Annotated in this window: 55 protein-coding genes and 7 pseudogenes (2 of these 62 only partly in view); 27 read left to right on the top strand and 35 right to left on the bottom strand. The window is 72.3% G+C overall.

Annotated features, from left to right (window positions below; translation table 11 throughout):
• Nucleotides 1-978, top strand: the 3' portion of a protein-coding gene (locus QQK35_RS06505; protein WP_284253438.1) for a glycoside hydrolase family 38 N-terminal domain-containing protein. 798 nt of this gene lie to the left of the window's left edge; only the last 978 of its 1,776 coding nucleotides appear in the window; the start codon falls outside the window, past its left edge; it ends in the stop codon at nt 976-978.
• Nucleotides 954-1,496 carry a hypothetical protein gene (locus QQK35_RS06500; protein WP_284253437.1) on the top strand — a complete coding sequence of 181 codons (543 nt, stop codon included), beginning with the start codon at nt 954-956 and terminating at the stop codon, nt 1,494-1,496. The genes QQK35_RS06505 and QQK35_RS06500 overlap by 25 nt, the downstream gene beginning before the upstream one ends.
• A gap of 77 nt (nt 1,497-1,573) precedes the next feature.
• Here QQK35_RS06500 and QQK35_RS06495 read toward each other — a convergent pair whose 3' ends face one another.
• The 10 genes from QQK35_RS06495 to QQK35_RS06450 form a co-directional block, all read right to left on the bottom strand.
• Entirely contained in the window at nt 1,574-4,195 is a 2,622-nt protein-coding gene (locus QQK35_RS06495) for an alpha-mannosidase (protein WP_284253436.1), read from the bottom strand.
• A complete protein-coding gene (locus QQK35_RS06490) occupies nt 4,192-4,359 on the bottom strand; it encodes a phosphoheptose isomerase family protein (protein ID WP_284253435.1) in 168 nt (55 codons plus the stop codon). The genes QQK35_RS06495 and QQK35_RS06490 overlap by 4 nt, the downstream gene beginning before the upstream one ends.
• A complete protein-coding gene (locus QQK35_RS06485; protein WP_284253434.1) occupies nt 4,302-4,796 on the bottom strand; it encodes a D-sedoheptulose-7-phosphate isomerase in 495 nt (164 codons plus the stop codon). Before QQK35_RS06485 ends, QQK35_RS06490 begins: the two co-directional genes overlap by 58 nt.
• Nucleotides 4,789-5,526 (bottom strand): ROK family protein, encoded by a 738-nt coding sequence (locus QQK35_RS06480; RefSeq protein WP_284253433.1) that lies wholly within the window; start codon nt 5,524-5,526, stop codon nt 4,789-4,791. Before QQK35_RS06480 ends, QQK35_RS06485 begins: the two co-directional genes overlap by 8 nt.
• A 304-nt stretch (nt 5,527-5,830) precedes the next feature.
• Complete coding sequence (locus QQK35_RS06475; RefSeq protein WP_284253432.1) at nt 5,831-7,705, bottom strand: MBL fold metallo-hydrolase; 1,875 nt, start codon at nt 7,703-7,705, stop codon at nt 5,831-5,833.
• Complete coding sequence (locus QQK35_RS06470; RefSeq protein WP_284253431.1) at nt 7,702-8,496, bottom strand: alpha-amylase family protein; 795 nt, start codon at nt 8,494-8,496, stop codon at nt 7,702-7,704. Before QQK35_RS06470 ends, QQK35_RS06475 begins: the two co-directional genes overlap by 4 nt.
• Nucleotides 8,493-9,548, bottom strand: coding sequence for a hypothetical protein (locus QQK35_RS06465; RefSeq protein ID WP_284253430.1), 1,056 nt, complete (start codon nt 9,546-9,548; stop codon nt 8,493-8,495). The genes QQK35_RS06470 and QQK35_RS06465 overlap by 4 nt, the downstream gene beginning before the upstream one ends.
• A complete protein-coding gene (gene gtfA / locus QQK35_RS06460; RefSeq protein WP_284253429.1) occupies nt 9,545-11,035 on the bottom strand; it encodes a sucrose phosphorylase in 1,491 nt (496 codons plus the stop codon). The genes QQK35_RS06465 and gtfA overlap by 4 nt, the downstream gene beginning before the upstream one ends.
• Entirely contained in the window at nt 11,032-11,937 is a 906-nt protein-coding gene (locus tag QQK35_RS06455; RefSeq protein ID WP_284253428.1) for a hypothetical protein, read from the bottom strand. Before QQK35_RS06455 ends, gtfA begins: the two co-directional genes overlap by 4 nt.
• Nucleotides 11,934-12,170 (bottom strand): hypothetical protein, encoded by a 237-nt coding sequence (locus QQK35_RS06450; protein WP_284253427.1) that lies wholly within the window; start codon nt 12,168-12,170, stop codon nt 11,934-11,936. The genes QQK35_RS06455 and QQK35_RS06450 overlap by 4 nt, the downstream gene beginning before the upstream one ends.
• A 237-nt stretch (nt 12,171-12,407) precedes the next feature.
• Between QQK35_RS06450 and QQK35_RS06445 the strand changes: the two genes are divergently transcribed.
• Nucleotides 12,408-12,737, top strand: a complete 330-nt coding sequence (locus QQK35_RS06445) for a hypothetical protein (protein WP_284253426.1) — start codon at nt 12,408-12,410, stop codon at nt 12,735-12,737.
• Here QQK35_RS06445 and QQK35_RS20305 read toward each other — a convergent pair.
• Nucleotides 12,722-12,862: pseudogene (locus tag QQK35_RS20305) on the bottom strand (hypothetical protein); the annotation flags it as partial. The gene QQK35_RS06445 and the pseudogene QQK35_RS20305 sit on opposite strands and share 16 nt — an antisense overlap.
• 572 nt (nt 12,863-13,434) lie before the next feature.
• On the opposite strand from QQK35_RS20305, the gene QQK35_RS06435 reads away from it, so the two are divergent.
• The gene (locus QQK35_RS06435; protein WP_284253424.1) at nt 13,435-14,223 is read left to right on the top strand and encodes a DeoR/GlpR family DNA-binding transcription regulator; all 789 of its coding nucleotides are present in this window, start codon (nt 13,435-13,437) and stop codon (nt 14,221-14,223) included.
• Here the strand turns inward: QQK35_RS06435 and QQK35_RS19685 are convergent.
• Both QQK35_RS19685 and QQK35_RS19680 read right to left on the bottom strand, forming a co-directional pair.
• Complete coding sequence (locus tag QQK35_RS19685; protein ID WP_348534998.1) at nt 14,201-15,034, bottom strand: ABC transporter ATP-binding protein; 834 nt, start codon at nt 15,032-15,034, stop codon at nt 14,201-14,203. The two genes, QQK35_RS06435 and QQK35_RS19685, sit on opposite strands and share 23 nt — an antisense overlap.
• A gap of 29 nt (nt 15,035-15,063) precedes the next feature.
• Complete coding sequence (locus QQK35_RS19680) at nt 15,064-15,984, bottom strand: ABC transporter transmembrane domain-containing protein (protein ID WP_348534899.1); 921 nt, start codon at nt 15,982-15,984, stop codon at nt 15,064-15,066.
• 390 nt (nt 15,985-16,374) lie between these two features.
• Between QQK35_RS19680 and QQK35_RS06425 the strand changes: the two genes are divergently transcribed.
• The 5 genes and pseudogenes from QQK35_RS06425 to QQK35_RS19670 all read left to right on the top strand — a co-directional run bounded on the left by QQK35_RS06425 (nt 16,375) and on the right by QQK35_RS19670 (nt 20,689).
• Nucleotides 16,375-16,971, top strand: coding sequence for a hypothetical protein (locus QQK35_RS06425; protein WP_284253423.1), 597 nt, complete (start codon nt 16,375-16,377; stop codon nt 16,969-16,971).
• Between the two features lie 71 nt (nt 16,972-17,042).
• A pseudogene (locus QQK35_RS06420) lies at nt 17,043-17,841 on the top strand (SDR family oxidoreductase).
• Between the two features lie 52 nt (nt 17,842-17,893).
• A pseudogene (locus tag QQK35_RS06415) lies at nt 17,894-18,565 on the top strand (SDR family NAD(P)-dependent oxidoreductase); the annotation flags it as partial.
• Nucleotides 18,532-18,789, top strand: coding sequence for an SDR family oxidoreductase (locus tag QQK35_RS19675; RefSeq protein WP_348534997.1), 258 nt, complete (start codon nt 18,532-18,534; stop codon nt 18,787-18,789). The pseudogene QQK35_RS06415 and the gene QQK35_RS19675, both read left to right, overlap by 34 nt.
• Nucleotides 18,790-18,922: 133 nt before the next feature.
• On the top strand, nt 18,923-20,689 hold the full coding sequence (locus QQK35_RS19670; protein WP_348534898.1) for a DUF7882 family protein: 1,767 nt from the start codon (nt 18,923-18,925) through the stop codon (nt 20,687-20,689).
• On the opposite strand, the gene QQK35_RS06400 is transcribed toward QQK35_RS19670, so the two are convergent.
• The 9 genes and pseudogenes from QQK35_RS06400 to QQK35_RS06360 all read right to left on the bottom strand — a co-directional run bounded on the left by QQK35_RS06400 (nt 20,669) and on the right by QQK35_RS06360 (nt 29,448).
• Nucleotides 20,669-21,310 (bottom strand): GAF and ANTAR domain-containing protein, encoded by a 642-nt coding sequence (locus tag QQK35_RS06400; protein WP_284253422.1) that lies wholly within the window; start codon nt 21,308-21,310, stop codon nt 20,669-20,671. The two genes, QQK35_RS19670 and QQK35_RS06400, sit on opposite strands and share 21 nt — an antisense overlap.
• A gap of 36 nt (nt 21,311-21,346) precedes the next feature.
• On the bottom strand, nt 21,347-21,493 hold the full coding sequence (locus tag QQK35_RS06395; RefSeq protein WP_284253421.1) for a hypothetical protein: 147 nt from the start codon (nt 21,491-21,493) through the stop codon (nt 21,347-21,349).
• Between the two features lie 200 nt (nt 21,494-21,693).
• A complete protein-coding gene (locus QQK35_RS06390) occupies nt 21,694-22,443 on the bottom strand; it encodes an MFS transporter (RefSeq protein WP_284255625.1) in 750 nt (249 codons plus the stop codon).
• A gap of 44 nt (nt 22,444-22,487) precedes the next feature.
• Nucleotides 22,488-22,979, bottom strand: a pseudogene (locus QQK35_RS06385) (MFS transporter); the annotation flags it as partial.
• On the bottom strand, nt 22,976-23,248 hold the full coding sequence (locus QQK35_RS20765; protein ID WP_488803439.1) for a glycosyl hydrolase-related protein: 273 nt from the start codon (nt 23,246-23,248) through the stop codon (nt 22,976-22,978). The gene QQK35_RS20765 and the pseudogene QQK35_RS06385, both read right to left, overlap by 4 nt.
• Before the next feature lie 126 nt (nt 23,249-23,374).
• Nucleotides 23,375-25,906: pseudogene (locus QQK35_RS20295) on the bottom strand (glycoside hydrolase family 38 N-terminal domain-containing protein); the annotation flags it as partial.
• A 443-nt stretch (nt 25,907-26,349) separates the two neighbouring features.
• The gene (locus QQK35_RS06370; protein WP_284253418.1) at nt 26,350-27,183 is read right to left on the bottom strand and encodes a carbohydrate ABC transporter permease; all 834 of its coding nucleotides are present in this window, start codon (nt 27,181-27,183) and stop codon (nt 26,350-26,352) included.
• On the bottom strand, nt 27,183-27,893 hold the full coding sequence (locus QQK35_RS06365; protein WP_284253417.1) for a carbohydrate ABC transporter permease: 711 nt from the start codon (nt 27,891-27,893) through the stop codon (nt 27,183-27,185). The genes QQK35_RS06370 and QQK35_RS06365 overlap by 1 nt, the downstream gene beginning before the upstream one ends.
• A gap of 226 nt (nt 27,894-28,119) precedes the next feature.
• A complete protein-coding gene (locus tag QQK35_RS06360) occupies nt 28,120-29,448 on the bottom strand; it encodes an ABC transporter substrate-binding protein (protein ID WP_284253416.1) in 1,329 nt (442 codons plus the stop codon).
• A gap of 234 nt (nt 29,449-29,682) precedes the next feature.
• Here QQK35_RS06360 and QQK35_RS06355 point away from each other — a divergent pair, with 234 nt between their 5' ends.
• The 5 genes and pseudogenes from QQK35_RS06355 (at nt 29,683) to QQK35_RS06335 (ending at nt 33,890) form a co-directional block, all read left to right on the top strand.
• The gene (locus QQK35_RS06355; RefSeq protein WP_284253415.1) at nt 29,683-30,750 is read left to right on the top strand and encodes an amidohydrolase family protein; all 1,068 of its coding nucleotides are present in this window, start codon (nt 29,683-29,685) and stop codon (nt 30,748-30,750) included.
• A 292-nt stretch (nt 30,751-31,042) separates the two neighbouring features.
• Nucleotides 31,043-32,041: pseudogene (locus QQK35_RS06350) on the top strand (ABC transporter substrate-binding protein); the annotation flags it as partial.
• A gap of 19 nt (nt 32,042-32,060) precedes the next feature.
• Complete coding sequence (locus QQK35_RS06345) at nt 32,061-32,753, top strand: carbohydrate ABC transporter permease (RefSeq protein WP_284255780.1); 693 nt, start codon at nt 32,061-32,063, stop codon at nt 32,751-32,753.
• Nucleotides 32,699-33,010, top strand: a complete 312-nt coding sequence (locus QQK35_RS06340; protein ID WP_284255624.1) for a carbohydrate ABC transporter permease — start codon at nt 32,699-32,701, stop codon at nt 33,008-33,010. Before QQK35_RS06345 ends, QQK35_RS06340 begins: the two co-directional genes overlap by 55 nt.
• Nucleotides 33,003-33,890, top strand: a complete 888-nt coding sequence (locus tag QQK35_RS06335; protein WP_284253414.1) for a carbohydrate ABC transporter permease — start codon at nt 33,003-33,005, stop codon at nt 33,888-33,890. The genes QQK35_RS06340 and QQK35_RS06335 overlap by 8 nt, the downstream gene beginning before the upstream one ends.
• A gap of 6 nt (nt 33,891-33,896) precedes the next feature.
• Here QQK35_RS06335 and QQK35_RS06330 read toward each other — a convergent pair whose 3' ends face one another.
• Genes QQK35_RS06330 through QQK35_RS06315 form a run of 4 tightly spaced genes read right to left on the bottom strand, consistent with a single transcriptional unit; the run spans nt 33,897 to nt 36,644 of the window.
• A complete protein-coding gene (locus QQK35_RS06330; RefSeq protein ID WP_284253413.1) occupies nt 33,897-34,169 on the bottom strand; it encodes a PfkB family carbohydrate kinase in 273 nt (90 codons plus the stop codon).
• Nucleotides 34,166-34,813: a PfkB family carbohydrate kinase gene (locus QQK35_RS06325; protein ID WP_284253412.1), complete on the bottom strand. Its 648-nt coding sequence runs from the start codon at nt 34,811-34,813 to the stop codon at nt 34,166-34,168. The genes QQK35_RS06330 and QQK35_RS06325 overlap by 4 nt, the downstream gene beginning before the upstream one ends.
• Nucleotides 34,810-35,760 carry a carbohydrate kinase family protein gene (locus QQK35_RS06320; RefSeq protein ID WP_284253411.1) on the bottom strand — a complete coding sequence of 317 codons (951 nt, stop codon included), beginning with the start codon at nt 35,758-35,760 and terminating at the stop codon, nt 34,810-34,812. Before QQK35_RS06320 ends, QQK35_RS06325 begins: the two co-directional genes overlap by 4 nt.
• Before the next feature lie 5 nt (nt 35,761-35,765).
• The gene (locus tag QQK35_RS06315; protein WP_284253410.1) at nt 35,766-36,644 is read right to left on the bottom strand and encodes an SIS domain-containing protein; all 879 of its coding nucleotides are present in this window, start codon (nt 36,642-36,644) and stop codon (nt 35,766-35,768) included.
• Nucleotides 36,645-36,773: 129 nt separating this feature from the next.
• Here QQK35_RS06315 and QQK35_RS06310 point away from each other — a divergent pair, with 129 nt between their 5' ends.
• Complete coding sequence (locus tag QQK35_RS06310) at nt 36,774-37,850, top strand: amidohydrolase family protein (protein WP_284253409.1); 1,077 nt, start codon at nt 36,774-36,776, stop codon at nt 37,848-37,850.
• 9 nt (nt 37,851-37,859) lie between these two features.
• On the opposite strand, the gene QQK35_RS06305 is transcribed toward QQK35_RS06310, so the two are convergent.
• Nucleotides 37,860-38,705: a class II fructose-bisphosphate aldolase gene (locus QQK35_RS06305; protein WP_284253408.1), complete on the bottom strand. Its 846-nt coding sequence runs from the start codon at nt 38,703-38,705 to the stop codon at nt 37,860-37,862.
• Nucleotides 38,702-40,018: an alpha-galactosidase gene (gene melA / locus QQK35_RS06300; RefSeq protein WP_284253407.1), complete on the bottom strand. Its 1,317-nt coding sequence runs from the start codon at nt 40,016-40,018 to the stop codon at nt 38,702-38,704. The genes QQK35_RS06305 and melA overlap by 4 nt, the downstream gene beginning before the upstream one ends.
• Before the next feature lie 81 nt (nt 40,019-40,099).
• On the opposite strand from melA, the gene QQK35_RS06295 reads away from it, so the two are divergent.
• Nucleotides 40,100-40,945, top strand: coding sequence for a DeoR/GlpR family DNA-binding transcription regulator (locus QQK35_RS06295; protein WP_284253406.1), 846 nt, complete (start codon nt 40,100-40,102; stop codon nt 40,943-40,945).
• A gap of 4 nt (nt 40,946-40,949) precedes the next feature.
• Here QQK35_RS06295 and QQK35_RS06290 read toward each other — a convergent pair whose 3' ends face one another.
• Genes QQK35_RS06290 through QQK35_RS06265 form a run of 6 tightly spaced genes read right to left on the bottom strand, consistent with a single transcriptional unit; the run spans nt 40,950 to nt 45,331 of the window.
• Entirely contained in the window at nt 40,950-41,819 is an 870-nt protein-coding gene (locus QQK35_RS06290) for an SMP-30/gluconolactonase/LRE family protein (protein WP_284255623.1), read from the bottom strand.
• 33 nt (nt 41,820-41,852) lie between these two features.
• Nucleotides 41,853-42,122: a triose-phosphate isomerase gene (locus QQK35_RS06285; RefSeq protein WP_284253404.1), complete on the bottom strand. Its 270-nt coding sequence runs from the start codon at nt 42,120-42,122 to the stop codon at nt 41,853-41,855.
• A complete protein-coding gene (locus tag QQK35_RS06280) occupies nt 42,119-42,571 on the bottom strand; it encodes a triose-phosphate isomerase (protein WP_284253403.1) in 453 nt (150 codons plus the stop codon). The genes QQK35_RS06285 and QQK35_RS06280 overlap by 4 nt, the downstream gene beginning before the upstream one ends.
• An 18-nt stretch (nt 42,572-42,589) precedes the next feature.
• Nucleotides 42,590-43,063: a ribose-5-phosphate isomerase gene (locus QQK35_RS06275; protein ID WP_284253402.1), complete on the bottom strand. Its 474-nt coding sequence runs from the start codon at nt 43,061-43,063 to the stop codon at nt 42,590-42,592.
• Nucleotides 43,063-44,787 carry a dihydroxyacetone kinase family protein gene (locus QQK35_RS06270; protein ID WP_284253401.1) on the bottom strand — a complete coding sequence of 575 codons (1,725 nt, stop codon included), beginning with the start codon at nt 44,785-44,787 and terminating at the stop codon, nt 43,063-43,065. Before QQK35_RS06270 ends, QQK35_RS06275 begins: the two co-directional genes overlap by 1 nt.
• 22 nt (nt 44,788-44,809) lie before the next feature.
• Nucleotides 44,810-45,331, bottom strand: coding sequence for a GNAT family N-acetyltransferase (locus QQK35_RS06265; RefSeq protein ID WP_284253400.1), 522 nt, complete (start codon nt 45,329-45,331; stop codon nt 44,810-44,812).
• A 23-nt stretch (nt 45,332-45,354) separates the two neighbouring features.
• Here QQK35_RS06265 and QQK35_RS06260 point away from each other — a divergent pair, with 23 nt between their 5' ends.
• The 8 genes and pseudogenes from QQK35_RS06260 to QQK35_RS06225 all read left to right on the top strand — a co-directional run bounded on the left by QQK35_RS06260 (nt 45,355) and on the right by QQK35_RS06225 (nt 53,355).
• A complete protein-coding gene (locus QQK35_RS06260; RefSeq protein WP_284253399.1) occupies nt 45,355-45,960 on the top strand; it encodes a uracil-DNA glycosylase family protein in 606 nt (201 codons plus the stop codon).
• Between the two features lie 31 nt (nt 45,961-45,991).
• Nucleotides 45,992-46,831, top strand: a complete 840-nt coding sequence (locus tag QQK35_RS06255; RefSeq protein ID WP_284253398.1) for a nitrilase-related carbon-nitrogen hydrolase — start codon at nt 45,992-45,994, stop codon at nt 46,829-46,831.
• Nucleotides 46,831-48,267, top strand: coding sequence for a dihydropyrimidinase (hydA, locus tag QQK35_RS06250; protein WP_284253397.1), 1,437 nt, complete (start codon nt 46,831-46,833; stop codon nt 48,265-48,267). The genes QQK35_RS06255 and hydA overlap by 1 nt, the downstream gene beginning before the upstream one ends.
• A gap of 26 nt (nt 48,268-48,293) precedes the next feature.
• Complete coding sequence (locus QQK35_RS06245; RefSeq protein WP_284255622.1) at nt 48,294-49,310, top strand: TIGR03842 family LLM class F420-dependent oxidoreductase; 1,017 nt, start codon at nt 48,294-48,296, stop codon at nt 49,308-49,310.
• Between the two features lie 64 nt (nt 49,311-49,374).
• Nucleotides 49,375-50,565: a thiolase family protein gene (locus tag QQK35_RS06240; RefSeq protein WP_284253396.1), complete on the top strand. Its 1,191-nt coding sequence runs from the start codon at nt 49,375-49,377 to the stop codon at nt 50,563-50,565.
• A pseudogene (locus tag QQK35_RS06235) lies at nt 50,562-51,648 on the top strand (enoyl-CoA hydratase/isomerase family protein). Before QQK35_RS06240 ends, QQK35_RS06235 begins: the two are co-directional and overlap by 4 nt.
• Before the next feature lie 4 nt (nt 51,649-51,652).
• Nucleotides 51,653-52,429, top strand: coding sequence for an enoyl-CoA hydratase-related protein (locus tag QQK35_RS06230; RefSeq protein ID WP_284253394.1), 777 nt, complete (start codon nt 51,653-51,655; stop codon nt 52,427-52,429).
• Entirely contained in the window at nt 52,426-53,355 is a 930-nt protein-coding gene (locus tag QQK35_RS06225; RefSeq protein WP_284253393.1) for a cytochrome b/b6 domain-containing protein, read from the top strand. The genes QQK35_RS06230 and QQK35_RS06225 overlap by 4 nt, the downstream gene beginning before the upstream one ends.
• Before the next feature lie 234 nt (nt 53,356-53,589).
• Here the strand turns inward: QQK35_RS06225 and sigJ are convergent, their stop codons facing one another.
• On the bottom strand, nt 53,590-54,507 hold the full coding sequence (gene sigJ / locus QQK35_RS06220; RefSeq protein WP_284253392.1) for an RNA polymerase sigma factor SigJ: 918 nt from the start codon (nt 54,505-54,507) through the stop codon (nt 53,590-53,592).
• A 38-nt stretch (nt 54,508-54,545) separates the two neighbouring features.
• On the opposite strand from sigJ, the gene QQK35_RS06215 reads away from it, so the two are divergent.
• The 3 genes in view from QQK35_RS06215 to QQK35_RS06205 are tightly spaced (at most 57 nt apart) and all read left to right on the top strand, a layout consistent with a single transcriptional unit that may run on beyond the window.
• Nucleotides 54,546-54,974, top strand: a complete 429-nt coding sequence (locus QQK35_RS06215) for a hypothetical protein (protein ID WP_284253389.1) — start codon at nt 54,546-54,548, stop codon at nt 54,972-54,974.
• A gap of 57 nt (nt 54,975-55,031) precedes the next feature.
• Entirely contained in the window at nt 55,032-55,754 is a 723-nt protein-coding gene (locus tag QQK35_RS06210) for an SDR family oxidoreductase (protein ID WP_284253388.1), read from the top strand.
• Nucleotides 55,755-55,759: 5 nt separating this feature from the next.
• Nucleotides 55,760-55,793, top strand: partial view of an NAD-dependent epimerase/dehydratase family protein gene (locus tag QQK35_RS06205; RefSeq protein ID WP_284255621.1) — the 5' end (the start) only. Its footprint extends 521 nt past the window's final position; 34 of the gene's 555 nt are visible here — the first part of the coding sequence; it begins with the start codon at nt 55,760-55,762; its stop codon lies off the right edge, out of view.

Raw genomic sequence — 55,793 nt, 5'->3', positions numbered from 1 at the left:
GACGCGCTCCTCTCGGAGGCGCCGGCGGACCTGCCGGTGCTGCGCGGCGAGTGGGCCGACTGGTGGGCGCACGGGCATGGCTCGACGGCCCGCGAGGTCGCGGTCTACCGCGAGGCGCGGCGCTTCGCCCGGGCGGCGGCGGCATCGTTCGAGCTCGCGGCCTCCCGCGGCGAGCACCCCGACCGCCGGGCGACGGTGCTCGGCTACCGGCGCGGTCCGGTGCGGGTGCGCGACGCCGCCGAGCTGGCGACCGACTCGGCGCGCGTCGACGAGCAGCTGCTCCTCTACGGCGAGCACACCTGGGGCTCGTGGGAGACCTACCGGGCGCCGTTCTCGACGTTCACGCTCTCCCATCGCAATGCCAAGGACGCGTTCGCGTTCGGCGCCTACGACCTCGCGCGCGATCTCGCGATCGAGGCGATGCACCGCGTGGCGGCATCCGGCGACGGCGTGCCGATCGGCACCGGGGAGGGCATCCTGCCGGCGCACGACGCGATCCTGGTCGTCAACGCGACCGCGCACGATCGGCGGGAGCCCGTCGAGGCGGAGGTCGACGGCCGCCGACGCGTGACCCTCGTCGCGGACGTGCCCGCATCGAGCGTCCGGGTGCTGCCGATCCCGGCGCCGGAACCCGCCGCGTCGCCCGGCCTGCTGCTGGAGACCGGGCGGTACCGGGTCGAGGTGGATCCGGTGCGCGGCGGGATCGCGTCGCTCGTCGACCGCGCCGACGGACGCGAGCTCGTCGACGCCGCCGCGCCGCACGGGCTCGGCGCGATCGTGATCGAGGTGGTGCCGGATGCCGAACGCGCGCATCCGATGTTCCGTGATCCACGCGACTTCCACCCCGCTCACCCGGGGCCGCGGTTCGAGCGCGTGCACGGCACCGCGGGCGACGCGGAGATCGTGGAGACCGGCGACCTGGCCCGGCTGCGCTGGTCGTCGCGGATCGGGGTGTGCTCGAGGCCGAGCACACCGTGACGCTGCATCGCGACAGTCCGCTCATCGACCTGGCGGTGCGCATCGACAAGCCCGCGCGGCTCGAGCCGGAGAGCATCTTCGTCGCGTTCCCGTGGGCGATCGCGGGCCCCGAGTTCCTCGTCGAGACCGCGGGGGCCGTGTTCGCGGCGGACACCGAGCAGCTGCCCGACACGAGCCGGGACTGGTACTTCCTCCAGCACGCCGTCGGCGTGCGGGGCGGGGGCGCGGCGGTGCTCTGGGGCTCGGTCGATGCGCCGCTCGTGCAGCTCGGCGGCTTCCAGACGGGTCGGTGGGCCCGGCGCCTCGATGCGCCGGCGGGGCACATCAACAGCTGGGTCATGAACAACCTGCACTTCACGAACTTCGCGGCACGGCAGGAGTTCCACGGAACGCTGCGCTACCGCTTCCGGCCGATCGCGCCCGGTGGGCTGCGGGATGCCGTGCGGGCGTTCGGCGAGGATCTCGCGCTGCCGCTGCAGGCGCGTGCGGTCACTCTCGGCGCCGAGCGGGTCGAGTAGCCGCCGTCGGCGCATCGAGACCCGGTGCATCGGGCGTGAGGTCTCGATACGCGCCCCGGGGGCGCTCCTCGACGCGCTCACTCGGCCAGGGGGCGCTCCACGAGGTCGACCTCGACGATCGGGGCCGCGGGGTCGCGCGGCACGCGGAAGGTGCGCAGCCGGTACGGCCCGAACTCCTCCTGAATCGCCCGGCCGAGGAACGGCAGCTCGATGTGCGACAGCGCCGTCGTCCCGCGGGTCTCCACCGCTCGCACGATGACGTCCGTGCCACCGTCGGCCGCCGGATCCTCGGATCCCTTCACCGCCGTCACCATGACCGCGCCCGCTCCGTCGCTCGCGAACGAGTGCTCGGCCGGCAGCGTGCCCGGGTGCGACGACTCCTGCATGGCGCGCACGGGCTGCCCGAGCAGTGCCGCCCGCCGGGTCGGCTCCCCGGCGCGGCGGTCGCCCGCGTGCGGCACGAGCTCGTAGCTGAAGCGCTGCACGCCCTGATCCTGGAACGTGTACACGCCCTCCGGGTCGAGCAGGCGCGGGTCGTGCCAGGAGTAGACGGGGCTGCGCACCGCGGTGACGCCGATGCTCGGCCCCGCGGTCTCGGAGCCGGGCCCGGAGGCGGGGGAAGCAGGGGAGACGTCATAGGCGTGCTTGTTCGTCGTGATCACGGTCAGGCCCGCGGGGGCGCCGTCGATCGTTCCGGTCAGGTCGACCCACGACTGCGCGGGCTCCTCGGCGCCGTCGACCGGTCGCTCGATCTCGCCGAACGGGATCTCGTAGTGCGCCTGGGCGTCGTCGAGCCGGGTCGGGAAGCGCAGCTTCAGCAGGTGCGCCTGCTCGCGCCAGTCGAGCGTGACGTCGACGCGCAGCACCGGGGAATCCGCATACAGCACCAGCTCCTCGACGAGCGTCGAGTCGTGCCAGCGGCGCTCGACGCGCACGCGCGCGCGCAGCGGCCCGGTCTCGCGCACGATGATGCGCCGCAGCTCCATCGGCGCTCCCGGCCAGGCGTAGGAGACGACGCGGTGACCCCAGGTGTCGGTCGGGTCCTCGCACACCTGGGTGTGCGTGCCGTCGTCGGTCATGAGGTCGAGCCCGGTGGCCTTGTCGCGGTACGAGCGGATGGAGCCGGATGCGGGGTCGAGCTCGATGCGCACGTGCGCGTTCTCGAGCACCGTCTCGCTCACGGTGAGGCCGCCATCCGGAGCCGCCGCATCGACCGCCGTCGGCGCGTCGCCGGGACGCAGCCGGTAGAGCCGGTACCCGAGGGCGGGCACGTCGGCGCGGAAGACGAGCGCGCCGCGGGCGCCGTCATCCGTCGTCGAGACCGACTGGGTGCGCTGGTTGGCGACCGGTCGGTCGTCGGCGTCGACGACGTGCGCGCCCCATTTGAGCGGGCCGTAGTTCATGGGCACGTCGGTCGACACCGGCCACGGGTGCGGGTTGAACACCAGCACGGGCTGGGTGCCCTCGACGAACGCCACGTCGACCTGCCGGCCGATCACGTTGTGCGCCAGCACGGTGATGCGCTTGGCGATCGCGACCGCCTCGCCGAGCTGGTCGCGCGCGTCGTCGTAGGCCGACTCGATCGCCGATCCCGGCAGCACGTCGTGGAACTGGTTGAACAGGATCTGCTTCCAGGCGTGCTCGAGGTCGTCCCGCGGGTAGGCGATCCCGTCGGTCACCGCCGTGATCGCCGCCCAGCGCTCGGCCGTGAGCACCGCGTGCTGCGCCCGGCGCTGCCAGGCCTTGATGCCCGAGTGCGCCGAGTAGCAGCCCGGGGCGTGGTGCTGCAGGTCGTCGGCGCGCTCCGGCAGCTCGGCGAGGAAGGCCTCGCCGCGGGCGAGCACCTCGTCGAAGTACCTGCGGGGAGAGGACATCGTCATCCTTCCGAACGAGCCCATCCGGTCGTAGCGATGGATCGACTCGATGTTGGCCCTGGTCGGCCCGCCGCCGTGATTGCCGACGCCGTAGTAGACCATCATGTCGCCGACCCGGCGGTCGAGGGCCTGCAGCGCCTTCTCGGTCTGCCCGTCGACCGAGCCGGGCGGGCTGCCGTACTCGAAGGGGATGCGGTAGCCGAGCACGCGGCTGCCGTCCGGAGCCCGCCACCAGAACAGCGACGGCGCCAGGTCGGACTCGTGCGGCCCCGGGCGCAGGAACGTGTACGAGTCCATGCCCTGGCCCCGCAGGATCTGCGGCAGCATCGCGTTGTGCCCGAACGGGTCGACGTTCATGCCGACGGTCGACGGGATGCCGAACCGCGAGATCAGGTAGCGCTGGCCGTACAGCCCCTGCCGCACGAAGCTCTCGCCCATCGGCATGTTGCAATCCGGCTCCACCCACCAGCCGCCGGCGTTGACCCAGCGGCCCTCGGCGACGCGGGCCCGGATCTCCTCGAACAGCTCCGGGTCCTGCTCCTCCACCCAGCTGAGCAGCACGATCTGGTCGCAGGTGAAGACGAAGTCCGGGTACTCGTTCATGCGGTCGAGCACCGAGCGGAACGTGGCGCGGGCCTCCGCGTAGCCCTCCTGCCACGGCCAGAGCCAGACCGGGTCGAGGTGCGCGTTGCCGATCATGTGCAGCACACGCTGCGGCGTCGCATGCGGGCGGGGAGCCGCCGGCAGGTCGCGCGGCTGGCGACCGGCCGGCGCATTGGAGACCGGGGCACGGTCGGGCGTGGTCCCGCCCGCGGCGCGGCTCATGCGAAGGCCTCATCGCCGGCCGCCCACGCGTCGACCCGCTCGGAGATCACGTGCAGCCAGAACGTGTGCAGCTCCTGGATGCGCGGGGTCGTCGTCGAGGGGGCGATCAGGGCGTGGTCGGCGAGCTCGCGTGCCGGTCCGCCGTCGCCGCCCGAGAACAGCACGGTCGTCGCGCCGGCCTCGCGGGCGGCGCGGAGTCCCCGAGCACGTTCGCCGAGCGGCCGCTCGTGGTGAAGGCGGCGACGACGTCGCCGGCGCGGGCGAGGCCGGTCACCTGGCGCGAGAACACGTCGTCGTAGGAGTAGTCGTTGGCGATGCAGGTCATGGTCGTGGGATCGGTGCTCAGGGTGACGGCGCCGAGCGGGCGTCGGTCGCGCTTGTAGTGTCCGATGATCTCGCCGGTCAGGTGCTGGGCGTCGGCGGCGCTGCCGCCGTTGCCGAAGGTGTACAGGATGCCGCGGTTCGCGAACGACGCGCACAGCAGGTCGGCGACCGCGCGCACCTGCGGCAGCAGCGGGCCGGCCGCCTCGGCGGTGGCGATGTGGTCGGCGAGCTGGTCCGCCATCCAGTCGCGGCTCGCGGGGGCAGGCGTGTCAGGCATGTGCGGTCTCCTTGCTGCGGGCGTCGAGCAGGTCGAGGGCGATCGCCCCCGCGCCGACGGCGCACACCTCGTCGCCGAGGCCGGCGAGCTCGATGCGGGCCGCCGCGGCGGCCGGCGGCATCGCGTCGCGCGCGACCCGGGCCCGGATCGGCAGCAGCAGGGCGTCGCCGGAGCGGGTGACGCCGCCGCCGAGCACGACGACCTCGGGCTCGAAGACATTGACGAGGTCGGTGAGCGCCGATGCCAGCACGTCGATGGTCTCGGCCCAGAGCTCGCCGGCCAGCCGGTCGCCGGCCTGTGCGGCGGCGATGACGTCCTCGGCACGGGGCTCGGCGATCCGGGCGAGTGAGGAGCCCGCGCCGCGATCCGCGACGGCCTCGGCGGCGCGTACGGCGATCGACGATCCCGAGGCGTAGGCCTCGAGGCAGCCGCGCCGTCCGCACAGGCAGACCCGACCGCCGCTGCGCACGAGAACGTGGCCGAACTCGCCGCCGTTGCCCGCGGCCCCGCGGTGCAGGCGGCCCTCGACGACGGCGCCGCCCCCGATGCCGGTCGAGACGGTCAGGTAGATCATCGTGCGGGCGCCGACGGCGGCGCCGTAGCGGTGCTCGGCGAGGGCGCCCAGGGTCGCATCGTTCTCGAGGGCGGCCGGCACGCCGAACGCCTGCTCGGCCATCCGGACGATCGGGATGTCGACCCAGCCGGGCAGGTGCAGCGGGCCGGTGAGCACCCCGGTGCTCGCGTCGAGCGGACCCCGCAGGAGATGCCGACCGCGCCGATCGGGCCGAGGCCGGCCTGCTCGACCGCGCGATGACCCATCGCGAACAGGCGGTCGATCACGTCGGCGGGGCCGCGATCCTTGTCGGTCGGCTCGACCGTGAACGCGGACGTCGTGCCGTCCTCGGTCAGCACGGCGACCGCGAGCTTCGTGCCCCCGATGTCCAGGCCGAGGACGGGCGGTGCGGCGGAGGACACGGAGCGGCTCCTGGTGGTGGTGGCGGGCGGCGGCGCCCGAGTGTGGAAACGATCCCACACTATCCATTCGATTCGGGACGGGTCAACATGATGCCCTCAGACGGAGGGGGAGCGACGTCGGCGACCGCGTCCGCCAGCTGGCCCAGGCGACGGCCGTCGAAGGTGACGTCGGCCGCGAGCCGCTGCCGGCGCCCGGGGTCGCCCACCCGCACCGAGAACGTGAACCGCGCCTCACGGTGAGGCGGGATCGCCATCGCGTCGGGAGGGGATACCACCTCCCAGCCCGCGGGGAGCGCGAGCTGCACCGAGGCCGCCACCTCGCTGTCCCGTGCATTGTGCACGATCGCCACGTATTCGACGGTGTCGCCCGTGACCCACTGCCGGTGGAACGGCTCCAGGAGCACGAGGTTGCCGTCGGCCGGCGGCGCCTCGTCGGCGAGCAGCTCGGCGTGCACCGCCGCGGTCTCGGCGCCCTGGGCCGCGAGCTGATCGAGGTAGCCCTCGTCGACCCAGCGTCCGCGCCAGTGGCCGGTGACGAGAAGACCGGGCGCGACCCGCCGGTACAGCGCGGCGCTGTCGACGTAGTCGGTCGTGCGGAAGCGGTTGCGGTACTGGTAGTTCAGGATCTCGCGGGCCGCCAGCGGGCCCTCGAGCGCGGTCTGCTGGTCGCCGGTCGCGAGCACCCGCACGCCGTCGACCTCGAACTCGAACGCGGCCTGGTACAGCGTGTGGCCGGGCAGATCGTGGGTCGTGATCCGGTATCCCGACCACTCGACCGTGCCGCCGAGCTCGAGCACCCGATCGGCCGGGATCGGGTCGAACCACTGGCACGGCAGGTCGGTGCGCATCGGGTCGGCCAGGATCGGCGCCACGTGCTCCGGCAGCCAGACCTGGGTGCCCTCCACCTCGCGCAGCAGGTTGAGCCCGGCGACGTGATCGTCGTGGTAGTGCGTCGCGAGCGCGACCTCGACGCGCTCCACACCGAAGTCCCGGCGCAGGGCGGGGAGCGAGGCGAGCCACGGCAGCCGCGCGGCGCGGTCGGTGCCGGCCGGCCATCCGGTCGACACGTCGTAGCCGTAGTCGATGAGCAGCGCCCCGCCGGCGTCGTCGAGCAGCACGTAGCTGCACGAGTTCGCCGCGCGGTTGACGAGCAGGTGCTGGGTGATGCGCACGAACGGGTGGTCGAGCCAGTCGCGCAGGGCCCACGGCTGCAGGCGGCGCGAGTCGACGTAGGCCTGGGCGCGCTCGGTCAGCAGCTCGAGCGCCGGCACCGGGTCCGCGATCGGCTCGCCGTGCGAGGGCAGCACGAGCGACGGCGCCTCGCGGGCGAGCAGCATCGAGCTCAGCACGAGCATCGCCGGACCCTCGTTCTCGGTGTACGACCACTGCGTCGCGGCGAGCGACCACACGCGGCCCGGCGCGGCGATCAGGTCGCCGCTGAACGCGATCGGGCCGGCGCCCGGGTCGTCCTGCGGCTCGACGAGGTAGGTGACCGAGCCCATCGTGTGCCCGGGCGTCGGGATCGCGCGCACGGCGATCCCGCCGTACTCGACCGTGCGGTACACCGCCGCGGTGCCCGCGACCGGCACCGGCGCGAGGATCGAGAACCGGTCCTGCCGCAGGTTGTAGTCGTTGGCGAGGGTGCGGGTCGCCCACATCTCGTCGACCCGTCCGAAGAGGTCCTGCTCGGTCGGCGGCACGATGATCGGGATGCCGGCCTCGACCGCCCGCGGCAGCCCCTGCCCCTGGTCCCGGTGGTGGTGGGTCATGAGCACGGCGTCGAGGCGCTCGATGCCGAGTTCCGGCAGGGCGTCGAGCACGGCGCCGGTGCCGAAGTCGATCGCGATGGCGTGGCCGTCGCGCTGCACGACATAGACCTCGCAACTGTCGCGCACCCGATGCACGCCGGGGGCGACCAGCTCCACGGCGGTCATGCGCGCCTCCGTCGAAGGCCGGTGCGGTAGGCGCGCCAGCTGCGCGCGATCCGGTCGAGGTCTCGCGGCTGCACGCGCTCGCCGCTGCCGTCGATCGAGTCGACGTAGTACAGAGCGGGCACGCCGAGCTCCGGCTGCGCCTCGGCGTAGGCGAGCCAGCTCGCCCGGTCCGGCATCGGCCACTGGTCGGTGTCGATCGGATGGTCGGGCAGCACGGCGTGTGCGACGGCGTGCCGGAAGCGCAGCTGATCCTGCACCGGCACGAGGGCGCCCGCGACGTCGCGCTCGAGCACGTCGTTGAGCCGGATCATGTCGGTGACCGGCGCGAACGACGGGTGCATGGTGTGCGTCACGACGAGCGCGTCGGGCTTCGCCTCGTGCGCGGCGGCGTGCAGCGCGCCCACCAGGCGGTGCAGGGCGGCGAGCCCCCACACGCCGTCGTCGGCGCCGCTGCCGGGGGATGCCGCGAGCATCCGGCCCGACGGCGCGCGCTGCGTGAAGTCGACCTTGAAGCCGTCGGCGTCCAGACCGTCCGGCGCGAGCATCCGGTGCACCTGCCGGCGCAGCTCGGCGAGGTAGGCGGGATTGCCGGGGTCGGTCGCCACGGGCCGGCCCGACGGATCGCGCAGCGTGAGCTCGGGGTCGAGGCCGTCGGGATCCCACGCCTTGAACCACAGCAGCACGCGGCGTCCGGCGTCGTGCTGCGCGCGGATCCAGGCGCGCAGGTCGGGCCACTTCGCCGTGTCCGGCTCGTTCGTGCCGTAGGCGGCCTGCCAGCGGTCGTCGATCACGACCGTGCCGGGGTCGATGCCGTGCCGGGCCAGCGTCGCGAGCCAGCCGTCGTACAGGTCCTGGCGCGCGAGATCGGGGGCGGCGCCCGCTCCTCGGGCAGCACGAACCCCGGCGGCGCCTCGGCGGGCACGATGCCGTGTGCCGCGAGATCGACGGCGTACGCGCACTGGGCACCCCAGCCGCAGAACAGGGGCTCGAGATGCCAGGCGGCACCGGCCGGCGCGTCGCCCGCGAAGCCGTGCGCCGCGACGTCGTCGCGATAGTCGGTCAACGCCGCCACCGGCGAGCCCGCGGGGCGCAGCACCAGGTCGGGGCTGGTCCAGGCGCCGCGCACGACCGTGCGCCCCTCGTACGACAGCCGCAGCAGGAACCCGCCGTCGAGCGGCTCGTAGCCGAGCGCGGTGAAGCCCATCCGCTCGATCGGCGCGACGACCGACAGCGCCAGCCAGTCGCCCGCCGGCAGGGCGGTCGCCTGCGGCGCGATGTCGCGGCCGAGCGCGAGGCACAGCGGCGCGGGCGAGAAGACGGCGTGCAGGCGTCCCCGCTCGGCGTCGCCGACGACGCCGATGCGCGCCCCGGATACCGAGCTCCGGATGCCCTGCACCGGCTCGGTCGGCGTCGGCACGAAGAGCGCACCCGCCTCGATGCTCGACCGGAAGACGCCCCCGGCGCCGTTCGCCAGCACGGCGCGGCCGCCGAGCAGCGTCACGTCGTCGAGGCGGCCGTCGCCCTCGACGTGCACGCGCAGGCGCAGCTCGCCGGGCAGGCAGTCGATCTCGACGACGCGGGATGCCCAGGCCGTGCTGCGCGCGGCGAACCGCACGCGCGCGCCGTCCGCGGTCTCGACGAGCTCGGCATCCGGGATCTCCCACGCCTCGTCGACCGCGTCGGAGCGGTCCACCGAGGCGAGCAGGGACAGGTCAGACCAGATGCGGCCGTCGGGCGAGGCGAGGCGCAGCTGCGCGCGCCCCGGCCGCAGCCGGAGGGTGTAGGCGGGCGCGACGACGCGCACCGCGGCGGCGTCGCGTTCGATGCGCACGAGGTCGGTCATCCGGCCGTCATCCCCTCCGCCGCCAGGTCGTCGATCCCGCTGATCACGCGGCTGCCCGATGCGTCGCGCAGCTCGATCTCGAACGCCGGCTCGCGCGTCGCCACGGTGAGCCGCGCCATCGCGCCGCCGGACGTGCGGGTCAGCTCGAGCCGCCCGTCGCCCCGCACACGGTAGCCGAACGCGCCGTCGAAGGCGGCGTGCCGCGTCCGGATCCGCACCAGCTCGAGGAGGGCGCGCGTCACGGGCGTCTGCAGTGCCGCCTCGATCTCGTCGGCCGGGTACACGTGCCGGTTCACGTCGCGCCCGTTGCCCGTCCGCTCGAACAGGGCCGCGTCGTCGAGTCCGCCGAGCAGGCCGACGTAGTAGAGCTGCGGTTCGCCCGGCACCCACAGCTGCACCGCGCGGCACAGCAGGTACGCGGTCCCGTCGCCGCCGAGCGCGCTGAGGAACGTCGCGTTGATCTGGTGCGGCATGGCGGCCCACTCGGGCACGACCGACGCGACGCTCGAGTGGCCGTCCGTGGCCTCGGCGGCGCGCGCGAAGACGGCGGCCATCTCGTCGGTCGAGAGCAGCCCCGGCCGGCCGGCCCCGGGACCCGCGTCGACGACGCCGATGCCGTCGTGGGTGTCGAGCACCGTGACCGCATTGTCGGGGCGGATCGCGAGCCAGTCGGCGATCCGGTCGACCGTTCCGGTGCCGAGCGAGTGCAGCAGCAGGGCGGGCAGCGCGAAGTCGTAGACGAGGTCGACGAGCGGCGCGATCGCCTGCTGCTGCGTGTAGTGGGCGTGCACCTCCACGAGCACGCGCATGCCGGCCGCGCGCACCATCGCCGCGATCTCCCGCACGAACTCGAGCGTCGCCGGCGTCATGAACGAATCCGTGCCGGGCGTCTTGACGGCGTAGCCGACGGCATCCAGGCGCACCGTCGTCACCCCGCCCTCCCGCAGCGCGTCGAGCACCCGGCGCAGGTAGGCCCGTGCCGCCGGATGCGCGACGTCGAGATCGATCTGGCTCGGCAGGAAGGTGGTCCAGACCAGGCGGCGCCGCCCGTCGGCGGCGCGGTACGCGGTGAACGGCAGGCCCGGGCGCGGGCGGTAGAACGCGGTGATCTCTTCCTCGGTGCCGCCGTCGGGGAAGACGCGGTCGTAGGTCAGGAACATCCCGTCGGCGGCGCTGTCGGCGCCGTGCCGCAGCCAGTCGGCGAACTCCGCGGACGCGCTCGACACGTGGTTCACGATGAGGTCGGCCGTGACGCCGCGGCGCTCGGCGATGGCGCGCACGTCGTCCCAGCCGCCGAGCCGGAGGTCGACGGCCGCGTGGTCGACGGGGTCGAATCCGGCATCGGCGCCGTCGAAGGGCGTGAAGAAGGGCAGGATGTGCACCCCGGCGAACTCGGCCAGCGGCCCGTCGAGCAGGGCACGCAGCCCGGCGAGGTCGCCGCCGAGCCGGTCGGCGTAGGCGAGCAGGTCGACGCCGCGCGAGCTCATGCCTGATCCCAGGGGCGGCCCTCGCGGTCGACGAGCTCGCCGAGCGCCGCGAGCCGCGGTGCGGAGATCGCGCGCAGCGCGCCGGGCACGTCGTCGGCGCCGAGCACGTCGCTCCACAGCGCCCGCCCGGCGAGGAAGCCGCTGGCCCCGGCGCGGCACGCGGCCAGCACGGCGTCGGAGAAGTCGCCGGGGGTGACGCCCTGCGACAGCACGACCCACGGCCCGGTGATCGCCTCGTCGAGCCGCCGGCTCGCGGCGAGCTGCTCCTCGGCGGTGCCGCGGCCGCCGAGCGGCACCTGCACCTTGTACAGGCTCTGGCCGAGCGGTGAGAGCTCGCGCGCCGCCTCGCGGATCGCCTCCTCCTGATCCCAGGTGCCCGCGGCGGTCTCCTCGGGGGTCGCGCGCACCACCGGTTCGAGCACGGAGAGCACCCCGCGCTCGCGGCAGAGGGCGACGAAGCGCTCCACGACCTCGTGCCGGTGCACCCGGCACTCGTCGCGGCGCCAGATCACGAGCAGCTTGAGCGCGGCGACGCCGTGCAGGTCGAATCCGGGCGCGGCCACGACCTCGTCGAGCTCGGTCTCCTCGACCGGACCGCCGACGTCCTGGGTGAGGGCGTCGGCGGCGAGGATGAGTCCGCTCGAGGCGGGCAGCAGCGCCTCGTCGCGCACCCGGTCGAAGCCGAAGTCGCGGTCGATGAGGAACCCGGATGCCAGCGGCCCGAGCACCCGTGCCACCTCGAGCTTGAACGCGACGATCGCATCGTGGCCGGGCCGGCCGCGGCCGGCGGCGTCGAACATCGCGACGAGGCTCTCGCGCTGGTCCATCGCGGTCATCGCGAAGGTGCCGCTGGCGCGGGCGATCGCCTCGAGGGTCGGGGCGGCCGTGGGGGCGGGGGTCATGAGGTCTCCGGGGTGAGGTGGTGGTCGAGGGAGGCGGCGACGAACGCGGCGAGCAGGTCGTCGGCGCCGGGGTCGAGGTCGAGCGGGGCGACGTCGACGGGCAGCCGGATGCCCGACTCGCCCAGCCCGGCGCGCACCGCCGCGAGCAGCGCGGCGCCCGCAGCGACCGGCTCCGCGATCCCCGTGGTGCGCGCGAGGAGCGCGGGGAGAGCCGGCGCTTCGCCGCCCACCACGGTCCGGCGACGGCGTGGGCGGCACCGGTCACGACGGTGCGCGTCGCGGGCGAGCCGAGCACCCGGTCCTGTGCGGCGGCGATCCAGCGCGCCTGCAGGGCGAGTCCGGCGCTCACGGCGCGCGCGGCCACCGCCGGGTCCGTGGGGATCGAGGCGTCGGCGCCGTCGGGGGTGATCGCACGCAGCACGGCCGCGCCATCGGGTCGCGGCGCCTGCCGGCCCGCCGGCGTCGGCAGCATGATCGGACCGGCGAACGAGTCGGCGGGCTCGTCGCCGCCGACGCGGCCGGCGAGCTCGGCGAGCAGCCGGGATGCCGCCGGGATGCCGCCGACGAGCGTCTCGTACCGGCCGTCGACCGTGCGTCCGACGCTCATGCCCTCCGCGATCGCGGCGGTGCGGTCGATCTCGCCGGCGGCAATGCGCACGAGGGCCTCCGCCGTGCCGATGGAGTCGCCCGTCTCGCCGGGCTCGCGCATGCCCGCCGCCCACGTCGCCACCGCATGGTCGTGGCCCGCGATCGCGACGGGGATGCCGGCGGGCAGGCCGAGCGAGCGTGCAGCGGCGTGATCCAGCGCGACGGTCTCGCCCGCGACCAGGATCCGCGGCAGCGCCTCGCCGGGCAGGCCCGTCGCGGCGAGCAGCTCGGCGTCCCACGCCACCGGCTCCCCGAGTCTCGGCAGCGTCGCGAGCATCGTCCGCAGGGCGAGCGTCGGGTCGGTCACCGCCCGCCCGATCAGCGCGAGGGCGGCCAGCTCGGCGCCGCCGGCCCACGAGACGGCCCCGCGGCGGCCGGGCAGCGCCGCCGCCACGAGCGCACGGGTCGACTTCTCGGGGCGCGGCACGCCGGTGCGCTCGCTCAGGCCGGGCTCGACGGTTCCGCCGGGCCGCGCGGCATCCCAGCGCAGCAGTGCGCCGATCGATCGCCCGTCCGCGTCGAGCAGGGCGCCCGTCTCGGCCATCGAGGCGATGCCGATCGCCGCGACGGGAGCGCCGCCGAGCGTCTCGACCGCATCGCGCACCAGGCCGCGGACCGCCGTTCGGATCCCGTCGCCGTCGCCGGCGGTCGGTCGCCGCAGCACGCGCAGCTCCCGCACCTCCGAGCCCGCGATCTCGACGACGGCGACCTTGGTGTTGGTCGTCCCGACGTCGACGCCCAGGGCGCGGGTCACGGGGAGCACGTCCTCAATTTTGTTCGTTTCTCCACAAACAGGTCAAGTGTGTTCGATTCTTGACAGTTCGTCGCGCGGCCTGGTGGGATAAGCGCGTGCGGTACACGGACGCCCCCGCCCGCCGCGACGAGCTGTTGCGGCGGTTGCAGAACGACGGTTACCTCTCGATCGCCGAGGTGGCCGACGAGCTCGGTGTCTCGGAGATGACGCTGCGCCGCGACCTCCGCCAGCTCGAGGCCGACGGCCTCGCCCGGCGCGTGCCGGGCGGCGCCGCGGCGCCCGCCGGCCGCGTGCTGCCGTTCGCCGAGCGCGACCGTCGCGGCGGCGCGGTCAAGGGCCGGCTCGCGGCGGCGGTCCTCGCGTACGTCGAGGCGTCGTCGACCGTCGCGCTCGATGCGGGAACGACCATCGCCCCGCTGGCCCGGATGCTGCCGGCCGGAACGACGATCGTGTCGCACTCCGAGCCGGTCGTCGCGGCGACGGCGGCGCGTGACGACGTCGATCTGGTCGCCATCGGCGGCGACTACGACCGCGGCACCCGCAGCTTCACCGGTCCGCTCGCGGTCGCGGCGCTCGAGCGCCTGTCGGTCGACGTCGCGGTGCTGAGCGCCGTGGCGATCGACCGCGACGGCCTGCTCTGCGCGACATCGCGCGACGCCGAGCTGAAGCCGGTGCTGGCGCGCATCGCGCACCGCAGGGTGCTCGTCGCCGAGTCGTCCAAGCTGCGCGCGCGGGCCCACCTGCGCTTCGCCCGCCTCGACCTGCTCGACCAGTTCGTGACCGACGACGACGCGACCGAGGCCGAGCTCGCGCCGCTGCGCGACGCGGGCGTCGACGTGGTGGTCGTCGCGCGCGACGCCGCTACAGCTTCTGCGCCCGGCTGAGCCGCGCATAGATCCCTCCCGCCGCGACGAGCTCCTCGTGCGTGCCGATCTCGGCGACCCGGCCGCGGTCGAGCACGACGATGCGATCGGCGCTGCGCACGGTCGAGAGCCGGTGCGCGACGATGAGGGTCGTGCGGCCGGCCAAGAGCCGATCCAGAGCCTCCTTGACGAGCGACTCCGACTCCGAGTCGAGTGCCGAGGTGGCCTCGTCGAGCAGCAGCACACGCGGGTCGCGCACGAGCGCCCGGGCGATCGCGAAGCGCTGCCGCTGCCCGCCCGAGAGCCGCGCACCGCGCTCGCCGATGCGGGCGTCCCAGCCCTCGGGCAGCGCCTGCACGATCTCGAGCGCGTTGGCATCCCGCAGCGCGGCGAGCACGGCCTCGTCGTCGACATCACCGAGGCCGTAGACGACGTTCTCGCGGATCGTGCCCTCGAACAGCACCGGTTCCTGCGGCACGACCGAGACGAACGCGCGGAAGGTGCGCAGGTCGAGCGTCTGCATGTCGACCCCGTCGAGCAGCATCCGGCCGGCCGTCGGTCGCAGGAATCCCAGCACCGCGTTCAGCAGGGTCGACTTGCCGGAGCCGCTCGGCCCGACGAACGCCACCGTCTCGCCCGGCGCGATGTCGAGGTGGATGTCGTCGAGCGCCGCGCGGCCGTCGGACGGGTAGCGATACCCCAGGTGGTCGAACGTCAGCCGGCCCTGCACCGCCTCGACGGTCGCTTTGCCGCTGTTCTGCTCGACGTCGGGATCCTCGAGCACCTCCGAGATCGACCGCACCGACTCGCGGCCCCGCGCCAGCACCGGCATGAGGTTGAGCAGCGAGACGACCGCCTGGGTCAGCAGGGTGAAGTAGCTGCTGAGCAGCACGACCTGGCCGGGGGTGATGGAGAGGAATCCGGTGAGGGCGGAGGCCGCGGCCGCGAACAGGCAGAACACGGCGAGCAGCTGGAACGAGAGCCACGACACCGCCCCGAAGCGGCCGGCGATCTGGTCGAGGAGAAGCCGGCGGAACGGAGCCCCTCGGCGCTCTCCGCGACCCGGCGGGCCGCGTGCCGCTCGAGTCCGTGCGCGCGGGTGATGGGCATGAGCGTCGCCATCTCGCCGACTCGGGAGGAGAACTGCTCGACCGTGCGCCGGAAGGTCTCATTGCGCTGGTTCGACCGCCGGCGCACGAACCAGACGAGCGCACCGCCGAGTGGCACGGTGACGGCGAACACCAGGATGAAGGCGGGCACCTGCAGGGCCGTCATCGTGATCGCGCCGATGAGCACGAAGGTCGCCGACATGACCGGCGGGAACGACGACTGCAGCATCTGCTCGATCGTCTCGACGTCGCGCACGACCTTGGTCTGGATGACCGAGGCGCTCGCCCGGGAGTGGAATCCGATCGAGAGGTTCTGCAGCCGGTTGACGAGTGCGTTGCGCAGGTCGGCGCCGATCCGGCGGTAGACCCGACTCCACTGGTCGTTGTAGAAGATGCCGACCGGGTAGTTCTGCAGGAGGACGAGCGCGGCGAGCACCGAGAGGCCGGAGAGCCGCAGGAACGCGCCGTGCTGCACGACGGTGTCGATGATCGCCGCCGTGAGCACCGGCAGCACCCAGTTCGGCGAGTCCTTGATGGCGTAGGCGACGACGATGATCGCGAACCGGCGCCGGTGCATCGCGAGCAGCCGCAGCAGCGAACGGAACGGATGACGGCCGTCGACGCGACCGGGCGGGATGATCGGGATCGACATCGTCGTCGTGGGTACCGACACGACGTCCATCCTGCCGCGATTGTGGGAACGATGCCACAATCGCGGGCGTGTCACCCGTCGCCGGGGCGGCGCGCTCCGGGTGGCGCCGGGGCACGGCGGGCGGGCGTCGGGAGCGGATCGGGGCGACGACGACGGCCGCGTTCGACGAGTTCGCGCGCCGTGAGCGCCGTGCTCGCGCCCACCGCGACGGCGAGGGCGACGGCGGACCAGGCGGCGGATGGGCCGGCGGGCCGGACGGGGATCGGCGGCGGGTCATGCGTCCATGGTGCGCCGCCGCGTGTCCCCCGCAAGGGGTAGCGCGCGGCGTCGCGATGCGCAAGCCCCTCGCCGAATCCGCGCCCCTGCCTACCGTGGATACCGGACGACCCGTCGCTGGGAAGGGGACCGTTGATGACCGATGCGTGCTTCGTCGCGACCGGGGTCGCGCTGCTCATGCCCGCGGATTCCGCCCCGGAGCTCGCCGTGCTGCTCGGCGATACCCGAGCGCCGGACGGGGTCGTCGTCGCCCTCCGCGGCCACCGCCTCTCGTTCGTCCGCATGCGCCACGGACCGCTGGCGCACGGGGTGGTCGAGCCGTACCGCCAGCGCGAGGTCTGGGATCAGGGCCTGAGCGGCACGCTCGAGATCACCGAGCACACGCACGGGGTCGCCCGGCTCGGCGACGCCGGGCGACTGTTCGGATCGGGCGACGTCACGGTGCTGATCCCGCGGGACGCCGAGGGCGGGATGCACCGCGAGCTCACCATCCCGTCGGGCCCCATCGGGCGCGCCCGCCGGATGCTCATGCGCCGCGGCGACGGCGACATCGACCCCGTGTACGAGGTCGTCGAGGAGCTGGAGGATCCAGGCTGGGTCTGCCGGATCTGCGGGCGCCTCAGTCCCGACCCCGAGCCGCACACCTCCGCGCACGGCGTGCCGGGCCACCTGCGGGCCGGCGCGCTCCCCGGCGAGCCGCTGGACGAGACCCGCACCTACGCCGTGGGCTGACCGGGCCGCGTGCGGCTCCGCATCGCCTGAACGCGCGGGCTCGGCCCGCACCGGCATGCCTACCGTGCCGCATGGCCGACTTCGCACCGCACCATGCCATCGTCACCGCTTCGGACTCCGGCATCGGCCGGGCGAGCGCGATCGCCCTGGCCGACGCCGGGCTCGATGTCGGCATCACCTGGCACAGCGACCGCGACGGCGCCGAGGGGACGGCCGAGGCGGTGCGCGCCCGCGGCGTCCGTGCGGTCGTGACCCGGCTCGACGTCGCCGACGCTCCCGCCTGCGGCGACGTGATCGACGGTCTGATCGACGAGCTCGGCGGCGTCGACGTCTTCGTGAACAACGCCGGAACCGGTGGCGGCACGCCGTTCTTCGACCTGACCTGGGACGAGTGGCGCACCACGATCGCGACCGACCTCGACGGGGCCTTCGTCGTGCTGCAGCGGGCGGCGCGGCGGATGGTGGATGCCGGTAACGGCGGCCGGCTCATCGCGATCACGAGCGTGCACGAGCACCAGCCCCGCGTCGGCTCCGCTGCCTACGACGCCGCCAAGCACGGGCTCGGCGGCCTCATGAAAACGCTCGCCCTCGAGCTCGGCCGGGAGGATCACCGCGAACGCGGTCGCCCCCGGCGAGATCGCCACCGAGATGAGCCAGTCCGGCGGGCAGGATCCGTACCGCACCGAACGCCCCGGCGTGCCGCTCGGGCGACCGGGGCACGTCGACGAGATCGCGGCCGTCGTCGCCTTCCTCGCCTCGCCGGCGGCGTCGTACGTGACCGGGGCATCCTGGGCGGTCGACGGCGGGATGCTGCAGATGGGCCCGCAGGCCGGCTCGCACCTCACCGCGCACGACTGGCGCGAGCCCTGATCATCGGCTGAACACCAGTGCCGCCTCTCGCCGATCGACCTACCGTCGCGACATGAGCTCCACCGACCTCTACGCCCCGACCAATGTCGCCACGAAGTACCCCGCACCGCCCTTCCCCGCGGCGAAGCAGAGCGGACCGGGCTCGGTCGCCGAGATGGACCCGGCACCCGACCACGGCGAGCAGAGCTACCGCGGAACCGGCAGGCTGACCGGCCGCCGCGCGATCGTCACCGGAGCCGACTCCGGCATCGGGCGGGCCGTCGCGATCGCCTACGGCCGGGAGGGTGCGGACGTCGTGCTGAGCTATCTGCCCGACGAGGAGGAGGACGCGCAGCAGGTCGCCGAGCTCGTGCGGGCCGAGGGTCGCACTGCGCAGTGCCTGCCGGGCGACCTGGCCGACGAGGAGTACTGCCGTCGCCTCGTCGAGGACGGCGCGGCGGCGCTCGGCGGGCTCGACCTGCTGGTGATGGTCGCCGGGCAGATGCCCACCGTCGACGGCATCGAGGACTTCGACACCGCGGTCTGGAGACGGCTCGTCGACACCAACCTGAGTTCACTGTTCTGGCTGACCAAGGCGGCGGTGCCGCATTTCGGTCCCGGCGCGTCGGTCATCGCGACCTCGTCGGAGCAGGCCTTCACGCCCTCGCCGTCGCTCATCGAGTACGCGGTGACCAAGGCCGGCATCGCGAACTGGGTGCGGGGCATGGCGCAGCAGCTCGCCGAGCGCGGCATCCGGGTCAACGGCGTCGCGCCCGGACCGTTCTGGACGCCGCTGCAGCCGGTGTCCGACCCGCCGGAGAAGCTCGAGCACTTCGGCGAGGGGCCCCGTACGGGCGTCCGGGCCAGCCCGTCGAGATCGCCTCGACGTACGTGTATCTTGCCTCGCAGGACGCGAGCTACACGAGCGGGGAGGTCGTCGCCGTCACCGGGGGCACGCCCGTGCACTGACCCGGGCGAGCGCCGCGCGCCGCATAGTCCATCCGCCGCCGGTGAGCAATCCCCCGGACCGATGGGTTCGAAATCGCGCCCTCGCGCCTAAAATCGTGGTCGGCGATTCGATCGGGAGAAGGGCGGCTCCGTCGTGCGCGATGTGGTTCCGGATGCCGTCCCGTGCGGGCTCGTCGAGCTCGACGACCAGGGCGCGATCGTCGGCGCGAACGAGGTCTTCCGCGCGTGGACCGGCACGGTCTCGGTCGCCGGCCGCCTGCTCACCGACTTCATCGACTCGATCGATCCGCAGCGCGGCCTCGCGGCCGGCGACATCGTCTTCCTCAAGAACGACGACGGGATGCGCCGCCCGGTCCTCGTCGAGGGCCCGCTCGGCGCAGGGATCGCCGTCGTGTTCGACGCGACGCACCGGCAGGCGGTCGAGGACGGCCTGCTGCAGACGCACGCCCTCGTCCGCCGCACCCAGAACCGGCTCCAGCTCGTCATCGACGCCTCGATCGCCTTCTCGGCGGCGACAACCGAGGAGGAGCTCGGCCAGCTGCTCGCCGAGACCGCGGCCCGCGCCTACGCGGCCGAGGAATCGATGGTGTTCCTCTCCGACGACGGCCGGCTCCGCCAGGTCGCGGGCACCTATCCGTTCGCCGAGCTGGACGTCGGCGAGCTGCTCTCGATCCCCGCCCTGCGTCGCGGCGAGGTCGTCAAGATCGCGGGCGCCGAGGAGGCCTATGCCGTCGCGGCGCCGCTCGGCCGGGCTTTCGTCTCCGCCGGCGTGCACTCGATCATCGCCTCGCCCATCTGGCACGAGGACGACGTCCTCGGCGTCTTCGTCTGCTTCTTCCTGCACCCCCGTGGTTTCGACGAGCAGGCGTCCCCACTGGCCAGCGCGCTCTCCGGCCAGGCCGGTCAGGTCATCACGAGCCTGCGACTGCAGCGGGCTCTCGAGCACGCCGCGACCCACGACGAGACGACGAGCCTGCCGAACCGGCGCTTCCTCGAGGAGCAGCTGCAGCTGCATGAGCGCGTCGACGGTCTGACCGCGATCTTCTTCGTCGACCTCGACGGCTTCAAGCACGTGAACGACGGTCACGGGCACGCGGTGGGCGACCGGCTGCTGCGCGAGGTCGGCGCGCGACTGCGCTCCATCGTCCGCGGTGACCATGTCGTCGCCCGCTACGGGGGCGACGAGTTCGTGGTGGTCGCCGAGGTGCCCGATCCGGATGCCGCGGCCGAGATCGCCGAGCGCATCCGCATCCGCCTCGCCGAGCGCTACGAGTCGATTCCGGCGCACCTCCCCTCTCGGCGAGCATCGGGGTCGCCCTCGCTGACGCCTCGACCCCGATCGGCACCGACCAGCTCATCCGGCTCGCCGACCAGGCGATGTACGCGGCGAAGGACGCGGGAGGCGACCGGGTGTCGGCCGCGATCGCTCCGACCGTCCGAAGCACCCTCGGCGATTTGGCGAGCGGACCCGCTCTGCAGTAATTCTGGAATCAGACGCGTGGTGCGTCGCCGACCGGATCCTGGACCCCGACCCGGTCGCTGTCCGGTGTGGTCCGTGGAGGCGCCCGCGATGGGCAGATTCACCTACGACGCGACGCTCTCCGTCGACTTCGACGACCGGGTCCTCGCGCACCTGCAGGCGGTCATCGGCGCCAAGCTGCGGCGGGGCGAGTCGTTCATGTTCACCTGGACCGACGACGTGGCCCTGGGCAGCGGTCACACGGCCGTGTGGCTGAATCCGACGTCGTCGATCTCGTTCAAGTACTTCGGCAACCGGTCACCGGCGCTCAACCGGCGCTGGATCGAGCAGCTCATGATGTCAGCGAACTCGACGACCGGCCTGCAGGTGGTCCCCGAGCCGAACGGCGATGCCAAGGGATCAGAGCTCGAGACGCCGTGACACGATCTGCTCGGCGACCTCGCCGAGCGGTTGCCGGCTCTGCCGCGCGTGCGCGCGGATGACGTCGAACGCCTCGGCGGGCGACATGTCGCGCCGGACCGCGACGAAACCCTTGGCCTGCTCGATCAGCACCCGGCTGTCGAGGGCGTGCTGCAGCTGCTCACTGCGCTCGTGGGCGCGGTCGACCTCGCGCGACTGCAGGATGCCGATGGTCGCCAGATCGGCGAGGGCCTGTGCCGCTGAGGTGTCGGCATCCGTCCACGCGCCCGCGGTGCTGCGGAAGAGGTTCATCGATCCGACCGTCGCCTCCCGCAGCCGCAACGGCACGGAGTGCACGGCGAGCACGCCCTGCGCGAGCGCGGCATCGCGGAACACCGGCCACTCCGCCTCGTCGCGGATGTCGTCCACGCTCACGACGTCACCGCGCCGGTAGCTGTCGACGCACGGCCCCTCGCCCACTCCGGCCTGGAGCAGCTCGAGCACCGTCGCGGTGTCGTCGCTCGTGGCCGCGATCTCGAGCCGGTCGCCGGCATCCGCGAGCAGGACGCCGGTGGTGGTCGACGGGATGAGCTCCCCAGCCACCGTGACGACCGCCCGAAGGAGGTCGGCGCCGGCGATCACGCCAGCAAGATTATCCCCGAGTGGCGCTCAGCTGGTTCACAGCGGGGATCGGGTCTCCTCATCGCCCTCCGGCCAGAGGCCGGACGGATTCACCTCGCCGGTCTGCTCCGTCTCCTCGACGGCCTCCCTCTCCTGCATGTCGTCGGGCTCGTCGCCCGTGTCGTCGTCTCTCGGGTCGGACATGCCGGTTCTCCCTTCTCCTCAGCGCAGGGCGTGCGAGCGCGATGTCCCCGGATGCACGCCGCGCGCCCCACCATGAGGCCAGCCTGCGCCGCATCCCGTGCCGCGCACCCGGCCCCGCACGCGACGTTCAGGCTCGCGTCAGGACGGCCGCGTCGATCCGAGCCGGTAGAAGAGGAACGGGATCGCCGACAGCACGCAGCTCACGGCCGGCACGAGGGTGATGCCCGCGTAGACGATGCTCTGCATCGTCGCGGTGACGTGCACCCCTTCTCGTAGCCCGCGAGCACGATGAACAGCCCGAAGACGAGCACCGAGAGCGCGTTCATGATCTTGGCCGAGAAGGTCAGCGTCGCGAACGAGATGCCGTCGTTGCGCATGCCCGTGCGACGCTCGGCGTCGTCGACGGCATCCGCGATCATCGTGGTCTGCACGACGCCGAACACCCCGAGGGTGAGACCGGTCAGGAAGATGAAGACGATCAGCACCGGGATGCTGCGGTAGCCGACGAACCACATCGCGATGTAGAGGGCCGTGCCCACGAGCGAGCTGCCGACCACGAGCGTGCGCGGCTTCATCAGCCGCAGCAGGAAGGGCGTCGCGAAGGACGCGATGACCAGGCCCGCGATGATCGCGGCTCCGACGATCGTGAACAGGCCCTCGCTGTTGTAGGCGATCACGACGAACAGCGCGCCGCCGGCCTGCACGATGTAACGGCCGAACCCGAGCACCGAGCCGAGCAGCACCATGAGCAGCGGCCGGTTGCGGAACAGCGCACGGAACAGGCCGGTGAACGTGAGGCGCGTCTGGGCGGTCGTCCGGCGTTCGCGGCCGAAGACGCCGGCGAGCACGTAGAGGACCATGCCGACGATCGAGGTCGAGAAGACCGCGATCGACCATCCGGCGCCGGTGGTCTTCGGGCCGAAGGAGAGCGCATGGGCGAGCCACGGCATCCCGAGCGTGGCGAGGCCGAGGAGATGGAGCCGAACACGCGCACGTTGGCGATCACCCGGGTGCGCTGCGCCGGCTCCTCGAACGCCGAGCCGATGAGGCCCCACAGCGGCACGTCGCACACCGTGTAGAGCACACCCCAGACGAGGTAGACGATCGCGAAGTACAGGAGCTGCCCGGCCTCGGGGAGGTCCGGAACCGAGAACAGCAGGCCCGACAGCACGGCGACCGGCAGGGCCGAGAACAGGATGTACGGTCGCAGCTTGCCCAGCCGCGTGCGCGTCATGTCGATGATGCTGCCCATGACGGGATCGCTCACCGCGTCGAGGATCTTGGCCGCGGTGATGATGGTCGTGACCACCGCGAGACCGGCGGTCGAGATGCCCGCGTACTGGCTGAGATAGAGCAGCACGAACGTCGTCACCGTGGTGAGGATGACGTTCTGCCCGAAGCCCGCGATCACGATCGCCACGTGCTGCGTGCGCGTCGACGGGCCGGCGGGACGGTCGGTGGGCACGGCGGCGGTCTCAGCGCTCATGAACACTCCAGGTGGATGGTCACGATCTCGAACGGGCCCAGTTCGAGGTGTCGCAGGTCGGCGGGGCCGAGCGGGCGTTCGAGCAGGTCGGTGAACGTCGCGCGGGAGTGCGGGATGCCGACCGAGAGCGCCGTGGTTCTCGCCTGCCCGAGTCCCTCGTACAGCCGCACGACGACGCCCTCGCCCGACTCGGCGGGCTTGACCGTCTCGACGACGACGCCGGGATCGGAGCTCGCGACCGCGCTGTCGAACGCGACGCCCTCGGCGATCCGCAGCGGGTTGTTCAGGCGATAGCCGTCGGCGATGACACCGGTGAGGCCGGTGTCGCCGGGCGCGAATGCACGGAAGGCGTACGTGAACCGGTGCTCGCCGCGATCGGCGGTGGGATCGGGGAAGGTGGGGGCGCGCAGCAGGTTCAGGCTCAGCAGCCCGGCCTTGGCGCGGTGACCATAGGTGCCGTCGTTGAGCACCGCGAACCCGGCCTCGGCATCCTGCACCGCGAGCCACTTGTGCGCGCAGATCTCGAACTGCGCGCGCTCGACCTCGTCGCGTTCGGTCGTCGGGCGCAGCAGATGCCCGAACTGGATCTCGCAGCGCGCCTGGTCGCCGTAGTGCGCCGGCCGGAACTCGGCCCGCAGCATCCGGTGGCTCTCGCGCCAGTCGACGCGGGTCTCGACCCGCACGAGGTCGTCGCCCGCCTCGAGCACGATGCGCTGCTCGACCTCGCCGCGGCCCCAGCGGAACACCTGGCGGCGCCACACGGTCGGTCCGTCGACGCCCGACTCGATGGTGCGCGGCACGAGCACGTCGGGCGTGCGGCGCAGGTAGCCGGGGCCGATGTCCCACGCGTCCCAGGGGAACTGGTACGGGTCGCGGTGCAGCACCAGCCGGTTGAGGCCCCGTCCTGCGTGCTCGCCGCCGTCGGCGTCGATCATCGACGTCACGTCCCCGGAGCTCCCGAACCGGAGGGTCACCCGTCCGTTGGAGATCGTGTCGGCCGTGGTGCGGAGCTCCGGAGAAGCGGAAGGCGCGGGCAGCAGCGGTGCGGCCGCGTACGGCGCGACCTCGGCGCGCATCCAGACGCCGTCCTGGCGCACGTGCTCGACCCGCGGGAACGACGTGAGGTTGACGGCGGTCGGGACGGCGTCCGAGCCGACGTCCGAGCCGGGCAGCCGCTCGACGAGTCGCTCCGCGATCCCGTCGAGCTCGCCCTCGATCCGCGCGTAGGTCTCCCGCGCCTCGCGATTGACCCGCTCGATCGCCGACCCCGGCAGGATGTCGTGGAACTGGTGCAGGAGCACGTCGCGCCAGTGCGGTTCGAGCTCCTCGCGCGTCGGCTCGCCCACGATCGCGGCGAGCGCCTCCACCTCGTGCAGCATGCGCTCCACGCGCCGGTTGTGCTGCTTCGTGCGGCGCTGGGTCGTATAGGTGCCCTGATGCGCCTCGAGGTAGAGCTCGCCCTGGTGGGAGGGGACGACGTCCTTCTCCTCCAGGGCGCGGAAGAAGTCGCCCGCACTCGAGTACGCGACCTTCGGCAGCCCGCGCAGGCTGTGCTCGCGGCCGGTCACCTCGAGATGCACCTCGCCGGGCCCGCCGCCGCCGTCGCCGGAGCCGAAGACGAGCAGAGCCGTGTCGAGCGCGCGCTCCGGGTAGCGCCGCAGCCCCCTCAGCAGTCCGTCGGCCGCCCCACGGGAGTTGTAGTCGCCCTCCGGCGGCATGTGCACGAGCACGCCGGTGCCGTCGATGCCCCTCCACTGGAAGGTGCGATGGGGGAAGTCGTTGACCCGGTTCCAGGCGAGCTTGATGGTCTGGAACCAGTCCATGCCGCTCTTCTTCAGGATCTGCGGCAGCGCCCCGAATACCCGAACGTGTCGGGCAGCCAGCACAGGCGCAGGTCGTCGTCGCCGAGCCCGAACTCCTCCTGCAGGAAGCGCCGGCCGACGATCGCCTGCCGCACGAGCGACTCGCCCCCGGGCAGGTTCGTGTCGGTCTCGACCCAGAACGAGCCCTGCAGCTCGATCCGCCGCTCGGCGACCGCGCGCTGCAGTCGCGCGTAGATCGCGGGCTGCTCGGCCTTCATCCAGGCCAGCTGCTGCGGCTGGCTCGTGCCGTAGACGTACCCCGGATGCTCGGCGACGTTGTTCAGCTGCCGCGCGTACGTGCGCGCGGCCTTGCGCTTCGTCTCGCGGATCGGCCACAGCCACGCCTGGTCGAGGTGGCCGTGCCCGATGGCCGAGTAGGTGAAGTCCGACTCGGAGGCCTGCGCGAGCGGCCCGGCCAGCTCGCCGCGCGCCGCCGCGGCGTCACCGGTGCGCAATCGCGACCACGCCGCGTCGAGGGCCGCGCGCAGCGATCGGGCCAGCACGGCATCCGGCGTCGACTCGGCCAGCACGAGCAGCGTCAGATAGTCGTAGTACAGGCCGAACGCCGTGTCGTCGCGCACGGCGATCCGGGCCCCGTCGTAGACGCCGCGGCCATAGGGGTAGAGCAGCCACCCGTTGTAGGCGATGTCCGCGTACAGCTCGATGGGCCCGCTCGTGGGGGCGCCGCGCACCGGCCGGAACCGGCCGCCGCCGTGGGGCAGGTCGCCCTGCTGCCAGACCGTCGAGACGCCGTCGAGCACCTCGCCGCCGGCGTCGAGCACGAGACCCTCGCCCCGGATGCCGAGCAGCAGCACCGCGCCGGGCGGTGCGTCGGCGGGCGCCTCGCCCTTGATCCGCAGCCACGCGCACTCCAGCGTGCGGCCGAAGCCCTGCCCCGGACGGATCGGCCGGAATGCGTCGCGGTCGAGATCGGCGAACGGGATCGGCTCGGCCGAGCGCACGACCTCGGCCTTCAGCTCGACGACCGGGCGGTAGATCGTGCGGGCGATGCTCTCGAGCCGGGGGATGCGGCGCGGGCGCTCCCGCAGGCGGCCGGCGGCCCAGATCGCGAACTCGCGCATCGACCCGCCCTTCCGCGATCCGTCCACGTCGGCGTGGCCCGCCCGGAGGCCAGCCTACGGGGCGCCCCGCCCGCGCGTGCGAGCATCCCGCGCCGCGCCCGCGCGCCCAACGCGCGCCCGCTGGACGTGCGTCCCTTCGCCGCTGGACGTGCGCCCCTTCGCCGCTGGACGTGCGCCCCTTCGCCGCCGTGCCCTACCGCGTCCAGCCGCGTCCGTCCGCGTCCTTCCGCCGCCGTCCCCGCGTCAAAAGTGCAGGAGACGGACGACGTGTCGTCCCGGTACGGGACCGGATCGCCGCGATGCTCCTGCACTTTTGACGCTCGCGGCCTCGCGGCCTCGCGGCCTCGCGCGCTCGCGGCGTCGCGGCCCCGGGTGGGAGACGGGGTCGGGCCGGGAGACGGGGGTCGGGAACGGGTGACCGCGGGGCTACTTCACGCTGCCGGCGAGCAGACCGCTCACGATGTAGCGGTTCAGCAGCAGGGCGATGACCGCCGGGATCGCGATGGCCAGCACGCCCGCCGCGCTCATGAGCGAGAACGGCACCGTATGCCGGCCCTGCAGCGCCGCGATCGCGACGGTGAGCGGCTCGGTCGACAGGTCGCTGGAGAGCACGAGCGGGAACAGGAACTGCCCCCACGCGAACAGGAACGTGATGATCGCGGTGGAGACGATGCCGGGCCGGGCGAGCGGCACGACCACATGCCAGAGCACCTTGAGCCGGCTCGCCCCGTCGACGGTGGCCGCCTCCTCGATGGACCGAGGCAGGCTCGACATGTAGTTGTAGAGGATCCACGTCGCCAGCGGCAGGAATCCGGATACGTACACCAGCACGATGCCCGTGTAGGTGTTGACGAGACCGAGCCAGCTCATGATCTTGTAGATCGGGATGAGCGTCGTATACGCCGGGAACGCCATGGTCGCCAGCACGGCGTAGAACAGCACCTGCCGTCCGCGGAACCGCATACGGGCGAACGCGTAGGCGGCGAGCGTCGACAGCAGCACGGTCACGATCGTGGCGGCGAGGCACTCGATGACGATGTTCATGATCGAGGCGCGCATGGCCTGCGCCGTGTCGGTGTCGGCCGTGAGCAGGGCGGCGTAGTTCTGCAGGGTCGGTGTCGGCGGCAGGTAGTTGGCCGGGCGCGACGTGACCTGCGCGTCGGTCTGCAGGCTCGTGTTGATAGTCCAGTAGATCGGGATGAGCGTCCACAGCAGGATGAACGCGACGCCGATCCAGCGTCCCCAGTGCGTGCGGCGCATCAGAACTCCACCGGTCGATAGACGAGCTTGAGCACGATGAACGAGATGACGAGCGTCGCGATCGTGATGAGCAGCGAGAGCGCGTAGCCCTCGCCGAAGTCGAGGTTCTGGAAGGTCACGAAGTAGGTCTGCATCGTGACCGACGATCCGGTCGCGGCCGCCCCGTTCAGCACGTAGGGCTGGTCGAAGACGTTGAGCGTGGCGATGACCGCCTGCACCATCGCCACGGTGATCCCCGGCCGCACCAGCGGCAGCGTCAGGCGCGTGAAGGAGCCCCAGGGGCCCGCCCCGTCGATGGAGGCCGACTCGTAGATCTCGGCCGGGATGTTCTGCAGCCCGGCGAGGATCAGCAGCGTGGAGAGCGGCGTGATCTGCCAGACCTGCACGATCTCGGTGAGGAACACCGTGAGGAGCTGGTTGTGGCCGAGGAACACCTGGTAGTGGTCGATGAGGTGCGCCGACGTCAGCACGCTGTTGAGCAGACCGGTGTTGCCGTCCCAGATGCTCACCCAGATGATGCCCTCGACGACGCCGGGAAGCGCCCAGGGCAGGACCAGGATCGCCACGACGGCCGAGCGCCCGCGGAACGGGCGCTGCAGCGCGACGGCGAACGCGATCCCGAGCACGGTCGAGAGCGCGACGCCGATCAGCACGTAGAGCAGGGTGTTGCCGATGCTGGAGGTGATCGCATCGTCGCCGAACAGCCGCACGAAGTTGCCGAGGCCGATGAATCGGGTCGGCGGGTCGAGCTCGTCGACCCGGAAGAACGCCGCCCCGATCGTGAACGCCGCCGGGATCAGCGCCAGGGCGACGATGAACAGCGCGAGCGGCGAGACGAGGAAGTACGGCAGGAGGTCGGGCCGCCGCTTCCGGCGAAGCGCCGCGGGGCGGCCGTCCCCGGGCGAAGGGAACGGCCGTCCGCGTGGAGCCCGATGCTCACGAACCGGAGGCCAGCTGGTTCGCGGTGTCGGCGATCTTCTTGATCGCCTGGTCGACGGTCATGGTGCCCGCCGCGGCGGCGTGCAGGTTGGTGTACACCGCGCGCGAGAACTCGGGGTACCACGACGGAGCTCCGTCGGGGAACACCGGCTTCGAGTCCTTCAGGAGCGTCGCGAGCACGTCGCCGCCGTCGAGCGAGCCCTTCTTGTTGAGCACGTCGACCGCACTGAGCCGCGACGGGAGCGCGTAGCTGGGCAGCACCTTGCTCGGGCCGTCGGCTCCGGCGAAGCCCGCCTGCGCATCCGTCGAGGTGAACCACTTGATGAACGTGGCGGCGGCCTTCGGGTACTTGGCGGTCATCGGGATGCCGATGCCGTCCGCGTTCGTCAGGTTGGGGCCGACGCCGTCGACGCCCGGCGTCGGGATGTACTCGACCTGGCCCGTGACCGTCGACGACGACGGCACGTTGTAGAGCGAGCCGACGTTGCCGGAGTAGTCCGAGAAGATCGATGCGGCGGCGCCCTTGGCCATGAGCGTCTGCATGCCCTGGCTGTCGCTCACGTTGATGTTGGCGGGGGCGACCAGGCCGTCCTTGAGCGCCCCGATCATCCACTCGGCGGCCTTGTAGCCCGGCGAGCTCTTCGAGGTGAATTGCGGCTTGCCCGCCCCGTCGAGGACCTTGCCGCCGAACGCGCCGGTGGTCTCGTACCAGTAGGTCGACAGTCCCTCGGACGCCGCGAAGGGGATGTTCAGCGGGTACTGCACGCCGCCCGCCTGCACCTTCTTGAGGTCGGCCGTGTACTCGTCGATCGTCGTCGGCATGGTCGTGATGCCGGCGTCGGCGAACATCTTCTTGTTGACGGTGGTGACCATGTAGGACGCGTCGAAGGGGATGCCGACCGTCTGCCCGTCGTCGGTGAACGATGCGAGCTGGGGCATGTCGCCCTTGAGCTTCGACACGTTCAGGTAGTCCTGCATCGGGTGGAACCACTTGAGCTTCGCCAGCTGGCCCACGCGCGACCAGTCGACGTCGGTCGCGTCGGCGAAGTAGGTCTTCGCCGTGGCGGCCGCGGCGATCTTCGTCTGCAGGCTGTCCCAGTCGACGTTGGACCACTTGACCGTGATGCCGGTGTCCTTGGTGAACTGGTCGAGCGTGGCCTTCGGCGGCGGATCGACGGCCAGCACGACGCTGATCGTCACTCCCGTGGTCTTGTCCGCATCGCCGCCGCCCGACGCGGTCGACGAGCATCCGGTGAGTGCCGCTCCCGCGGCCACCAGCGCTGTGACGCCTGCACCGATCCGCAGGGCTCTCGTCCTCGAGTTCATGTGTGATCGCCTCTCCTGTGAGGTGGGATTCCTCATTGTCACGACAGGTTGGGCGAATGCGCACTCCTGGCGCTCAAACGCTCAATCGATCTGCACGGATCGCAACATGACGGAAACATGAGCGGCGGAAACCGCCAACCGCGCAAAGCGTCTGCGCATTTGCTTGTCTCCGTCCGAATGGGTGATCTACCGTCCGACACCAACGGCGGGGGTCGCCGGCGAGGGGAGCGGATCGTGGACGTCGAGGGGCTGGGCGAGCTGCGCCTGCGGGATTTCCGACCGCGGCCGACGGTGCGACTCGCCGAGCACGAGGTGCCCCGCTCGAGCACCCCGGCGGTCGACGCGCACAACCATCTCGGCCGCTGGCACGACGGCCGGTGGCGGGTCGCGGACGTGCCGGCGCTCGTCGATCTGATGGATGCCGCCAACGTCGCGACGATCGTGAACCTCGACGGGTGCTGGGTCGACGAGCTCGAGGCCAACCTCGACCGCTACGACCGCGCGTTCCCCGGCCGGTTCGTGAGCTACGCGCGGGTCGACTGGCGTGAGACGACGACGCCGGGCTGGCCGGATCGCATCGCCGCATCGCTCGCCGACTCCGCCGCCCGTGGTGCCACGGGCGTCAAGCTCTGGAAGGACATCGGGCTGAGATTGCGCGACGAGCGCGGCGAGCTGTTCTTCCTCGACGATCCGCGGCTCGAGCCGATGTGGGCGGCGATCGCCGAGGCCGGCCTGCCGGTGACCGTGCACACGGCCGACCCGGCGGCGTTCTTCGAGCCGCTCGACGAGCGCAACGAGCGCCTCGAGGAGCTGCTGCGGCATCCGGACTGGCGGTTCATGGGCCCCGGGTTCCCGCCGCTGGCGCGCCTGCTCGATGCCCTGGAGGGCGCCGTGGCCGCGAACCCCGGCGTCACGATCGTCGGCGCGCACGTCGGCTGCATCGCCGAGGACCTCGACTGGGTCGACCGGATGCTGACCGCCTATCCGAACTTCGCCGTCGACACCGCCGCGCGCATCGCCGAGCTCGGACGTCAGCCGCGTCGGACCAGGAGGCTCATCGAGGATCACCCCGGTCGCGTGGTCCTCGGCACCGACGTCTCCCCGCCGACGGCCGAGGACTACGCGATCTACTTCCGCTTCCTCGAGACCGCCGACGAGTACTTCCCGTACGACGCCGAGGATCCGCCGGGCAACGGCAGGTGGCGCATCTCGGCTCTCGACCTGTCGCCGGAGCTCGCAGCCGGCGTCGCCGGCGACAACGCCCGCGCCCTCATCCCCGCCCTGCACCACCGCGACACCTAGGAGACACGCATGCGCATCCAGAAACCGTCCCGCCGCTCGGTGCGGCTGCTCTCGGCGGCCGCCGCCGCCGTCGCGGCGGGCCTCGTGCTCGCCGGCTGCTCCGGTGGCGGCTCGGGCTCCGGACCCGTCACGATCAGCTACGCCGTCTGGGACGACACCCAGGCCAAGGTCATGCGCACGCTGGCCGACGAGTTCCACCAGCAGAATCCCGACATCACGGTCAAGGTGCAGCTGACCCCGTGGGAGCAGTACTGGACCAAGCTCAAGACCGCCGCGACGGGGAGCGGCGCCCGACGTCTTCTGGATGAACGAGTCCAACTTCGCGACCTACGCCAACGGCGGCGTCATCGCGGACCTGTCGGACAAGCTCAAGGGCTCGAGCCTCACGATGAGCGACTACATCGACATCCAGACGAAGGCGTACACCTGGAAGGGCGACGTCTACGGCATCCCGAAGGACATCGACGCCATCGGGCTCTGGTACAACAAGACCCTCTTCCAGCAGGCCGGCGTCGCAGCACCCACCGCCGACTGGACCTGGGATGACATGGTGGCCGCCGCGCAGAAGCTGACCGATCCGGCGAAGGGGGTCTACGGCATCGCTGCACAGCCGGCAGCGCAGCAGAGCTACTACTCCACGATCCCGCAGACCGGCGGCACGGTGATCTCGGCCGACAAGAAGAAGTCGGGCTACGACACCCCCGAGGCGATCAAGGGCGTGCAGGTCTGGGTCGACCTGATCAACAAGTACCACGTGTCGCCCACGCTCCAGCAGATGACCGACACCGATCCCGACTCGATGTTCACCTCCGGCAAGGTCGCGATGATCTACGAGGGCTCCTGGGCGGCGGCGGAGTTCGCCGACGTGCCGTACGCCAAGGCGAACGCCGACGTCGCGCCGATGCCGAAGCTCGACAAGCCGGGCGGCGTCAGCAACGGCCTCGCGAACGTCATGGCGGCGAAGACGGCGCATCCCGACCAGGCGTTCAAGTTCCTCGAGTTCCTCGGGAGCAAGAAGGCCGAGACCGCGCAGGCGGCCGCCGGGATCGTGATCCCCGCGTACAAGGGCGCGGCCGGCGGTTGGGTCGACTCGTTCCCGAACTACCACCTGCAGGTGTTCGTCGACGCGCTGAAGAACTCGTCGCAGTACCCGTCGTCGCTGAACTCGGCGATCTGGCAGGACGCGGCGACGGCGGAGTTCAACAAGGCCTGGACCGGCGACGAGACCGTCGCCGCGGCGGCCAAGAAGGTCGCGGCGCAGATGGACAAGGCGCTGGCGGCGGAGAAGTGATGCGACGCGTCGCACACCGATGACCGCTCAGCTCGCGACCCCGACGGGGCGGGGAACACCATCCCCGCCCCGTCGGGGCGCCCATCGCTCGCCCCTGCACCGCGGCGACGCGCTCTGGGGCTATCTGCTCATAGCGCCGACGGCGATCGGCCTCGGCGTCTTCTCGCTCTGGCCGGCGATCCAGACGTTCTTCTTCTCGTTCACGACGTGGGGCACGTTCGGCGGACACGACTGGAGCGGGCTCGAGAACTACACCCAGGTGGTGCAGGATCCCGAGTTGCTGCGGTCGCTGCTCAACACGCTGATCTTCACGGTCATGACCCTCATCGGCATCCCGATCTCGATGGTCGTGGCGGCCCTGCTCAGCAGCAGCGGCCTTCGCGGGGTGAGCGTCTACCGCACCCTCTACTTCCTGCCCGTCGTGACGCTCCCGGCCGCGGTCGCCCTCGTGTGGAAGCTGCTGTACAACGGCGACTTCGGGCTGGTGAACTGGGGGCTCGGGCTGGTCGGCATCGACGGCGGGCACTGGCTCTCCGACTCGTCGACGGCGATCTACGCGGTCGGCGTCGTGTCGATCTGGAGCTCCATCGGGTACAACATGGTGCTGTTCCTGGCGGGCATGCAGTCGATCCCGGGGAGTACTACGAGGCGGCGGCCATCGACGGGGCCGGGCGCATCCGGCAGTTCCTGCGCATCACCGTGCCGTTGCTGACCCCGACCACGTTCTTCGTGACGGTCATCACGATCATCAACTCGCTGCAGGCGTTCGACCTCATCTACCTGATGGTCGGCAAGGACAGCCCGGCGATCCCGGCATCGGAGACCGTGGTCTATCTCTTCTACTCGAAGGGGATCCTGCAGGGCCAGGGCGGCTACGCGTCCGCGATCGCGTTCGTGCTGCTCGCGCTGATCCTCGTGATCACGCTCTTCCAGTTCCGGATGCAGCGGAGGTGGGTCCACTATGTCTGAAGCCGTCGTCCCGCGGACGGGCGCCCTCGCGGCGTCCGGCGAGAGGGTCGCGAAGAAGCGGCGCCGCAGGCCGTCGCACCTGGTCGTGCACGTCATCCTGATCGCCGGCGCGCTCCTCATGGTCGTGCCCTTCTTCTGGGAGATCTCGACCTCGCTGAAGACCTACGCCGAGTCGTCGTCGGTCCCACCGACCGCCCTGCCGGCGACACCGATCTGGAGCAACTTCAGCGACGTGTTCGGCACCCTGCCGTTCGCCGCGCAGTTCACGAACACGGTGGTCATGACGGTGCTGCGCACGGTGTCCCAGGTGCTGTTCTGCGCGGCCGCCGGGTACGCCTTCGCGCGACTGCAGTTCCCGGGGCGCAACGTCATCTTCGTGCTGTTCCTGTCGGTGCTCATGATCCCGTCGCAGCTCTTCCTGCTGTCGCAGTTCGAGATCATGCAGCACCTCGGGCTGCTCAACACGGTGATCGCGCTCGCGCTGCCCGGCATGTTCAGCGCGTTCGGCACGTTCCTGATGCGGCAGTTCTTCCTCACCCTGCCGGAAGAGCTGGATGACGCGGCGCGGCTCGACGGCTGCAACCCGTTCCAGGTGTGGTGGCGCGTCATGCTGCCGCTGGCCAAGAACGGCATGCTGGCGCTCGGTATCCTGACCGCGATCTGGTCGTGGAACGACCTCCTCTGGCCGCTCGTGGTCAACAACGATCCGGAGCAGATGACGCTCTCGGCGGGGCTCGCGACGCTGCAGGGGCAGTTCCTGACCGACTACCCGGTGCTCATGGCGGGGTCGTTCCTCGCGAGCATCCCGATGATCGTGCTGTTCGTCGTGTTCCAGCGGAACATGCTCGAGGGCATCGCCTCGGGGGCCGTCAAGGGCTGACGCGGCTCAGGCGGGGCTGAGCTCGACGAGGGCGCGCAGCCGGCGCAGGTCGTCCTCGCGGTAGACGGCGGCGCCCGGCACGAGCGCGTTCGCGGTGGCGGCGGCCGTGGCGACCGCGAGAGCACCCTCGAGCGGCTCGCCCGCGTCGAGGGAGGCGACGAGGGTTCCGAGCATCGTGTCTCCGCTGCCGACGGGGAAGCCGCCGCGCACACCCGGCAGCAGTGCCCGGATGGCGTGCTCGCCGTCGACCGCGACGACGCCCGCCGGACCGTCGGTCACGATCGCGACCCCCGGGTGCGCTCGTGCAGGGCCAGGGCGAGCGCACGCGCGTCGCCGTCGGCTCCGAGCGCCTCCGCCGCCTCCGCCTTGTTGACCTTCACGATCTCCGGGGCGAGCTCCATCGCGCGCCGCAGCGCCTCGCCGTGGGTGTCGACCGCCCAGCGCGCCCCGGCCTGCGCGACCAGCCGCGCGACGTCCCCGAGCGGGTCGGGAGCGCCGGTCGGCGGCACGCTGCCGCTCAGGAGCACGTGGACGGGGCCGGCGGTGGCGAGCTCCGCCCCGATCGCGGTGAGCATCCCGGCCCACGCGTCGGCGATCGGCGGGGCCTGCTCGTAGATCTCGGTCATCGTGCCGTCCACCCGCGCGAAGACCGAGACGCACGTGCGGGTCGGCCCGGTCGGAACGGCGTGCAGCGCGATGCCGGCGTGCGCGAGCTCCTCGGCGATGAACGCGCCCGACGTGCCGCCGAGCGGCGCGACGACGCGCACCTCGGCGCCGAGCGCCCGGGCGGCTCGGGCCGCGTTGATCGCCTTGCCGCCGGCCACCCGGTGCACCTCGAGCGGACGCACGTGGCCGCCCTCGACGAGCTCCTCGACCACGTACGTGACGTCGAGGGACGGGCTCGGGGCGATCGCGAGGATCACGGCAGCGCCCGCAACGCCTGCAGCACCTCGGCGCGGGTCGCCTGCGCCCCCGTGCCGCCCGCTCCGCGCGTCGACAGCGACCCCGCGGCGACGGCCCAGCGCAGCCGCTCGCGCGGATCGGAGACGCCGCTCAGCCGCGCGGCCAGGTAGCCCGCGTCGAAGCTGTCGCCCGCGCCCGTCGTGTCGACCACCTTCACCGGGCGCGCCGCCACCGCCGTGACCTGCCCGCCGGCTCCGACCGACCACCCGCCGCGGGCGCCGTCCTTGACCACGACCTCCGGCCCCAGCGCCGCCACGGCGCGGCCGAGGTCGTGGTCGTCGTCGTCGCGGACCCCGAGCGCCCCCGCGATGCCGCGCAGCTCCTGCGCGTTGGGCAGCAGGATGTCGGCGTGCGGCAGCACCTCGGCGACGTGCGCCCAGGTCTCGGCGGGGTCCCAGTTGGTGTCGATGCTCGTCGTGAGGCCGCGACGATGCAGCTCGGCGAAGACCTCGCCGAGCCCGGGCATGAGCCGGGGCAGCAGATAGAACGAGGCCACGTGCACGTGATCGTGGCCCTCGGCGGCGGCCAGCAGGTCGTCGGCGGTCAGCTCGCCGAGCGCGCCGATCGCCGTGAGGATCGCGCGGTCCTCGGGGGCGGAGAGGATCACCGACAGGCCGGTGGCCAGTTCGGCGTGCACGCGGACGGCCTCCGTGCCCACGCCGCGGGTCGTGAGCTCCTCGCGGGCGAACCGGCCGAACGCATCATCGCCCATGACGGCGACCAGGTCGGTCGGGATGCCGAGCCGCGCGAGACCGCAGGCCGCGATCCCCGCGGAGCTGCCGAGCACGAGGGCGCCGTCGTCGAGGAGCTGCTCGACCTGGCCGAAGCGGGGACGGACATCGCCGCGGAGCACGAGGTCGACGTTCGCATCTCCCGCGACGAGCACCCGCGGCGGACCGGAGGTCATGCCGGCTACCGCAGGATGACGGACCGGGTGAGCGCGCGCGGCTCGTCGGGGTCGAGCCCGCGCGAGGCGGCCACATCGACCGCGAGCCGGTGCGCCGCGACGAGCTGGACCAGCGGATCCGCGGCGCTCGTGCGCACGACCGCGCCGGTCGCCTCGACGTCCTGCACGAGGTCGGGCACCGGCGTGCCGAACATCGCGACCACCGAGCCCGGATGCGCCACCGCGATCGGGCCGTGCCGGTAGTCGAGGGTGGGATAGGACTCCGACCAGGCCTGGGCGGCCTCGCGGATCTTGAGCGCGGCCTCCTGCGCGAGCCCGTACGCCCATCCGGAGCCGAGGTACACGAAGTGATCGAGCGCCGCGACGTCGAGGTCCTGCAGGCGGTCGAGCTCCCGCCGGGCCGCATCCGGCAGCGCCGACACGTCCTCGCCGAACACGGTGCGCGCCGCGATGAGGGTCGTGGTGGGGAACCGGGTCTGCACGACGGACTTCTCGTCGGCGTAGTCGAGCACGAGGGCGTCGTCGACGAGCGCGTGCACCGGGGCGTCGGCGACTCCCGTGATCGCGGTGCGATGCACGCCCGCCGGCACGAGCGCGAGGGCGTCGAGGATCTCGCTCGTCGTGCCCGAGCGGGTGACGACGACGACGCGGTCGTACTCGCGCCCTGGCCGCCATTCCGACCCGTAGGCGGCGTCGCTGTATCCGACGCCGGCCTGCTCGCGGAGGATCGCGAGCGATTCGGCGATGTACGCCGAGGTGCCGCACCCGAGATAGAGCACGCGCTCACCGGGGGCACCGAGCAGCTCGCGAGCGCCGTCCGCCTCGGCGATCGCGCGCTCCCAGAGGGCCGGCTGGCTGGCGATCTCGGAAGTGGTGATACTCATGTGCTCATTTCCCTCGGACGGGTTCGACGCGGTCCGCGTGTGTGAAATAGTGCAGGGTAACTGCGCAGATGACAAGAAAATGGTCAAACCGCTCAATGCGCATGAGTGTGTTTCGAAAGGTGCGGACCCGTGTCGCTGACCGATGCCGAGTGGCGTTCCCTGGCCGAACTGCCCCTGCGGTCCTGGACTCCGAAGAGCCGGCTCACGGTTCCGCAGACGCACGTGGAGCGCGCCGCCCACCCGGCGATCGACGTGCACAACCACCTCGGAACCTGGCTGAGCCACGACGGCGACTGGGTGGTGAAGGACGTGCCCGGCCTCCTCGCCGCGATGGACGCCGTCCAGGTGCAGACGATCGTCAACCTCGACGGACGGTGGGATGCGGAGCTCACCGCCAACCTCGACCGCTACGACCGCGCGCACCCCGGCCGGTTCCTGACCTTCTGCCAGATCGACTGGGACCGCCTGGCCGACCCCGACGGCGAGCGCGCGCTGCTGCGCCAGCTCGAGCAGAGCGCGGCCGCCGGTGCCCGCGGCGTCAAGGTGTGGAAGAACCTCGGTCTGTGGGTGACGGACGCCGACGGCTCCAAGGTCCTGCCCGACGACCCGCGCGTCGCCTCCATCCTCGGCCGAGCCGGGGAGCTGGGCCTGCCGGTGCTCATCCACGTCGCCGACCCGAAGGCGTTCTTCGACCCGCTCGACGCGCACAACGAGCGGCTCGACGAGCTCATGCACGAGCGCGACTGGTGGTTCGGCGACCGGGAGGTCTACCCCGGCTTCGAGCGGATCGTCGAGGGGCTCGCGAACCTCGTGACCGCGACGCCCGGCACGCGCTACATCGGCGCGCACGTCGGCTGCGCCGCCGAGGACCTCGACTGGGTCGAGGGGCTCATGGACCGCGCGCCGAACTTCACGGTCGACACCGGCGGGCGGATGGCCGAGCTCGGCCGCCAGCCGCGACGCGTCGCGCGGCTGCTGGAGCGGCATCCGGACCGGGTGCTCTTCGGCACCGACGTCTACCCGATCTCGGCCGACGCCTACCGGCACGCGTTCCGGTTCTTCGAGACCGACGACGAGTCCTTCCCGTACTCGCCGGAGTCGCCGATCCCGCCGCAGGGCCGCTGGGACGTCTCGGCGCTGCACCTGGACGACGCGACGCTGCGCGCGGTCTACCACGACAACGCGGCGCGCGTGCTCGGCCTCTGAGCCGGGCGGTCAGCCGCCGACGACGCGGCAGAGGTCGGCGACCGCGTCGGTCATCGCGTCGCGGGCGGGGCGCAGGTACTTCCGGGGATCGGTCAGCGCGGCATCCGCGGCGAGGGTCTCGCGCACCGCGCCCGTGAACGCCACGTTGAGCGCCGTGCCGATGTTGACCTTCCGGATGCCGGCCCCGACCGCCGCGGCGATCGTCGCATCCGGCACCCCCGACGATCCGTGCAGCACGAGCGGTGCGGCGACCGCGCCCGCCAGCCGGCCGACGAGGTCGAGGTCGAGGTCGGCGGTGCGGGCCGTCATCGCGTGCGAGCTGCCGACCGCGACCGCGAGGCCGTCGATGCCGGTCGCGGCCGCGAACGCCGCCGCTTCGGCCGGGTCGGTGCGCACGCCGGGCGCATGGGCCCCGTCCTTGCCGCCCACCTCGCCGAGCTCGGCCTCGACCCACAGTCCGGCGGCGCCGGCGCGGGCACCGAGGTCGCGGGTGAGCGCGACGTTGTCGGCGTAGGGCAGCGTCGAGGCGTCGACCATGATCGACGAGATGCCGAGGCGCGGCCCGTCGGCGATGACCTGCTCGGCGAGCGCGACGTCGTCGATGTGGTCGAGATGGATCGCCACCCGCACCCCCGCGTTCTCGGCGAGCGCCCGGCAGGCGCTCGCGATCGGCGCGAGCGAGCCGTGGTACCGCACCGCGTTCTGACTGAGCTGCAGCAGCACGTCAACGCCCGCCGCCCGCGCGCCGGCGACGATCGCCTCGGCGTGCTCGAGGGTGATGACGTTGAAGCTCGGCACCGCGACGCCGCGTGCCACGGCATCCGCGACGAGGTCGGCGGTGCGGGCGAGGGTCATGCCCAGGTGGCGGGCAGGCTCACCCGGAGCGGCTCCGGCAGCAGGTCGCCGTGGGCGGCGACGAGGTCGTTGCACATCGCCCAGATCTGCTCCGGCGTGACCGACGAGCTCGCGTTCGGGTCGACGAGCACGGCCTGGCGCACGAGCAGCGGATCGCCCATGCGGGCGGCCTCGACGGCCAGGCGTCCGACCGAGATGTAGTTCAGGTTCTGGCTGGCCGGCCCCCAGGGCAGCGAACCCATGTTCTGGGGGTGCAGCCCCTGGCCGTCGACGACGACCGGCACCTCGACGACGGCGTCGCCGGGCAGGTTGTCGATGAGCCCGCGGTTCGGGAGGTTGCCGTGGATCTCGACGCTCGTGCCGGTGGTGATCGCGTTGATGATCTTGGGAGCGTACTCGCCCTCGCCGTGCTCGAGCTCGAGCTCCTCGCCCTTCGCGAGCGACGCCTTCGCGTCCTCGAACTCCTGCACGTTGCCCTCGCTGATGCCGAGGTACTGCAGCGGCTCGATGCGGTACTTCGCGATCTGCTCGGGCGAGCGCAGGAACCACGACAGGTACTCCGACGAGTGCTCGCTCGTCTCGGTCGGGTAGTAGCCGAACCGTTCGAGCATCTCCACCCGCACCCGGCGCTGCAGCTCGGGATCGCCCAGGATCCGCTCGCGGAGCCGGGGGTAGAGGTCCTCGCCGTCGAGTGTCCACTCGAGCAGCCAGGCCTGATGGTTGACGCCGGCGGCGCGGTAGCGCACGCGCTCGAACGGGGCGCCGACGAGGGCGCTCAGGCCGTGCGCGGTCCAGTACACGCTGTGGCAGAGCCCGATCGCCCGCAGCTCGGGTGCCGCCACCGACAGCCACCAGATGTTCATGGCCATCGGGTTGGTGTAGTTCAGGAGCATCGCCTCCGGGCACACCTCGCGCATGTCGGCGGCGAGGCCCGAGAGGAAGGGGAACGTGCGCAGGGCGCGGAACACGCCGCCGACCCCGGTCGTGTCGCCGATCGTCTGCTTCAGGCCGTACCGGGCGGGGATCTCGAGGTCCTTCCTGGTGCCGTCGATCCCGCCGACCTGCACCATGTTCACCACGAAGTCCGCGCCCTCGAGCGCGCGGCGACGATCGGCCTCCGGCCGGACCACGAGGTGCGTGCCGGCGCGGTCGTTCACCTGCCGCGCGGTGCCCTCGGCGACCGCCAGGCGGTCGGGGTCGATGTCGTGCAGCACCAGTTCGAGGCCGTCGAGATCCGGGTAGCCGACCAGGTCGGTCACGAGCTGCCGGGTGAAGACGACGCTGCCGGCTCCGATGAACACCACACGAGTCATGGGGCCATCCTCCTGACGCCTGATCGATTTCTGCAACAGAATGAGCACTCGTGCTAAAAAGCGATCATTTACACTGAGCGCATGACCATGGCGGGACAGCAGCGGGAACCCCGCCCGTACGCGACATCGATGAAGCGCTCCGAGCGGATGCTGTCGATCCTCGACATGCTGACCTCCTCCGGATCGCTGCCGCTCGCCGCGCTCTCGGAGTCGCTGCAGGTCTCGCCGGCCACCATCCGTCGCGACCTGGCCGAGCTCGAGGACCAGATGCTGCTGCGCCGGACCCACGGCGGCGCCCGGATCATCGAGACCGAGGTCGAGCTGCCGGTGCGGCTCAAGGACACCCAGTTCCGGGAGGCCAAGCGGCTGATCGCCCGCAAGGCGGCCCAGCTGATCCCCACCGGCCGGCACGTGGTCGCGTTCAGCGGCGGCACGACCACCGCCGAGGTCGCTCGCGTGCTCTCGACCCGGCACGACTTCACGATCGTCACGAACTCGCTCACGATCGCGACCCAGGTCGCCTCGCGCCAGACGCTGCAGCTGATCATGACCGGCGGGGTCGTGCGACCGCACTCGTTCGAGCTCGTCGGGGTGCTCGCCGAGCGCAGCTTCAGCGCCATCAACATCGGCACCGCGGTGCTCGGCACCGACGGGATGAGCGCGGCAGGAGGTGCGACGACCTACGACGAGACCGAGGCCCGCACCAACCTCGCGATGGTGACCCAGGCCGAGCGGGTCATCGTCGTGGCCGACGGGTCGAAGATCGGCCGGGTCACGCTCGCCCCGGTCGCGAGCGTCGAGGCGATCACCGACCTCGTGACCGACTCCTCCGCCGACGCCCAGGAGCTCGAGCGGATCGGCGCGAGCGGCATCCGCGTGCACATCGCCGACGAGGCGGACAGCCGGAGCCGCACGACCCGCGACTGAGCCCTCAGCCGAGGGGTTCGGGCCGCGGGGCGGCCGTCGTGGTCGTGCGCAGCCGGTACAGGCTGGTCGACGCGGTGATGTACAGCTCGTCGCCGTCGGGGCCGCCGAACGCGACGTTCGCCGTGCGCTCGCCGACGTCGACCCGGGCGAGCTCGGTGCCGTCGGGCGCCCACACGGCGACGCCGCCGCTCGGCCCCCGCGACCACGACGTCCAGATGCGACCCTCGACGTCGACCCGGAAGCCGTCGGCCGCGCTCGGATCGCCGAGCTCGCGCGGGTTCGCGACCCCCGCGCCCACGACGTCGAACGCCCGCACGTAGTCCCGATCGCCCTGACCGTCACCCGTGTTGGCGACGTAGAGCACCGACTCGTCGGGGGAGAACGCGAGGCCGTTCGGGCGCACCATGTCGGTGATGACGGGCGTCAGCTCCCCGGTCGCCTCGACGAAGCGGAAGACGAAGCAGCCGCCGTACTCCTGCACTCCCGCGTGGCCCTCGATCTCGTCGGGCTGGATCCCGTAGGGCGGGTCCGTGAACCAGATCGCGCCGTCCGAGGCGACCACGACGTCGTTCGGCGAGTTGAGGCGACGCCCGTCGAAGGCGTCGACGATCGAGGTCACCACGCCGTCGACGTCGCGCTCCACCCGGCGTCGGCCGTGCGAGCACTGCACCACCTGACCGGCGAGGTCGAGGGTGCGGCCGTTGGTGAACTCGGGGGCGTCGTCGTAGACGATCGTCTCGCCCGTCTCGCGATGCCACTGCATGATGCGGTTGTTCGGGATGTCGCTCCAGCGCAGGGCGTCGAGCCCCGGCAGCCAGACGGGCCCCTCGCCCCAGCGCGAGCCGGTCCAGAGCCGCTCGGGCTCTCCGGCGATGAGGTCGGTGCTGCGGGGGCGTTCACCCTCCGATCATGCCGGTGCGGAGCCGGTGCGCGCGACCGCCTCCTCGATCACCGTCTTCAGCGCGCGCACCTCATGGGCGCGGCGACCGAGGAAGACGCCGTCGACGGCGTCGCCGAGCCGGGCGAGCAGGCCGGGACCGGCGCTGCCGCCGTAGATCACCGCGTCGCCGGGGTCGCGCGAAGCGGCACGCAGGGCGGCCGCGACCGCGCGGATGTGCTCGTCCGGCGCGGGATCCATCGCGCTGATCGCCCACACGGGTTCGTACGCGACGATCACGCGCCCCGGGGCGCGCCGGCGAGCGCCGAGCGCACCTGGGCGACGGAGACGGCCGCGGCATCCGGACCGTCCTCGGTCTCGCCGACGCACAGCACCGGCACCAGGCCGTGCCGCAGGGCGGCCGCCGTCTTCGCCGCGACCACCTCGTCGGTGTCGCCGTAGAGCCGCCGCCGCTCGGCGTGACCGATCACGGCGTACCGCACGCCGGCCTCCTCGAGCTCGGCGGCGGTCACCTCGCCGGTGAAGGGGCCGGGTTCCTCAGCCGAGACGTCCTGGGCCGCCGTGCCGTCCGGGAACGCCTCGAGCCCGTCGGGGATCGCGAGGTAGCTCGGCGCGACGAAGAACTCGACGGAACCCGGGACGACCCCGGCCGCCTCGATCAGCCAGGCACGCGCGTCGGCGAGCGAGAAGTAGGCCTTGAGGCTCACCCCGACGATCGGCCGCGTCATCGGCTCAGCGCTCGACCGTCAGCACTGGCCGGTGGTCTCGTACTCGGTGATGACGGCGACCTTCGCGGCGCTCGCGCTGGACTCGTCGAAGCGGTACGTCAGCCACTCGCGGGCGAGCTTGCGCGCGAGCTCGATGCCGACGACGCGCTGGCCCATGCACAGCACCTGCGCGTTGTTGCTCAGCACGCCGCGCTCGACGGAGTACCCGTCGTGCGCCGTGACCGCCCGGATGCCCGGGACCTTGTTCGCGGAGATCGCGACCCCGAGTCCGGTGCCGCAGATCAGCAGCGCGCGATCGGCCTCGCCGCGCGCGACCATCTCCGCCGCCTCGACCGCGACCTTCGGGTACGGGGTGTGCCCATCGGCGTCCACGCCCACATCGACGACTGATTCGACGAGGTCGCTGCCCTCGAGATCCTTCTTGAGGATCTCCTTGTAGTCGAAGCCGGCGTCGTCGCTGCCGACCACGATCCGCCATTTCTGCTGCGTCATCAGTTGCCTTCCTCCAGAACCGCGGCGACCGCGGTCACGATCAATGCGAACGAGTGTGCGCCGGGATCGGCCGTGCCGAGCGACTTCTCGCCATGCGCACGGGAACGCCCGAGGTGGGGCACGAGGTCGGCGGTCGCCGCGGCCGCCTCGGTGGCCGCGTCCGCGGCCGCGGCCCACGCGACGGCGAGACCGTCGCCCTGGCGCTGGTCGAGGACTCCGGCGAACGGCACGATCGCGTCGACCATCGTCTTGTCGCCGACCGACGCGCCGCCGGTCTCCCGCAGCCGCTGCTCGGCGGCGGCGACCCCGCTCACGACGGTCGTCGTGTCGGGTCGCTCCTCGTCGCCGACGGTCTGCGCGAGCGTGCGGAGCAGGAGTCCCCAGAGCACGCCCGAGGTGCCGCCGGCGCGGTCCGACCAGGCGTCGGCCGCCATGCCGAGCGTCGTGCCCGCGCCCGCGCCGCGCGCCACCGCATCCTCGGCGGCGTCGACGGCGGCGTGCACGCCGCGCTGCATGCCGATGCCGTGGTCGCCGTCGCCGGCCACCGCGTCCATGCGGCCGAGCTCGTCGGCGTTCGCGTCGATGACGTCCTTCGCGGCCCGCAGGCTCGCCAGCACCGTCGCGGCGGCATCCCGCGACTCGGCGCTCGCGGGCGGGATCGCCGTGGCCGCCTCGTCGGCCTGCGCCAGCTCCTCATCGCTCAGCGGCTCCACCTCGAGGCTCCCCGTGCGGAACGAGGGCGTCACCGCGGGCGCCGCCCAGAGCCGCTCGAGCCCCTCGTCGAGCCAGGTGATGGTGAGCGACAGGCCGGCCATGTCGAAGCTCGTGCAGAACTCGCCGACCTCCGAGAACGCGACCTCGACGCCGGCCTCGGCGAGCAGCCGCGCGACCGAGCGGTAGACGACGAACATCTCCTCGTACTTGACGGTGCCGAGGCCGTTGAGGATCACGAGCGCACGCTGCCCCCGGGCCTCGGGCACGTCATCCGGCAGCTCGCCGAGCAGCGCCTCGACGAGCATCCGGGCCAGCCCGTCGGCGGTCGGCACGTCGGTCTCGCTGATGCCGGGCTCGCCGTGGATGCCCATCCCGACCGCCATGCGCCCCTCCGGCACCGTGAACAGCGGCTCGCTCGCCCCCGGGAAGGTGCACCCCGAGAACGCGACCCCGAGCGTGCGCGTGCGGTCGTTGGCGTGGCTCGCGGCCGCGACGACGTCGGCGAGCGCCGCGCCCTCCTCGGCGAGCGCACCGGCGACCTTGTAGACGACGAGGCCGCCCGCGATGCCGCGGCGCTTCGAGCGCTCGGATGCCGGGGCGCTCGAGATGTCGTCGGTCACCCAGAGGGTCCGGACGTCGATCCCGTCGGCGCGCATCGCCTCCGCCGCCGCCGTGAAGTTGAGCACGTCGCCCGCGTAGTTGCCGCAGGTCAGCAGCACGCCACCGCCGTGGTCGGCCGCGCGGCCCACCGACTCCACCTGGTGGGCGCTGGGCGAGGCGAACAGGTTGCCCATCGCGGCGCCGCTGGCCAGCCCCGGGCCGACCAGGCCCGCGAACGCCGGGTAATGACCGGAGCCGCCCCCGATGACGACGGCCGAACTGCCCGGCCGCGACACGGTCGAGCGGACCACGCCGCCGGTCACGCCGCGCACCAGGTCGCCGTTGGCATCGATGAACCCCTCGCGCAGCTCGTCGGCGAACGCGGCGGGGTCGTTGAAGAGACGGGTCATGCCCTCGATCTTGCCGCGTCGCTCACGCCGATGTCGCCGCCGCCGTCGCGCGCGCGAGCAGCGCGACCTCCACGGCGCCGCCCTTCGTGTGCTGGCGGCCGACCTCGGCGAAGCCGAGCCCGAGGTGGAAGCGCATCGAACCGGGGTTCGGCGGCTGCAGGTTGACCTCGCACAGCACCTCGGCGACGCCGCGCACCGCCGCCGTGGCGAACACCGTCTCGTAGAGCCGGCGACCGACGCCGGTGCCGCGCAGGCGCGGCGCCACCACGATCCGGTCGACGTAGAGGAAGTCGGTGCCGGCCGCGCTCGCGCGCTCCGAGAACCAGCGGTAGTTCTCGCTCGCGTAGTCGAGCCCCGGCGGCAGGGCGAGCAGCAGACCGGCCGGCTCGCCGTCGTCGACCGCGAGCGCCAGCGTGCTGTCGTCCGCGAGCCGGGTGAACTCGTCGACTGAGACCACGTTGACGGCCGGAGCCGCGTCGGTGTTGAGCGCGACGAGGGCCGCGATGTCGCCCGCTTCGATCGGGCGCAAGACGGGCGTGCTCACTCCTCCGAGGCTATCGTCGCGGTATGGGCACGGATGCCGCAGCCGGCCAGGCGGCGATCGACGCCGTCCGTGAGGCGGTCATCGCCGATCCCGAGAACGCCGTCTTCACCGCGCAGGGCTGGCGGCCGCTGTTCGCGGCGGCACCGGGGGCGCGGATCGTCATCGTCGGTCAGGCCCCGGGCGCGCGAGCGCAGGCCAGCGGCATCCTGTTCGACGACGCGAGCGGCGTGAACCTCGTCGAGTGGCTCGGCGTGGACGAGGCGACCTTCCGCGATCCGGGGCGCATCGCCATCCTGCCCATGGACTTCTACTACCCCGGGCGCGGGGCGAGCGGCGATCTGCCGCCGCGGCGCGGGTTCGCCGACCGCTGGCATCCGGCGCTGCTGGCGCAGCTGTCCGACGTGCGGCTGACCCTGCTCATCGGCACGACGGCGCAGCAGCACTATCTCGGCGCACGCCGCAAGGCGAACCTCACCGAGACGGTGCGGGCGTTCCGCGACTACCTGCCCGACCAGCTGCCGCTCGTGCACCCGTCGCCGCTGAACTTCCGCTGGCAGGGGCGCAACCCGTGGTTCCGGGAGGATGTGCTGCCGGCGCTGCGCTCGGAGGTCACGCGCGCGCTCACGTGACCCGCGGACCCCGCCGGACTATCGTCCTTCCATGAGAGCCGCCATCACGCAGACCACCTGGACCGGCGACAAGGCCTCGATGCTCGACAAGCACGAGCAGTTCGCGCGCGATGCGAAGGCGCAGGGCGCGGAGGTCATCTGCTTCCAGGAGCTGTTCTACGGTCCGTACTTCGGCATCACCGAGGACAAGAAGTACTACGCGTACGCCGAGCCCGCCGACGGTCCGATCGTGCAGCGCTTCGCCGCGCTCGCGAAGGAGCTCGGCATGGTCATGATCCTCCCGATATACGAGGAGGAGATGACCGGCGTGTACTACAACACGGCGGTGATCGTGGATGCCGACGGACGCGTGCTCGGCAAGTACCGCAAGCACCACATCCCGCATCTCGACCGGTTCTGGGAGAAGTTCTACTTCCGCCCCGGCAACCTCGGCTACCCCGTGTTCGACACCGCCGTCGGCAAGGTCGGCCTCTACATCTGCTACGACCGGCACTTCCCGGAGGGCTGGCGCGAGCTCGGCCTCGGCGGGGCGCACATGGTGTTCAACCCGAACGCGACCAAGCCGGGGCTCAGCAACCGGCTGTGGGAGGTGGAGGGCCCGGCCGCGGCGGTCGCGAACGGCTACTTCGTGCTGCAGCCGAACCGCGTCGGCCGGGAGGACAACGAGTACGGCGAGCTCGCCGTCGACTTCTACGGCACGAGCCAGGTCATCGACCCGCGCGGCAACTTCGTGGGCGAGCGCGGCTCCGGAACCGACGAGGAGCTGCTGATCCGCGACCTCGACCTCGACCTGGTGCGGCAGATGCGCGACGACTGGCAGTTCTACCGCGACCGCCGGCCCGAGTCCTACACGAGGACGGTGATGCCCTGATGGCCACGACCCTCATCGCCGGCGGCACGGTCGTCTCCTCGACCGGGCGCGGGGCGGCCGACGTGCTCGTCGACGGCGAGCAGATCGCGGCGGTGCTGCAGCCCGGCTCGAGCCTGCTCGGCAGCGACCTGCGCGCGAGCGTCGACCGGGTGGTCGACGCGACCGGAAAATACGTGTTCCCGGGCGGCATCGACGCGCACACGCACATGGAGATGCCGTTCGGCGGCACCAACGCCTCCGACACGTTCGAGACCGGAACACGCGCGGCGGCGTGGGGCGGCACGACGACGATCGTCGACTTCGTCGTGCAGTACCCCGACCAGAACGTCCTCGACCAGTACCGGCTCTGGCACGAGAAGGCCGCCGGCAACTGCGCGATCGACTACGGGTTCCACCAGATCCTGAGCGACGTGCAGGATGCCAGCCTCACCGCGATGGACGAGCTCATCGACGAGGGCGTCACGAGCTTCAAGCTCTTCATGGCGTACAAGGGCGTGTTCCTGAGCGACGACGGCCAGATCCTGCGGGCGTTCCAAAAGGGCGCGTCGAACGGCGCGATGATGATGATGCACGCCGAGAACGGCGGGATCATCGACGTGCTCGTGCAGCAGGCCCTCGCCCGCGGCGAGACGACCCCGTTCTTCCACGGCACCACGCGTCCGTGGCAGGCGGAGGAGGAGGCCACCCACCGCGCGATCATGATCGCCCACCTCACCGGCGTCCCGCTCTACGTCGTGCACGTCAGCGCCAAGCAGGCGGTCGCGCAGATCGCGGCCGCCCGCGACTTCGGTCTCAACGTGTTCGGCGAGACCTGCCCGCAGTACCTCTACCTCTCGCTCGAGGAGCAGCTCGGCGCGCGGAGCGACGAGTGGGGCGACTTCGAGGGGGCCAAATGGGTCTGCTCGACGCCGCTGCGCGCGCGGGCCGACGGGCACCAGGACCACATGTGGCAGGCGCTGCGCACCAACGACATCCAGATGGTCTCGACCGACCACTGCCCGTTCTGCATGAAGGGGCAGAAGGACATGGGGCTGGGCGACTTCTCCAAGATCCCGAACGGCATCGGCTCGGTCGAGCACCGCATGGACCTGCTCTACCAGGGCGTCGTCGACGGCCGGTTGACGCTCGAGCGCTTCGTCGAGATCACGTCGACGACCCCCGCGCGCATGTTCGGCATGTACGGGCGCAAGGGCGTCATCCAGCCCGGCGCCGACGCCGACCTCGTCGTCTACGACCCGAACGGGCACACGACGATCGGGGTGGATGCCACGCACCACATGAACATGGACTACTCGGCCTGGGAGGGCTTCGAGATCGACGGCCACGTCGACACCGTGCTCTCGCGCGGCAAGGTGATCGTCGACGAGACCGGCTACGTCGGCTCCAAGGGCGACGGCCGGTACATCAAGCGCGGCCTGTCGCAGTACCTGATCTGAGGGACGGGACCATGGCCAGCTCCTCGATGACGTTCGGCGCCGTCCTGCAGACCGACCCGCCCGCCTCGCGCGCCGTCGCGCTCGCGAAGCTGGCGGAGCAGCACGGGTTCAGCAACGTCTGGACCTTCGACTCGCACCTGCTCTGGCAGGAGCCGTACGTCATCTACAGCCGGATCCTCGCCGAGACCCAGCGCATCAAGGTGGGCCCGTTCGTCACCAACCCGGCGACGCGCGACTGGACCGTCACGGCATCGGTGTTCGCGACGCTCAACGAGATGTACGGCAACCGCACCGTGATCGGGATCGGGCGCGGTGACTCCGCCGTGCGCGTCACGAACGGCCACCCGACGACGCTGGCCGAGCTGCGGGAGGCGATCCACGTCATCCGGGAGCTCGCCAACAGCCGCGCCGTCGAGTACCACGACGCGACGCTGCGCTTCCCGTGGTCGACCGGCAGCGAGGTCGAGGTGTGGGTCGCCGCCTACGGGCCGCAGGCGCTCAAGCTCGCGGGTGAGGTCGGCGACGGCTACATCCTGCAGCTGGCTGACATCGACGTGGCGAAATGGATGATCGGCAAGGTGCGCGAGGCCGCCGAGGCCGCGGGGCGCGATCCGGATGCGGTGAAGTTCTGCGTCGCCGCGCCGTTCTACATCGGCGACGACCGGGATCACATGCGCGACCAGACCCGCTGGTTCGGCGGCATGGTCGGCAACCACGTGCACGACGTCGTGATGCGGTACGGGGAGCACGCCGACTTTCCCGAGGTGCTCGTGGACTACATCAAAGGCCGCACGGGCTACGACTACAACTCGCACGGCAAGGCCGAGAACGACCATGTCGACTTCGTGCCCGACGAGATCGTCGACCGGTTCTGCCTGCTCGGCACGGCCGACGAGCACATCGCCAAGCTGAAGCAGCTGCAGGCGATCGGCGTCGACCACTTCGCGGGGTACCTGCAGCACGACTCCAAGGAGGAGACGCTGCGCGTCTACGGCGAGACCGTGATCCCGGCGATGCGGGAGCACCTCGCGGCGAAGTCCTGAAGCCCCCGCCCGAGTTCGGCAGCCGCTCCTCGACCCGCTCGGGTGCGGGGACGAGGATGGGGGCATGCGCGAAGCGGTCATCGTCGACGTCGTCCGCACGCCGATCGGCAAGGGCAAGGCGGGCGGGATGCTGTCGGGCTGGCATCCGGTCGACCTGCTCGCGCACGTGCTGCGGGCGCTCGCGGAGCGGACCGGCGTCGACCCGGCGACGATCGACGACGTCATCGTCGGCTGCGTCACGCAGGCCGGCGAGCAGTCGATGAACGTCGCGCGCAACGCCGTACTCGCCGCCGGGTGGCCGGTGGCCGTTCCGGCGGTCAGCATCGACCGGCAGTGCGGCTCGTCGCAGCAGGCGCTGCACTTCGCGGCGCAGGGCGTCATGGCCGGCGCGTACGACGTCGCGGTCGCCGCGGGCGTCGAGTCGATGTCACGGGTGCCGATGTTCTCGGCGGTGCAGGGCGCCGACGCGACAGGTCCCGACGTCGCGAGACGGTTCGCCGACGCCGGCGGCCTGGTTCCCCAGGGGATCTCGGCCGAGCTGATCGCCGCGCGGTGGCGGCTGACGCGCACGGAGCTCGACGCCTATGCTGCCGGGTCGCACGCGCGGGCGGTCGCGGCATCCCCGACGGGTATCGTGCCGACGTCGGTCGATCGCGGCGACGGACGCACCGCCGAGCTCGCGACGCGCGACGAGGGCATCCGGCCGGGCAGCTCCGTGGAGTCGCTGGCCGGCCTCGCGCCCGCGTTCCGCACCGAGGAGCTCGCGGCTCGGCATCCGGAGCTCGGCTGGGTCGTCACGGCCGGCAACGCCTCCCAGATCTCCGACGGCGCGTCCGCCGCGCTCGTCATGGAGCGCGGGCTGGCCGAGCGGCTCGGGATGCGTCCGCGTGCGGTCGTGCGCGCGTTCTCGGTGGTGGGCGACGATCCGCTGCTGATGCTCACCGGCGTCATCCCGGCGACGCGCAAGGTGCTCGAGGGTGCGGGCATCGCGCTGGGCGACATCGACGTGTTCGAGGTCAACGAGGCGTTCGCGTCGGTGGTGCTGGCGTGGCAGCGCGAGACGGGCGCCGACCCCGAGCGCGTCAACGTGCACGGCGGCGCGATCGCGAACGGGCATCCGCTCGGCGCCTCCGGCACCAAGCTGCTCGGCACGCTGCTCGACGTGCTCGACGAGCGCGGCGCGCGCTTCGGCCTGCAGACCATGTGCGAGGGCGGCGGGATGGCGAACGCCACCATCGTGGAGCGCGTCGCGTGAGCGATTCCGACGCCACGGAGCCCGACCCCACGGTGCTCGTCGAGCGCCGCGGCCGGCTCGGCGTCATCACGCTCAATCGCCCGCGCGTCATCAACGCGCTCGACCGGGGATGGTCGACGCGGTGTCGGCGACCCTGGCCGACTGGGCGGACGACGACGCGGTCGCGACCGTGCTCGTGAGCGGTGCGGGCGAGCGCGGCCTCTGCGCGGGCGGCGACATCGTCGGCATGTACCGCTCCGCCGTCGACGGCACCGACGCGGCGGCCGCGTTCTGGCGCGCCGAGTACCGCATGAACGCGGCCATCGCGCACTATCCGAAGCCCTACGTCGCGTTCATGGACGGCATCGTGCTGGGCGGCGGCGTCGGCATCTCGGCCCACGGCTCGCACCGGGTCGTCACCGAGCGCACCCGCATCGGGATGCCCGAGACCGGGATCGGCTTCGTCCCGGATGTCGGGGGCACGCGGCTGCTCGCGCGCGCGCCGGGGAGCTCGGCACCCACGCCGCCCTCACCGGCGGCATGTTCTCGGGCGCCGACGCGATCGCGCTCGGGATGGCGGACGCGTTCGTGCCGTCCGTGCGCCTGGCCGAGGTGGCCGCCGCCCTCGAGGCGACGGACGCGGATGCCGCGATCGCCGCCGTCGCCGAGGCGCCGCCCGCCTCCGAGCTGCTCGCGCAGCGCGACTGGATCGACGAGGCCTATGCGGGCGACGACGTCGCCGCGATCCTCGAGCGGCTGCGTTCCGGCGACGAGCCCGCCCGAACCGCCGCGGCGGTGATCGAGACCCGCTCACCCACCGCGCTCGCCGTGACCCTGCGCGCGCTCCGGATCGCCGCCACCGAGCCGACGCTCGACGACGCGCTGCGGCGCGACTACCGCGTGGGCCTGCATGCGCTGCGCTGGCCCGATTTCGCGGAAGGCATCCGGGCGCAGGTCATCGACAAGGACCGCTCGCCGCGCTGGAACCCCGCCTCGCTCGCCGAGGTCGACTCGGCCGTCGTGACCGCTGCGTTCGCGCCCGTCGACCCGGAGCTCGACCTCGGTCAGGACCTCGGGACGGGCGACGGCTCGCCGGTAGGCTGACGGCATGCCCGGCGAGACCCCCGTCCGCGTCGAGCGGCGCGGCCGTGTGGCGCTCCTCACCCTCGACCGGCCCGAGGTGCTCAACGCTCTCGACAGCGGGCTCATCACCGCCCTGGTCGACGAGCTCGAGACACTCGATGCCGACGACGGCATCGGCGCGATCGTGCTCACCGGGTCGGATCGCGCGTTCGCCGCCGGCGCCGACATCGCCGAGATGGCCTCGCTCGACTACGCGCACTTCGCCGTGCACGGCCAGTTCGCCGAGTGGCAGCGCGTGCCGGCGCTGCGCACGCCGCTCATCGCCGCGGTCGCCGGTTACGCGCTCGGCGGCGGCTGCGAGCTCGCCATGCTCTGCGACCTCATCATCGCGGCCGACACCGCCCAGTTCGGCCAGCCGGAGCTCGCGCTCGGCGTCATCCCGGGCCTCGGCGGCACGCAGCGTCTCACGCGCGCCGTCGGCAAGGCGCTCGCGATGGACATGGTGCTCACCGGGCGCCGCATCGACGCCGCCGAGGCGCTCGCCGCCGGCCTCGTCGCCCGGGTCGTGCCCGCCGATCAGCTGCTCGCCACCGCGCTCGAGGTGGCGCAGGCGATCGCCTCCCGCTCGCTCCCGGTCGTCTACGCCGCCAAAGAGGCCGTCAACGTCGCGCAGGAGACGACCCTCGCCGAGGGCCTGCGCTTCGAGCGCCGCGCGTTCGGCGCGATGTTCGCGCTGCACGACCAGAAGGAGGGCATGGCGGCCTTCCTGCAGAAGCGACCGCCGGACATCGAGCACCGGTGAGCGCATCCGGTGCGGCGCCCGCCCGGCGCCGTCTGCTCCATCTGCTCTGGATCGTGCCCGCCGCCGCGGTCGCCGCGGTGCTCGTCGTGGTCGCGGCGCAGGCGATCCGCGACTCGGACGCCGGTCATGCCTTCCTCACGGCGTTCCCGGGCACCTCCGCGCTGCCGGACTGGACGCCGGTCGGCTTCCCCGCCTGGCTGGCGTGGCAGCACGGCCTGACCGCGTTCCTGCTGCTGTTCATCGTGCGCAGCGGCTGGAGCATCCGGTACGCCGGTCGCCCCGACACGTTCTGGGTCCGGCGCAACGACGGTCGCATCCGCACCGCGGGCCAGCCCGTGCGGATCGGCCTGCAGGTGTGGTTCCACCTCGCCCTCGACGCGCTGCTGATCCTGAACGGTGCGATCTTCTACGTGCTGCTGTTCGTGACCGGCCAATGGGTGCGCGTGATCCCGGTGCACTGGGATGCCGTGCCCAATGCCGTCTCGGCTCTCCTGCAGTACGCGTCGCTGCACTGGCCGGCCGACGACGGCTGGACCAACTACAACGCCCTGCAGCTGATCAGCTACGGGGTGGTGATCTTCGTGCTCGCCCCGGCGGCGATCCTCACCGGCATCCGGCTCACACCCGGATTCACGGTGCGCCTGCGCCCGCTCGACCGCGTCTTCCCGATCCGCGTGGCGCGGCGCATCCACGTCGCCGTCATGGTGCTGTTCCTGGCGTTCATCGTCGTGCACGTGTTCCTCGTGCTCGCCACGGGGGCGCTGCGCAACCTCAACCACGTGTACGCGGTGCGCGACGACGCGAGCTGGGCCGGCGCGATCGTGTTCGCCGCCACCGTCGCGGTCATGGTGGCCGCGTGGTTCGTGCTGCGCCCGGCGGTGCTGCGCGCGCTGGCGGGCACGACGGGCACCATCCGCCGGCGCTGAGCGGCTCGGTGCGGCGGCGAACGGCCTGTATGTTCGCGAACTTTCCATCGCGAAAGGTTGCGCGCGGGCACGCCGGACGGTAAGCACGTGGGTGAGCCGGAATCAGGGGGACCCTGTCTGGGGTCACGGCTCCGCGGGGCGCGACCGGGGGTCGCCGACCGCGGGAGGGACGCCCGGTTTCTTTCCCGCGGCGTTCCTCCATCCCTCCCGGCGGGAGGCGCGGGAGCGCGCGGTTCAGGCCGGCAGCTCGTTCCAGAGCGTCAGCTTCTCGGGATTGCGCATCATGCGCAGCTCCGCGATGCGCCCGCCGGCGACCGCGGCCGTGACGACCGCGACGATCCGGCCCTCGTCCCACATCACGAAGCCGAGGCCGTCGGGGGTGTCCTGCGGCAGCACCTCGATCTGCGGGAACTTCTCGCCGAGCCCGAGCAGGAACCGTGCGACGCGCTCCGCCCCGAGCACCGGATTGCGAGCGGCGCTCACCACGCCCCCGCCGTCGGCGCGCAGCACGGCATCCGGGTCGAGCACGGCCACGAGGCCGGCGAGGTCGCCGCGCTGCGTCGCGGCCGCGAACGCCCGCACGACCCGGTCGTGCTCCGCCCGCGGCACCTGCTGACGGCGATGGTCGCTCACCCGGCGGCGGGCGGTCGCCGCCAGCTGCCGGCACGCCGCTGGAGACCGGCCGACGACCTCGGCGATCTCGTCGAACGGCATGGCGAACACGTCGTGCAGCACGAACGCCACCCGCTCGGCGGGCGTCATCGTCTCGAGCACGATGAGCAGCGCCGTGCTGACCGACTCGTCGAGGCTCACCCGGTCGAGCGGGTCGACGACCGCCGACGCGGTGCCGAGCGACTCCGTGAACGTCCCCGGAGGCACGGGCTCGGGCAGCCAGGGACCGACGTAACGCTCGCGACGGGCGCGCGCCGAACCGAGCACGTCGAGGCAGACCCGGCTCGCGACGCGGGTGAGCCAGCCCACGGGGGATTCGATGGCGTCGCGCTCGGCGGGCGACATCCGGTACCACCGTGCGTAGGTCTCCTGCACCGCGTCCTCGGCCTCGGCGATCGTGCCGAGCATCCGGAACGCCAGCGACAGCAGATGCCGCCGCTCGCCGAGGACCTCGCCGTCGATCTCGGCGTTCCCGCTCATGGCCTCACACTCCGGGGTGCTGCGTCGTCGTGATGGGCATGAACACATCATTCCGCCGCATCGTGCTGGCGGTCACGGTAGCGCTCGGGCTCTTCGTCGGGTTGTGGGCCGAGATCGCGCCCCGCGCCTTCTACGACTCCTTCCCCGGATTCGGCCTGCACTGGGTGGATGCCGCGGGCGCCTACGACGAGCACCTGATCCGCGACGTCGGATCGCTCTACCTGGCCCTCGCCGCGGCGAGCCTCGCGGCGATCGTCGCGCGCACCGCGGCGCCGGGTCGCGTGGTGGGACTGGCCTGGAGCGTCTTCGGCGTGCTGCACTTCGGCTACCACGTGCTGCACCTCCAGGGGTCGGCGCTCGACCGGATCGGCAACGTCGTCAGCCTCGGCCTGTCGCTCGTGCTCGGGCTGCTCCTGCTGCCGCCGAGCCGGCGCCGGGGGAGGATCGGGTCATGGACGCGAGCGTGACGGAGGCCGGCCGATGAGGATCGCGGTGGCCGGGGGACCGGCATGGTCGGCGCGCACGTGACGCGCGTCGTGCGGGAGCGAGGTCACGAGCCGGTGGTGCTCGCCCGTTCGACCGGGGTCGACCTGATGGCGGGCACGGGTCTCGCCGCCGCACTGGAGGGCGTGGATGCCGTCATCGACGTCGCCTCGACCGCGACGAGCGCCGCGAAGCCCGCGATCGCGTTCTTCGAGGCGACGACGACGCGGCTGCTCGCGGCCGAGCGCGAGCGCGGCGTCCGTCATCATGTGGCGCTGTCGATCATCGGTGTCCCGGAGGCGCCGCACGGCTACTACGCGGGCAAGGCGCGGCAGGAGGAGCTCGTGATGGCCTCGGGCGGCGGATGGTCGCTGCTGCGGGCCGCCCAGTTCCACGAGTTCGCCGTGCAGATGGCCCAGCGCATGCAGGTCGGGCCGTTCGTCGTGTGCCCGTCGATGCGTGCTCAGCCGATCGCGGCCGCCGAAGTCGCCACCGTCATCGTCGAGATCGCCGAGGGCGCCCCGCGGGGTCTGGACCGCGAGCTCGCCGGTCCGCGGATCGAGTCGATGCCCGACATGGTGCGCCGCTACCTGCGTGCCATCGGCCGGGGCACGCCGGTGCTCGCCGTGCCGCTGCCGGGAGGGTTCGGACGCGCGCTGCGCGACGGCACGATCCTGCCGAAGCCCGGCGCGCGGCTCGGCACGGTGACATTCGAGGAGTGGCTGGTCGCACAGGCGCAGGCGCAGGGGACGACGGCGGCGTGAGCGGGATGCGGCTCCTCCTCGCCGGCGGCACCGGCGTCA

This window comes from Pseudolysinimonas kribbensis (genome assembly GCF_030161895.1).
GTDB lineage: Bacteria > Actinomycetota > Actinomycetes > Actinomycetales > Microbacteriaceae > Pseudolysinimonas > Pseudolysinimonas kribbensis.
Note: the sequence above shows the minus strand (reverse complement) of the source record. Positions and strands in the feature narration are given on the sequence as shown.

Excerpts from the sequence above, each read along its gene's own strand:
- QQK35_RS06495 (WP_284253436.1), bottom strand. The coding sequence starts at position 4,195 with ATGAGCCGCGCCGCGGGCGGGACCACGCCCGACCGTGCCCCGGTCTCC.
- QQK35_RS06485 (WP_284253434.1), bottom strand. The coding sequence starts at position 4,796 with ATGCCTGACACGCCTGCCCCCGCGAGCCGCGACTGGATGGCGGACCAG.
- QQK35_RS06475 (WP_284253432.1), bottom strand. The coding sequence starts at position 7,705 with ATGACCGCCGTGGAGCTGGTCGCCCCCGGCGTGCATCGGGTGCGCGAC.
- QQK35_RS06465 (WP_284253430.1), bottom strand. The coding sequence starts at position 9,548 with ATGACCGACCTCGTGCGCATCGAACGCGACGCCGCCGCGGTGCGCGTC.
- gtfA (WP_284253429.1), bottom strand. The coding sequence starts at position 11,035 with ATGAGCTCGCGCGGCGTCGACCTGCTCGCCTACGCCGACCGGCTCGGC.
- QQK35_RS06455 (WP_284253428.1), bottom strand. The coding sequence starts at position 11,937 with ATGACCCCCGCCCCCACGGCCGCCCCGACCCTCGAGGCGATCGCCCGC.
- QQK35_RS06445 (WP_284253426.1), top strand. The coding sequence starts at position 12,408 with ATGATCGGACCGGCGAACGAGTCGGCGGGCTCGTCGCCGCCGACGCGG.
- QQK35_RS19685 (WP_348534998.1), bottom strand. The coding sequence starts at position 15,034 with ATGCCGGTGCTGGCGCGGGGCCGCGAGTCGGTGCGGTCGATCTCGGAG.
- QQK35_RS06425 (WP_284253423.1), top strand. The coding sequence starts at position 16,375 with ATGACCGATGCGTGCTTCGTCGCGACCGGGGTCGCGCTGCTCATGCCC.
- QQK35_RS06395 (WP_284253421.1), bottom strand. The coding sequence starts at position 21,493 with ATGTCCGACCCGAGAGACGACGACACGGGCGACGAGCCCGACGACATG.
- QQK35_RS06390 (WP_284255625.1), bottom strand. The coding sequence starts at position 22,443 with ATGCCGTGGCTCGCCCATGCGCTCTCCTTCGGCCCGAAGACCACCGGC.
- QQK35_RS06370 (WP_284253418.1), bottom strand. The coding sequence starts at position 27,183 with ATGCGCCGCACGCACTGGGGACGCTGGATCGGCGTCGCGTTCATCCTG.
- QQK35_RS06360 (WP_284253416.1), bottom strand. The coding sequence starts at position 29,448 with ATGAACTCGAGGACGAGAGCCCTGCGGATCGGTGCAGGCGTCACAGCG.
- QQK35_RS06345 (WP_284255780.1), top strand. The coding sequence starts at position 32,061 with ATGACCGCTCAGCTCGCGACCCCGACGGGGCGGGGAACACCATCCCCG.
- QQK35_RS06335 (WP_284253414.1), top strand. The coding sequence starts at position 33,003 with ATGTCTGAAGCCGTCGTCCCGCGGACGGGCGCCCTCGCGGCGTCCGGC.
- QQK35_RS06320 (WP_284253411.1), bottom strand. The coding sequence starts at position 35,760 with ATGACCTCCGGTCCGCCGCGGGTGCTCGTCGCGGGAGATGCGAACGTC.
- QQK35_RS06315 (WP_284253410.1), bottom strand. The coding sequence starts at position 36,644 with ATGAGTATCACCACTTCCGAGATCGCCAGCCAGCCGGCCCTCTGGGAG.
- QQK35_RS06305 (WP_284253408.1), bottom strand. The coding sequence starts at position 38,705 with ATGACCCTCGCCCGCACCGCCGACCTCGTCGCGGATGCCGTGGCACGC.
- melA (WP_284253407.1), bottom strand. The coding sequence starts at position 40,018 with ATGACTCGTGTGGTGTTCATCGGAGCCGGCAGCGTCGTCTTCACCCGG.
- QQK35_RS06295 (WP_284253406.1), top strand. The coding sequence starts at position 40,100 with ATGACCATGGCGGGACAGCAGCGGGAACCCCGCCCGTACGCGACATCG.
- QQK35_RS06280 (WP_284253403.1), bottom strand. The coding sequence starts at position 42,571 with ATGACGCGGCCGATCGTCGGGGTGAGCCTCAAGGCCTACTTCTCGCTC.
- QQK35_RS06275 (WP_284253402.1), bottom strand. The coding sequence starts at position 43,063 with ATGACGCAGCAGAAATGGCGGATCGTGGTCGGCAGCGACGACGCCGGC.
- QQK35_RS06270 (WP_284253401.1), bottom strand. The coding sequence starts at position 44,787 with ATGACCCGTCTCTTCAACGACCCCGCCGCGTTCGCCGACGAGCTGCGC.
- QQK35_RS06260 (WP_284253399.1), top strand. The coding sequence starts at position 45,355 with ATGGGCACGGATGCCGCAGCCGGCCAGGCGGCGATCGACGCCGTCCGT.
- QQK35_RS06255 (WP_284253398.1), top strand. The coding sequence starts at position 45,992 with ATGAGAGCCGCCATCACGCAGACCACCTGGACCGGCGACAAGGCCTCG.
- hydA (WP_284253397.1), top strand. The coding sequence starts at position 46,831 with ATGGCCACGACCCTCATCGCCGGCGGCACGGTCGTCTCCTCGACCGGG.
- QQK35_RS06245 (WP_284255622.1), top strand. The coding sequence starts at position 48,294 with ATGACGTTCGGCGCCGTCCTGCAGACCGACCCGCCCGCCTCGCGCGCC.
- QQK35_RS06240 (WP_284253396.1), top strand. The coding sequence starts at position 49,375 with ATGCGCGAAGCGGTCATCGTCGACGTCGTCCGCACGCCGATCGGCAAG.
- QQK35_RS06230 (WP_284253394.1), top strand. The coding sequence starts at position 51,653 with ATGCCCGGCGAGACCCCCGTCCGCGTCGAGCGGCGCGGCCGTGTGGCG.
- sigJ (WP_284253392.1), bottom strand. The coding sequence starts at position 54,507 with ATGAGCGGGAACGCCGAGATCGACGGCGAGGTCCTCGGCGAGCGGCGG.
- QQK35_RS06215 (WP_284253389.1), top strand. The coding sequence starts at position 54,546 with ATGAACACATCATTCCGCCGCATCGTGCTGGCGGTCACGGTAGCGCTC.